Origin of the sequence: Limnohabitans sp., assembly GCF_040401495.1 — a bacterium.
GTDB lineage: Bacteria > Pseudomonadota > Gammaproteobacteria > Burkholderiales > Burkholderiaceae_C > Limnohabitans.
Genome location: NZ_JBBAOI010000011.1, coordinates 1 through 55,432, shown reverse-complemented (window position 1 = coordinate 55,432; position 55,432 = coordinate 1). Strand labels below are relative to the sequence as shown.

The 55,432-nt window shown below is 54.1% G+C and carries 57 protein-coding genes and 1 riboswitch (1 of these 58 cut by a window edge); of the genes, 35 read left to right on the top strand and 22 right to left on the bottom strand.

Annotated elements, in window-relative coordinates; genetic code table 11:
• On the bottom strand, nt 1-837 hold the beginning of the coding sequence (locus AC9UEO_RS08655) for an IlvD/Edd family dehydratase (RefSeq protein ID WP_509532195.1). 903 nt of this gene lie to the left of the window's left edge; the window shows 837 of its 1,740 coding nt (coding positions 1-837); it begins with the start codon at nt 835-837; its stop codon lies off the left edge, out of view.
• A gap of 105 nt (nt 838-942) precedes the next feature.
• Between AC9UEO_RS08655 and AC9UEO_RS08650 the strand changes: the two genes are divergently transcribed.
• On the top strand, nt 943-1,881 hold the full coding sequence (locus tag AC9UEO_RS08650) for a 2-hydroxyacid dehydrogenase (RefSeq protein ID WP_509532193.1): 939 nt from the start codon (nt 943-945) through the stop codon (nt 1,879-1,881).
• A gap of 15 nt (nt 1,882-1,896) precedes the next feature.
• Here the strand turns inward: AC9UEO_RS08650 and AC9UEO_RS08645 are convergent, their stop codons facing one another.
• Entirely contained in the window at nt 1,897-3,696 is a 1,800-nt protein-coding gene (locus AC9UEO_RS08645) for a DEAD/DEAH box helicase (protein WP_509532191.1), read from the bottom strand.
• A gap of 306 nt (nt 3,697-4,002) precedes the next feature.
• On the opposite strand from AC9UEO_RS08645, the gene ettA reads away from it, so the two are divergent.
• The 5 genes from ettA to AC9UEO_RS08620 all read left to right on the top strand — a co-directional run bounded on the left by ettA (nt 4,003) and on the right by AC9UEO_RS08620 (nt 10,218).
• Complete coding sequence (gene ettA, locus AC9UEO_RS08640) at nt 4,003-5,667, top strand: energy-dependent translational throttle protein EttA (protein ID WP_509532189.1); 1,665 nt, start codon at nt 4,003-4,005, stop codon at nt 5,665-5,667.
• Nucleotides 5,668-5,776: 109 nt separating this feature from the next.
• Nucleotides 5,777-6,415 (top strand): response regulator, encoded by a 639-nt coding sequence (locus AC9UEO_RS08635; RefSeq protein WP_509532187.1) that lies wholly within the window; start codon nt 5,777-5,779, stop codon nt 6,413-6,415.
• A gap of 66 nt (nt 6,416-6,481) precedes the next feature.
• A complete protein-coding gene (locus tag AC9UEO_RS08630; protein ID WP_509532185.1) occupies nt 6,482-8,176 on the top strand; it encodes a long-chain fatty acid--CoA ligase in 1,695 nt (564 codons plus the stop codon).
• A complete protein-coding gene (locus AC9UEO_RS08625; protein WP_509532183.1) occupies nt 8,173-9,186 on the top strand; it encodes an LLM class flavin-dependent oxidoreductase in 1,014 nt (337 codons plus the stop codon). Before AC9UEO_RS08630 ends, AC9UEO_RS08625 begins: the two co-directional genes overlap by 4 nt.
• Before the next feature lie 3 nt (nt 9,187-9,189).
• A complete protein-coding gene (locus tag AC9UEO_RS08620; protein WP_509532181.1) occupies nt 9,190-10,218 on the top strand; it encodes a methionine synthase in 1,029 nt (342 codons plus the stop codon).
• 4 nt (nt 10,219-10,222) lie between these two features.
• Here AC9UEO_RS08620 and AC9UEO_RS08615 read toward each other — a convergent pair whose 3' ends face one another.
• The 6 genes from AC9UEO_RS08615 to mutL are packed head-to-tail and all read right to left on the bottom strand — an operon-like array spanning nt 10,223 to nt 16,101.
• On the bottom strand, nt 10,223-10,726 hold the full coding sequence (locus AC9UEO_RS08615; protein WP_509532179.1) for a hemerythrin domain-containing protein: 504 nt from the start codon (nt 10,724-10,726) through the stop codon (nt 10,223-10,225).
• Between the two features lie 34 nt (nt 10,727-10,760).
• A complete protein-coding gene (locus AC9UEO_RS08610) occupies nt 10,761-11,513 on the bottom strand; it encodes an SDR family NAD(P)-dependent oxidoreductase (protein ID WP_509532177.1) in 753 nt (250 codons plus the stop codon).
• Nucleotides 11,510-12,190 (bottom strand): RluA family pseudouridine synthase, encoded by a 681-nt coding sequence (locus AC9UEO_RS08605; RefSeq protein WP_509532175.1) that lies wholly within the window; start codon nt 12,188-12,190, stop codon nt 11,510-11,512. The genes AC9UEO_RS08610 and AC9UEO_RS08605 overlap by 4 nt, the downstream gene beginning before the upstream one ends.
• Entirely contained in the window at nt 12,178-13,155 is a 978-nt protein-coding gene (gene miaA / locus AC9UEO_RS08600) for a tRNA (adenosine(37)-N6)-dimethylallyltransferase MiaA (protein WP_509532173.1), read from the bottom strand. Before miaA ends, AC9UEO_RS08605 begins: the two co-directional genes overlap by 13 nt.
• A complete protein-coding gene (locus tag AC9UEO_RS08595) occupies nt 13,130-14,323 on the bottom strand; it encodes a multidrug effflux MFS transporter (protein WP_509532171.1) in 1,194 nt (397 codons plus the stop codon). The genes miaA and AC9UEO_RS08595 overlap by 26 nt, the downstream gene beginning before the upstream one ends.
• Nucleotides 14,323-16,101, bottom strand: a complete 1,779-nt coding sequence (gene mutL / locus AC9UEO_RS08590) for a DNA mismatch repair endonuclease MutL (RefSeq protein WP_509532169.1) — start codon at nt 16,099-16,101, stop codon at nt 14,323-14,325. Before mutL ends, AC9UEO_RS08595 begins: the two co-directional genes overlap by 1 nt.
• A 44-nt stretch (nt 16,102-16,145) precedes the next feature.
• Between mutL and AC9UEO_RS08585 the strand changes: the two genes are divergently transcribed.
• A complete protein-coding gene (locus tag AC9UEO_RS08585) occupies nt 16,146-16,775 on the top strand; it encodes a VTT domain-containing protein (RefSeq protein WP_509532167.1) in 630 nt (209 codons plus the stop codon).
• A 26-nt stretch (nt 16,776-16,801) separates the two neighbouring features.
• Here the strand turns inward: AC9UEO_RS08585 and AC9UEO_RS08580 are convergent, their stop codons facing one another.
• Nucleotides 16,802-18,175 (bottom strand): N-acetylmuramoyl-L-alanine amidase, encoded by a 1,374-nt coding sequence (locus AC9UEO_RS08580; RefSeq protein WP_509532165.1) that lies wholly within the window; start codon nt 18,173-18,175, stop codon nt 16,802-16,804.
• Nucleotides 18,172-18,642 carry a tRNA (adenosine(37)-N6)-threonylcarbamoyltransferase complex ATPase subunit type 1 TsaE gene (gene tsaE / locus AC9UEO_RS08575; protein ID WP_509532163.1) on the bottom strand — a complete coding sequence of 157 codons (471 nt, stop codon included), beginning with the start codon at nt 18,640-18,642 and terminating at the stop codon, nt 18,172-18,174. The genes AC9UEO_RS08580 and tsaE overlap by 4 nt, the downstream gene beginning before the upstream one ends.
• An 18-nt stretch (nt 18,643-18,660) precedes the next feature.
• Here tsaE and queG point away from each other — a divergent pair, with 18 nt between their 5' ends.
• From queG to AC9UEO_RS08530, 9 genes are all read left to right on the top strand, one after another.
• Nucleotides 18,661-19,770 (top strand): tRNA epoxyqueuosine(34) reductase QueG, encoded by a 1,110-nt coding sequence (queG, locus tag AC9UEO_RS08570; protein WP_509532161.1) that lies wholly within the window; start codon nt 18,661-18,663, stop codon nt 19,768-19,770.
• Nucleotides 19,771-19,858: 88 nt separating this feature from the next.
• On the top strand, nt 19,859-22,186 hold the full coding sequence (locus AC9UEO_RS08565) for a heavy metal translocating P-type ATPase (RefSeq protein WP_509532159.1): 2,328 nt from the start codon (nt 19,859-19,861) through the stop codon (nt 22,184-22,186).
• A 1-nt stretch (nt 22,187) separates the two neighbouring features.
• The gene (ccoS, locus tag AC9UEO_RS08560) at nt 22,188-22,325 is read left to right on the top strand and encodes a cbb3-type cytochrome oxidase assembly protein CcoS (protein ID WP_509532157.1); all 138 of its coding nucleotides are present in this window, start codon (nt 22,188-22,190) and stop codon (nt 22,323-22,325) included.
• A 23-nt stretch (nt 22,326-22,348) separates the two neighbouring features.
• Nucleotides 22,349-23,779: a cytochrome-c oxidase, cbb3-type subunit I gene (ccoN, locus tag AC9UEO_RS08555; RefSeq protein ID WP_509532156.1), complete on the top strand. Its 1,431-nt coding sequence runs from the start codon at nt 22,349-22,351 to the stop codon at nt 23,777-23,779.
• A 10-nt stretch (nt 23,780-23,789) separates the two neighbouring features.
• Entirely contained in the window at nt 23,790-24,413 is a 624-nt protein-coding gene (ccoO, locus tag AC9UEO_RS08550) for a cytochrome-c oxidase, cbb3-type subunit II (protein WP_509532154.1), read from the top strand.
• A 9-nt stretch (nt 24,414-24,422) separates the two neighbouring features.
• On the top strand, nt 24,423-24,560 hold the full coding sequence (locus AC9UEO_RS08545) for a cbb3-type cytochrome oxidase subunit 3 (protein WP_509532152.1): 138 nt from the start codon (nt 24,423-24,425) through the stop codon (nt 24,558-24,560).
• A gap of 8 nt (nt 24,561-24,568) precedes the next feature.
• Nucleotides 24,569-25,489 (top strand): cytochrome-c oxidase, cbb3-type subunit III, encoded by a 921-nt coding sequence (gene ccoP / locus AC9UEO_RS08540; protein WP_509532150.1) that lies wholly within the window; start codon nt 24,569-24,571, stop codon nt 25,487-25,489.
• Nucleotides 25,443-26,855, top strand: a complete 1,413-nt coding sequence (gene ccoG, locus AC9UEO_RS08535) for a cytochrome c oxidase accessory protein CcoG (protein ID WP_509532148.1) — start codon at nt 25,443-25,445, stop codon at nt 26,853-26,855. Before ccoP ends, ccoG begins: the two co-directional genes overlap by 47 nt.
• 19 nt (nt 26,856-26,874) lie before the next feature.
• A complete protein-coding gene (locus AC9UEO_RS08530; RefSeq protein ID WP_509532146.1) occupies nt 26,875-27,144 on the top strand; it encodes a nitrogen fixation protein FixH in 270 nt (89 codons plus the stop codon).
• A 3-nt stretch (nt 27,145-27,147) separates the two neighbouring features.
• Here AC9UEO_RS08530 and fnr read toward each other — a convergent pair whose 3' ends face one another.
• Nucleotides 27,148-27,867: a fumarate/nitrate reduction transcriptional regulator Fnr gene (fnr, locus tag AC9UEO_RS08525; protein ID WP_509532144.1), complete on the bottom strand. Its 720-nt coding sequence runs from the start codon at nt 27,865-27,867 to the stop codon at nt 27,148-27,150.
• A 110-nt stretch (nt 27,868-27,977) separates the two neighbouring features.
• On the opposite strand from fnr, the gene hemN reads away from it, so the two are divergent.
• The 3 genes from hemN (at nt 27,978) to AC9UEO_RS08510 (ending at nt 30,601) form a co-directional block, all read left to right on the top strand.
• The gene (gene hemN / locus AC9UEO_RS08520; RefSeq protein WP_509532142.1) at nt 27,978-29,357 is read left to right on the top strand and encodes an oxygen-independent coproporphyrinogen III oxidase; all 1,380 of its coding nucleotides are present in this window, start codon (nt 27,978-27,980) and stop codon (nt 29,355-29,357) included.
• Nucleotides 29,357-30,067: a sulfite exporter TauE/SafE family protein gene (locus AC9UEO_RS08515; RefSeq protein WP_509532140.1), complete on the top strand. Its 711-nt coding sequence runs from the start codon at nt 29,357-29,359 to the stop codon at nt 30,065-30,067. Before hemN ends, AC9UEO_RS08515 begins: the two co-directional genes overlap by 1 nt.
• A gap of 90 nt (nt 30,068-30,157) precedes the next feature.
• Nucleotides 30,158-30,601, top strand: a complete 444-nt coding sequence (locus AC9UEO_RS08510; RefSeq protein WP_509532139.1) for a universal stress protein — start codon at nt 30,158-30,160, stop codon at nt 30,599-30,601.
• Here AC9UEO_RS08510 and AC9UEO_RS08505 read toward each other — a convergent pair.
• The 5 genes from AC9UEO_RS08505 to AC9UEO_RS08485 form a co-directional block, all read right to left on the bottom strand.
• The gene (locus AC9UEO_RS08505; RefSeq protein WP_509532137.1) at nt 30,598-31,416 is read right to left on the bottom strand and encodes a sulfite exporter TauE/SafE family protein; all 819 of its coding nucleotides are present in this window, start codon (nt 31,414-31,416) and stop codon (nt 30,598-30,600) included. The genes AC9UEO_RS08510 and AC9UEO_RS08505 overlap by 4 nt on opposite strands.
• The gene (locus tag AC9UEO_RS08500; protein ID WP_509532135.1) at nt 31,416-32,933 is read right to left on the bottom strand and encodes an acyl--CoA ligase; all 1,518 of its coding nucleotides are present in this window, start codon (nt 32,931-32,933) and stop codon (nt 31,416-31,418) included. Before AC9UEO_RS08500 ends, AC9UEO_RS08505 begins: the two co-directional genes overlap by 1 nt.
• A 9-nt stretch (nt 32,934-32,942) precedes the next feature.
• Nucleotides 32,943-33,947 (bottom strand): 2-dehydropantoate 2-reductase, encoded by a 1,005-nt coding sequence (locus tag AC9UEO_RS08495; protein WP_509532134.1) that lies wholly within the window; start codon nt 33,945-33,947, stop codon nt 32,943-32,945.
• A 240-nt stretch (nt 33,948-34,187) separates the two neighbouring features.
• Nucleotides 34,188-34,484, bottom strand: a complete 297-nt coding sequence (locus AC9UEO_RS08490) for a cell division protein ZapA (protein WP_509532133.1) — start codon at nt 34,482-34,484, stop codon at nt 34,188-34,190.
• Complete coding sequence (locus AC9UEO_RS08485; protein WP_509532131.1) at nt 34,481-34,696, bottom strand: DUF904 domain-containing protein; 216 nt, start codon at nt 34,694-34,696, stop codon at nt 34,481-34,483. Before AC9UEO_RS08485 ends, AC9UEO_RS08490 begins: the two co-directional genes overlap by 4 nt.
• A 31-nt stretch (nt 34,697-34,727) precedes the next feature.
• Nucleotides 34,728-35,001, top strand: a riboswitch (cobalamin riboswitch).
• A gap of 73 nt (nt 35,002-35,074) precedes the next feature.
• Between AC9UEO_RS08485 and AC9UEO_RS08480 the strand changes: the two genes are divergently transcribed.
• The 9 genes from AC9UEO_RS08480 (at nt 35,075) to AC9UEO_RS08440 (ending at nt 43,414) form a co-directional block, all read left to right on the top strand.
• On the top strand, nt 35,075-37,072 hold the full coding sequence (locus tag AC9UEO_RS08480) for a TonB-dependent receptor (RefSeq protein WP_509532129.1): 1,998 nt from the start codon (nt 35,075-35,077) through the stop codon (nt 37,070-37,072).
• A gap of 3 nt (nt 37,073-37,075) precedes the next feature.
• On the top strand, nt 37,076-37,870 hold the full coding sequence (locus tag AC9UEO_RS08475) for a cobalamin-binding protein (RefSeq protein ID WP_509532227.1): 795 nt from the start codon (nt 37,076-37,078) through the stop codon (nt 37,868-37,870).
• A 19-nt stretch (nt 37,871-37,889) separates the two neighbouring features.
• Entirely contained in the window at nt 37,890-38,732 is an 843-nt protein-coding gene (locus AC9UEO_RS08470; RefSeq protein WP_509532127.1) for an ABC transporter substrate-binding protein, read from the top strand.
• The gene (locus AC9UEO_RS08465) at nt 38,729-39,736 is read left to right on the top strand and encodes a FecCD family ABC transporter permease (RefSeq protein ID WP_509532125.1); all 1,008 of its coding nucleotides are present in this window, start codon (nt 38,729-38,731) and stop codon (nt 39,734-39,736) included. Before AC9UEO_RS08470 ends, AC9UEO_RS08465 begins: the two co-directional genes overlap by 4 nt.
• Nucleotides 39,733-40,500, top strand: coding sequence for an ABC transporter ATP-binding protein (locus AC9UEO_RS08460; RefSeq protein WP_509532124.1), 768 nt, complete (start codon nt 39,733-39,735; stop codon nt 40,498-40,500). Before AC9UEO_RS08465 ends, AC9UEO_RS08460 begins: the two co-directional genes overlap by 4 nt.
• 75 nt (nt 40,501-40,575) lie before the next feature.
• Nucleotides 40,576-41,658: a nicotinate-nucleotide--dimethylbenzimidazole phosphoribosyltransferase gene (gene cobT, locus AC9UEO_RS08455; RefSeq protein ID WP_509532225.1), complete on the top strand. Its 1,083-nt coding sequence runs from the start codon at nt 40,576-40,578 to the stop codon at nt 41,656-41,658.
• Entirely contained in the window at nt 41,655-42,518 is an 864-nt protein-coding gene (locus AC9UEO_RS08450; protein ID WP_509532122.1) for an adenosylcobinamide-GDP ribazoletransferase, read from the top strand. The genes cobT and AC9UEO_RS08450 overlap by 4 nt, the downstream gene beginning before the upstream one ends.
• Nucleotides 42,466-43,086 (top strand): histidine phosphatase family protein, encoded by a 621-nt coding sequence (locus AC9UEO_RS08445; RefSeq protein ID WP_509532120.1) that lies wholly within the window; start codon nt 42,466-42,468, stop codon nt 43,084-43,086. Before AC9UEO_RS08450 ends, AC9UEO_RS08445 begins: the two co-directional genes overlap by 53 nt.
• 94 nt (nt 43,087-43,180) lie before the next feature.
• Nucleotides 43,181-43,414, top strand: a complete 234-nt coding sequence (locus AC9UEO_RS08440) for a DUF2783 domain-containing protein (RefSeq protein ID WP_509532118.1) — start codon at nt 43,181-43,183, stop codon at nt 43,412-43,414.
• 2 nt (nt 43,415-43,416) lie between these two features.
• Here the strand turns inward: AC9UEO_RS08440 and nth are convergent, their stop codons facing one another.
• A complete protein-coding gene (nth, locus tag AC9UEO_RS08435) occupies nt 43,417-44,058 on the bottom strand; it encodes an endonuclease III (protein ID WP_509532116.1) in 642 nt (213 codons plus the stop codon).
• Between the two features lie 35 nt (nt 44,059-44,093).
• On the opposite strand from nth, the gene AC9UEO_RS08430 reads away from it, so the two are divergent.
• Nucleotides 44,094-45,290 carry an aminotransferase-like domain-containing protein gene (locus AC9UEO_RS08430; protein ID WP_509532114.1) on the top strand — a complete coding sequence of 399 codons (1,197 nt, stop codon included), beginning with the start codon at nt 44,094-44,096 and terminating at the stop codon, nt 45,288-45,290.
• Here AC9UEO_RS08430 and gcvH read toward each other — a convergent pair.
• Both gcvH and AC9UEO_RS08420 read right to left on the bottom strand, forming a co-directional pair.
• Complete coding sequence (gcvH, locus tag AC9UEO_RS08425; protein ID WP_509532112.1) at nt 45,287-45,649, bottom strand: glycine cleavage system protein GcvH; 363 nt, start codon at nt 45,647-45,649, stop codon at nt 45,287-45,289. The genes AC9UEO_RS08430 and gcvH overlap by 4 nt on opposite strands.
• Before the next feature lie 2 nt (nt 45,650-45,651).
• Nucleotides 45,652-47,337, bottom strand: a complete 1,686-nt coding sequence (locus AC9UEO_RS08420) for an electron transfer flavoprotein-ubiquinone oxidoreductase (RefSeq protein ID WP_509532111.1) — start codon at nt 47,335-47,337, stop codon at nt 45,652-45,654.
• A 125-nt stretch (nt 47,338-47,462) separates the two neighbouring features.
• Between AC9UEO_RS08420 and AC9UEO_RS08415 the strand changes: the two genes are divergently transcribed.
• The 3 genes from AC9UEO_RS08415 (at nt 47,463) to AC9UEO_RS08405 (ending at nt 49,466) form a co-directional block, all read left to right on the top strand.
• Nucleotides 47,463-48,245 (top strand): SDR family oxidoreductase, encoded by a 783-nt coding sequence (locus AC9UEO_RS08415; RefSeq protein WP_509532109.1) that lies wholly within the window; start codon nt 47,463-47,465, stop codon nt 48,243-48,245.
• Nucleotides 48,242-48,661 carry an acyl-CoA thioesterase gene (locus tag AC9UEO_RS08410; RefSeq protein WP_509532107.1) on the top strand — a complete coding sequence of 140 codons (420 nt, stop codon included), beginning with the start codon at nt 48,242-48,244 and terminating at the stop codon, nt 48,659-48,661. The genes AC9UEO_RS08415 and AC9UEO_RS08410 overlap by 4 nt, the downstream gene beginning before the upstream one ends.
• A gap of 145 nt (nt 48,662-48,806) precedes the next feature.
• Complete coding sequence (locus AC9UEO_RS08405) at nt 48,807-49,466, top strand: TetR/AcrR family transcriptional regulator (RefSeq protein WP_509532105.1); 660 nt, start codon at nt 48,807-48,809, stop codon at nt 49,464-49,466.
• Here the strand turns inward: AC9UEO_RS08405 and AC9UEO_RS08400 are convergent.
• The gene (locus AC9UEO_RS08400; protein WP_509532103.1) at nt 49,463-50,041 is read right to left on the bottom strand and encodes a peroxidase-related enzyme; all 579 of its coding nucleotides are present in this window, start codon (nt 50,039-50,041) and stop codon (nt 49,463-49,465) included. The two genes, AC9UEO_RS08405 and AC9UEO_RS08400, sit on opposite strands and share 4 nt — an antisense overlap.
• A 71-nt stretch (nt 50,042-50,112) precedes the next feature.
• Between AC9UEO_RS08400 and AC9UEO_RS08395 the strand changes: the two genes are divergently transcribed.
• The gene (locus AC9UEO_RS08395) at nt 50,113-50,820 is read left to right on the top strand and encodes a CoA transferase subunit A (protein ID WP_509532102.1); all 708 of its coding nucleotides are present in this window, start codon (nt 50,113-50,115) and stop codon (nt 50,818-50,820) included.
• Nucleotides 50,821-50,822: 2 nt separating this feature from the next.
• A complete protein-coding gene (locus AC9UEO_RS08390) occupies nt 50,823-51,461 on the top strand; it encodes a 3-oxoacid CoA-transferase subunit B (protein ID WP_509532100.1) in 639 nt (212 codons plus the stop codon).
• 17 nt (nt 51,462-51,478) lie between these two features.
• On the opposite strand, the gene AC9UEO_RS08385 is transcribed toward AC9UEO_RS08390, so the two are convergent.
• The gene (locus tag AC9UEO_RS08385; RefSeq protein ID WP_509532099.1) at nt 51,479-51,829 is read right to left on the bottom strand and encodes a hypothetical protein; all 351 of its coding nucleotides are present in this window, start codon (nt 51,827-51,829) and stop codon (nt 51,479-51,481) included.
• 110 nt (nt 51,830-51,939) lie between these two features.
• Nucleotides 51,940-53,421 carry an NAD-dependent succinate-semialdehyde dehydrogenase gene (locus tag AC9UEO_RS08380; RefSeq protein WP_509532097.1) on the bottom strand — a complete coding sequence of 494 codons (1,482 nt, stop codon included), beginning with the start codon at nt 53,419-53,421 and terminating at the stop codon, nt 51,940-51,942.
• 53 nt (nt 53,422-53,474) lie between these two features.
• Here AC9UEO_RS08380 and alaS point away from each other — a divergent pair.
• On the top strand, nt 53,475-55,432 hold a 1,958-nt coding region (alaS, locus tag AC9UEO_RS08375), incomplete at its 3' end, for an alanine--tRNA ligase (RefSeq protein ID WP_509532095.1).

The following is a 55,432-nucleotide window of genomic DNA, read 5'->3' as shown; positions in this document are numbered from 1 at the left end:
GGTGGAACCGCCAATCGCCGCCAATGTTTTGATGGCGTTCTCAAACGCTTCACGGGTCAGGATAGAGGAGAGTTTTTGGTCGGTGTGCACCATCTCAACGATGCGACGACCTGCATTGCGGGCCAACACATTGCGCCTGCCATCTACGGCGGGGTAGGCGGCGTTGCCAGGTAACCCCACGCCCAGGGCCTCGACCATACAGGCCATGGTGGACGCTGTGCCCATGGTCATGCAGTGGCCATGGCTTCGGTGCATACAGCTCTCGGCTTCGAAGAAATCGGCCAGTTTCAAGGTGCCGGCTCGCACTTGTTCGCTCATGCTCCACATGCCTGTGCCTGAACCCAGCTCTTGGCCACGCCATTTGCCGTTGAGCATGGGGCCGCCGCTCACACCAATGGTGGGCAGGTCGACGCTGGCCGCGCCCATGATGAGGGAGGGGGTGGTTTTGTCGCAACCCATGAGCAGCACCACGCCATCAATGGGGTTGCCGCGAATGCTTTCCTCCACGTCCATGCTGGCCAAATTGCGGTACAGCATGGCGGTGGGGCGAAGCAAGGTCTCGCCCAAGGACATCACGGGGAATTCGAGAGGGAAGCCGCCAGCCTCGTAAACCCCGATCTTGACCTGCTCGGCCAGCGTGCGGAAATGCGAGTTGCAGGGCGTGAGTTCGCTAAAGGTGTTGCAAATGCCGATGACAGGGCGGCCATCAAACTGGTCGTGCGGAACGCCCTTGCCTTTGACCCAGCTGCGGTAGGCAAAGCCGTCGCGGTCTTGGCGACCAAACCACTGTTGCGAGCGAAGTTCTGAGGGTTTTTTCTTGGGTGGGGATTGGGTCATTTTGAGGTAAGGCCTGAAATAGATGAAAGACTGTGCCTATACTACCTCCGCCAAAGCCCCACTCTGAGCAGTGTTTATACGGGGATAGGTCACAAGGAGCGCACCATGATGGATATTTTGCGGGTCACCAACCTGCCCACCTACCTGATGTCGGATTTGCAGCAAACCTATACCGTGCATGACCGCGACCACATTACCGACCCCAGTGCTTTGAACCGAATTCGCGCCATGGTGGGCGGCGGCGACGCAGTCATCGACAAAAAACTGATGTCTTTGTTTCCGGCCTTGGAATTTATTTCTATTTGCGGTGTGGGCTACGACGGCGTGGATGTCATTGGCGCTATGGAGCGAGGCATCAAGGTGAGCCACACGCCAGGGGTGCTCAACGACGACGTGGCCGATTTGGCGCTGGGCTTGATGCTCGCGATTGCGCGACGCATTCCGCAAGCTGATAAGTTTGTTCGTAACAGCGATTGGGTGGAAGGCCCCTTTCCTTTGCAAACCAAAATGAGTGGTGCGCGATTGGGTTTGGTGGGTATCGGCCGCATTGGTCAGGCCATTGCCAAGCGTGCAGCGGCATTTGACATGTCTATCGCCTATTACGCCCGTCACGCAGTGCCCACTTTGCCCTTTACCTATTTCCCTTCAGCCAAAGAGTTGGCCGCGAATGTGGATTATTTGGTGGCCATCACCCCAGGTGGTCCCACGACCCGCAACCTGATCAACGCCGAGGTGTTGCAGGCCTTGGGCAACAAGGGCTACCTTATCAATGTCGCGCGGGGTTCAGTGGTAGACCAAACCGCGCTCATTGAGGCCTTGCAAAAGAAAGTGATTGGCGGTGCAGCCTTGGATGTGTATGCCGACGAGCCGCGTGTGCCTGCCGAATTGCGTAATTTGCAAAACGTGGTGCTGACACCGCACGTGGCCAGCGCCACGGTACAAACCCGCCAAGCCATGGCCGCCTTGGCATTGGCGAACTTAAACGCGCACTTTGAAGGGCAGGCTATTCCCGCCTTGGTCCCTGAGTGGGCAAACAGGGTTTAAAACCCTGAAGGTGGTTTAACGACCGAAACCGCCGCCGCTTTTCTTGCCAGCGTAACCACCGCCACCACCACCGGGTCGGCCACCGCCGCCGCCGCCGCCGCCCGTGCGGCGTTTGCCACCGCCACCACCACGGTTGTTGCGGCTGAGCAAATCGACCGAGGTCATGGTGGGGTCGGGTTGACGGCCTGCGCCGCCACCAGACTTATGGCCAAAGGCATTGACTCCGCTTTGGGTACCCAAATGGGCATTGGCGCGGGGTTGGAAATCGTCTTCTTGGTGATGAGCAGGAGGTTGATGCTCGAAGTCATCACGCGGCATCCCTTCAGGGGCAGGGTTACGCGGGCCGCGCTCAGGGCGGTCACGACGAGGGCCTTGCGAGCGGGGTGCGCCGTTGTGCGCTGAGCCTGCGCCATGCGAGGGCTGGCCAGGGTTAGGGTTGCGGGGAGGGCGTTCTGCGCGAGTTGATGGGGACGCAGCAGCACGCTGGCCTTGACCTTGTCCCTGTCCTCGGCCACCACCGCCACCCGCAGGTTTTTTCTCGCGGATGCGTTCCATCATTTCTTGGCGAGCAGCACGAGCGGCCGCAGCCATCACGTCACGGCTTGGCGGTTTGCCCAAGCCACCCCACAAGGTTTGGCGGCCCATGGCGATGGGCTCGGCACGTTCGTCGGGTGCAGGACCAAAGCCCTCGACCTTTTCAACCTCAATATTCTGGCGTGTGAATTTTTCAATTTCTTGCATAAAGCCTTCCTCGTCCAAGGACACCAAACTGACCGCTTCTCCGCTGGCACCCGCGCGGCCAGTGCGGCCAATGCGGTGCACATAGTCTTCGCTGATATTGGGGATTTCATAGTTCACCACGTGCGGCAAGTCATCGATGTCGATGCCGCGCGCTGCGATGTCTGTCGCCACCAGCACTCTGATGTCGCCGCTTTTAAAACCAGCGAGCGCTTGGGTACGGGCGGTTTGGCTTTTGTTGCCGTGCAACGCCATGGCGGTAATGCCTTGTTTGTTTAAAAAATCGGCCACATTGTTGGCGCCAAACTTGGTGCGGCAAAACACCAGCACTTGGCTCCACTGCTTGGTGTCAATGATGTGCGCGAGCAGCGCTTTCTTTTGCTGGCGCCCCACGGGGTGAATCACCTGCTTGATGAGTTGCACCGTGGTGTTTTCGGGCGTGACTTGAATGCTTTGCGGCTTGTGCAGCAACTGGGCCGCTAAATCGCGGATCTCTTGGCTGAAAGTGGCTGAGAACAGCAGGCTTTGTTTTTCTTTGGGCACCAAGGCCAGCACTTTTTTCACGTCATGGATGAAACCCATGTCCAGCATTCGGTCGGCTTCGTCGAGTACCAACATTTGCACGGTGGAGAGGTCCAGAAAACCTTGTTGCTGTAAATCGAGCAGTCGCCCAGGTGTGGCCACCAAAATATCAACGCCTTTTTTCAAGACCTTGATTTGAGCCGCCATCCCAACGCCGCCAAAGATGACAGCGGATTGCAGTTGCAGGTGCTTACCATAGGTGCGCACCGACTCTTCCACCTGCGCGGCGAGTTCTCGGGTGGGTGTGAGCACCAAAGCGCGGATGCCAAACACCCCAAAGCGGTTGGTGGCGCTGCGACTCATGCTGAGTTTATGCAGCATGGGCAGGGTGAAGGCGGCGGTTTTGCCCGTGCCGGTTTGTGCGCCTGCCAACAAATCTTGTCCTGCGAGAACCGCGGGAATGGCTTGCGCTTGGATGGGGGTGGGGGTGTCGTAGCCTTGCTCGCGCACAGCTTTCAAAATGGCCGGAGCCAAATTCAGTTCATCAAAGTTCATAAAGGAGCGCGCGGTTGGGCGACGCTTTGGGTTTCGGCCTGTTCTGCCAAAAAAAGGCAGCCAGCTAGAGACCGAGGAAACACATTTGGGCAGGTAGATAACAAACGCAGGGTTTGGGTTCCAGCCCCAGCAGAAGCGCTGATGTTGAAGCAACTGGTGGCGTCAACTGAAAAGCATTGTCGCATGGATTTGACGAATTTCCTTTTCAGGCTCAGATGCCTCCTGCCAAGCTTTCCCAGCTTGGTTGGATAATGGGAAGTTGAACATTGCCACATCGTGTGGCGCAGAGCCCAGAGAGTCCATTCCATGTCCCAATACGTTTTCACCATGAACCGCGTCGGCAAAATCGTGCCGCCCAAACGCCATATTCTGAAAGACATTTCCCTTAGCTTCTTTCCTGGCGCCAAGATTGGCGTGCTGGGCTTGAACGGTTCGGGCAAATCCACACTGCTGAAAATCATGGCCGGCATCGACAAGGAAATCGAGGGTGAAGCGTTTCCCATGGCGGGTTTGAAAATTGGTTATTTGCCCCAAGAGCCCAAGTTGCGCCCCGAGCAAACCGTGCGTGAAGCGGTGGAGGGTGGCATGGAAGAGGTGTTGCAAGCTCAAAAACGCCTTGAAGAGGTGTACGCTGCTTACGCTGAAGAAAACGCCGACTTTGATGCGCTTGCAGCCGAGCAAGGTCAACTTGAAGCCATCATCGCCGCTGCTGGCAGCGACAATAGCGAGCACCAACTTGAAATCGCCGCCGACGCACTACGCTTGCCGCCATGGGACGCAGTCATCGAACATTTGTCGGGTGGTGAAAAACGCCGTGTGGCCTTGTGCCAATTGTTACTTTCGCGCCCCGATATGTTGTTGCTTGACGAACCCACCAACCACCTGGACGCCGAGTCTGTCGATTGGCTGGAGCAGTTTCTTGCCCGCTTTTCTGGCACCGTGGTGGCCATCACCCATGACCGCTACTTTTTAGACAACGCTGCCGAATGGATTTTGGAACTCGACCGTGGCCACGGCATCCCCTACAAAGGCAACTACACCACTTGGTTGGAGCAAAAGCAAGACCGCTTAGAGAAAGAGCAAAAGGGCGAAGAAGCCCGTGCAAAGGCCTTGAAAAAGGAACTGGATTGGGTACGTCAAAACCCCAAAGGCCGACAAGCCAAAAGCAAGGCGCGTATTGCCCGCTTTGAAGAACTGTCCGACTTCGAATACCAAAAGCGCAACGAGACACAGGAAATTTTCATTCCCGTAGCCGAGCGTTTGGGCCATGAAGTCATCGAGTTCACCAATGTCAGCAAGTCCTTTGGCGACCGCATGCTGATTGACAACCTCAGCTTCAAAGTGCCAGCAGGTGCGATTGTGGGCATCATCGGCCCCAACGGTGCGGGTAAATCCACGCTGTTTCGCATGATTGCGGGCAAAGACAAGCCCGACAGTGGCGAAATCAAACTCGGTCAAACCGTGAAGATGGCTTTTGTTGATCAAAACCGCGACGACCTCGCCAACGAAAAAACCGTCTGGGAAGATGTGTCGGGTGGCTTGGACATCCTGACCGTGGGCAAGTTCGAGATGGCCAGCCGTGCTTATTGCGGTCGGTTCAACTTCAACGGCGGCGACCAGCAAAAGCGTGTCGGAACCCTGTCCGGTGGTGAGCGCGGTCGTTTGCATTTGGCCAAAACCTTGATTGCTGGCGGCAATGTCTTGATGCTGGACGAACCCTCCAATGACTTGGACGTGGAAACTTTGCGGGCCTTGGAAGACGCTCTACTCGAGTTCGCTGGCAGCATCATGGTCATCAGCCATGACCGCTGGTTCTTGGACCGTATTGCGACCCATATCTTGGCCTGCGAGGGCGATTCACACTGGACCTTCTTTGATGGCAACTACCAAGAGTACGAGTCGGACAAGAAGAAGCGATTGGGTGAGGAAGGCGCAAAACCCAAGCGTGTGCGCTATAAAGCGCTCAAATAATTCCCAAAAAACCACATAAAAGTAATAAATAGTTAAAGATACGACAAAACTCACGGTAAAATGCTAAAAAAGTGGTAATTCATACCGCATTCATTACCGTGGAGTATTCATGAGTCATAAAGCCATACCTGACACCAGCGACGAGTACTGTGGCACCAGTTACGCCGCTAAATTGCTCAACCTGTCGGTGGGCACTGTGCAAACCTTGGTGGAAAAAAACGAACTCGAGGCTTGGAAAACCCAAGGCGGTCACCGCCGTATTTCCATTCAGTCGATTCGTGACTACCAAAACCGCGCTAGCCTCTCGCCCAACGCCAATTACCAAGACGTCAAGCGACTGAAAGTCATGGTCGTCGAGGACGACGAACTCACCCGCACCATGTTTCAAATGCATTTTGACCAATGGGACTTGTCACTCGACACCACCATTACCGCGTCGGCCATTGAAGCCTTGCTCGATATTTCAGTGCTCAAACCGCAGGTGCTGTTGACCGATTTGCGAATGCCTGGCATTGACGGCGTTGAAATGTTGCGCCAGTTGCACACCCATCCCTTGTTTGCCCAAATGTCGGTCATCGTCATCACGGGTTTGTCTGACGAAGAAATTGCCACCTACGGCGAACTGCCCGCAGGCTCCCATGTGCTTCGTAAACCCATCGACATGGGTTGGTTGAGAGGCTATTTCCAAGCCATGTTCAGCCTGCGTCAAGGCGGCAGACGTCGCATCCCAACCCCCCAAACTGCCTAAGAACGCTTCTCAACCAAGGGGCATTCCTCTTGCGCCTCTTGGGTGGCGGGGTTAGGCTTTAGGGTCATGAAACCTCATTACAAGCATTGGCCTGCTCGCGTTCCCCACCACATCACGCCACCTGCCACCACCCTCTGGGATAACTTGGCGTTCAGCGCCCAGCGCTTTCCCCGTAAAACTGCGCTGCATTTTTTGGGCAGCGCCCTCAGCTACCAACAACTGACCCACCAAGCCGAGCGCATCGCCGCTTGGTTGCACGACAAAGGCATTCAAAAAGGCGACCGTGTCTTGCTGGACATGCAAAACTGCCCCCAATTGGTGGCGGCGCATTTCGGCATTTTGCGAGCCAATGCGGTGGTGGTGCCTGTCAACCCCATGAACCGCGCCAAAGAGTTGGAGCACTACATTACCGATGCCCAAGCCCGCATTGCCATCACCACGGCCGATGTGGCTGGCGATATGGCAGCGGCCAGCGACGCTTTGCCCAAAGGCGAGGGTTTGCAGCATTTGCTAGTGACGCATTACAGCGATGCGTTTGACCCCGCGCTTCAGGCCCAAGAAGCTTGGCCTGCGGCTTGGCAAGCATGGCTGACGCAACGCACAGAACTGCCCGTTTTCAAAGGCGGACAGTCGCTCGATTGGACGCAGATGCTAGGCAACACTTTGTCGCTGCCGCCATTAACCGTCACGCCTTCTGACTTGGCCATATTGCCCTACACCAGCGGCACCACAGGCTTGCCCAAGGGCTGTATGCACCCGCACAGCAGCGTCATGCACAACGCTGTCTGTGGTGCGATTTGGAACAACGGCTCGCATGAAAATATTGGCCTGTGCGTGGTGCCCATGTTTCACATCACGGGTTTGGTCACGGTTATGCACTGCGGCATGTATTTGGGTGCCACCGTGGTGCTCATGCCGCGCTGGGACCGCGACTATGCGGGGGCCCTTATTTCGCGTTACCGCGTTACCCACTGGACCAACATACCCACCATGGTCATCGATTTATTGGGCAGCCCAAAGTTTGACCAATACGACCTGTCCAGTTTGGTGGCCATTGGTGGCGGCGGTGCAGCCATGCCCCAAGCGGTGGCGCAACGCCTGTGGGAGTTGTACGGCTTGCGCTATATCGAAGGCTACGGCTTGACCGAAACTGCCGCACCCTCGCACGGCAACCCGCCCGATTCACCCAAACAGCAGTGTTTAGGCATCCCCATCATCGGTGTCGATGCGCGGGTCATCAACCCCGAGACTTTGCAAGAAGTCGCCACTGGCGAGCAAGGTGAAATCATCATGCGCGGCCCGCAAATTTTCAACGGCTATTGGCGTCGTCCCGACGCCACCGAGCAAGCGTTCATGCAACTCGATGGCGAGCGTTTTTTTCGCTCGGGCGACTTAGGCCATGTGGACGAGCAGGGCTATTTTTTCATTACCGATCGTTTGAAGCGCATGATCAATGCCTCGGGCTTCAAAGTCTGGCCAGCCGAGGTGGAGGCGCTGATGTTTCGCCACCCCGCCATCCAAGAGGCTTGCATCATTGCCTCGCGGGATGCCTACCGAGGCGAGACGGTCAAAGCGGTGGTGGTGCTGCGAGAGAGCCACCGCACACAGGTCAGCGAGGAAGACATCTTGGCTTGGTGCCGCGACAACATGGCGGTGTACAAAGCGCCACGTTTGGTGGCGTTTGTCGACGCTTTGCCCAAGAGCGGCAGCGGCAAAGTGATGTGGCGATCCTTGCAAGAAGCTGAGATGAGCGCATCTTGAAACTCTCTGTGCTCGACCAGTCGGTGGTGTCTGCAGGCCGTCCCCAAGAAGAGGCTATTCGCAACACTGTGGCTTTGGCCACGCATTGCGAGGCTTGGGGCTATGACCGCTTTTGGGTGAGTGAGCACCATAGCTTGCCCAGCATTGCGGGCACTGCACCCGAGGTGTTGTTGGCCGCCATCGCCATGCGCACCCAACGTATTCGCTTGGGCAGTGCGGGCATCATGCTGCCGCATTACTCGGCCTTCAAAGTGGCCGAGCAATTTCGGGTGCTCGACGCCTTGGCACCAGGGCGTATCGATTTGGGGCTGGGTCGAGCCCCCGGCAGCGATGGGCGCACCTCGCAACTGCTCAACCCCGACCGCTACGCCGCCGAACGCTTCCCTCAGCAAGTCATGGAACTCCAAGCTTGGGTGACGGGGCAGACCATGCCCGTAGGTCACCCTGCGCATGGGGTGTGGGCCATGCCGGTCAGCCCTACATCGCCTAGCTTGTGGATTCTGGGCAGCTCTAACTACGGGGCACAACTCGCCGCGCATTTGGGCCTGCCTTATGCGTTTGCATATTTTTTCAGCGATGGTGTGGGCGTGGAACAGGCCTTGGAGATGTACCGCAGCCAGTTTCGACCCAGCCCGTATTTGGACAAGCCGCAGGTCACCATTTGTGTGTCTGCGCTGGCGGCCGACACCGAAGAAGAGGCTTGGTACCAATTCCAAAGCCGCGCTCGCTGGCGCATGGATCGCAACCGTGGGCGCGTAGGCCCCTTGCTCTCGCCAGAGGACGCGGTGAAAGATGTCAGCGCCCAAGAGTTAGCCGAGATGATGGTCATGCGCGAAACCGCGCTGGTAGGCAACCCCACTCAGGCGGCAGATAAACTTCGCGATCTTGCCAAGCAACTGGAACTTGACGAGTTGGTGGTGTGTTCATGGACCCACGACCCTGAGGTTCAGTTGCGGTCTTTTGAGTTGTTGGCGAAAGCCATGGGGCTTGCCCCCCATTTTTTGGAGTAACCGATGTTTGAAACCACCATTGCCGGCAGCTTGCCCAAACCCGAATGGCTGGCTGAGCCCGAAAAGCTGTGGCCACAATGGAAGCAAGCCGGTGCCTCTTTGCAGCAAGCCAAAGCTGACGCCACGCTGCTGTGGATTAAGGCGCAAGAAGATGCGGGCTTGGACATCATCGGCGACGGCGAGCAAGCAAGGCAGCACTTTGTGCATGGTTTTTTAGAGCAGGTCCAAGGCATTGACTTTGAGAACAAGGTCAAGATGGGCATACGCAACAACCGCTACGACGCCATGGTGCCGCAAGTCGTGGCCCAACTGCGCTTGAAGGGGCGTGTCCACGCCATGGAAGCGCAACTGCTGCGGGCCCACACGAAAAAGAAAACCAAATTCACCTTGCCTGGCCCCATGACGATTGTGGACACCGTGGCTGACAGGTTTTACGGTGAGGGCAAGGAAGGTCGCATCCAAATGGCCATGGCGTTTGCCGAGTTGCTCAACCAAGAGGCGCTGGCGCTGCAAGCCGATGGCATCGACATCATCCAGTTTGACGAACCCGCTTTCAATGTTTACATGGAAGACGCAGCTGACTGGGGTGTCAAAGCGCTAGAGCGTGCGGTGCAGGGTCTGACCTGTACCACCGCCGTGCATATTTGCTATGGCTATGGCATTCAAGCCAATGTGGACTGGAAAAACACCTTGGGCCATGAGTGGCGGCAATATGAAAAGGTGTTTCCCGCGCTGGCCAAGAGCAGCATCAAGCAAGTCAGCCTAGAGTGCTTTCACTCGCATGTGCCCATGGATTTAATCTCTTTGCTCAAAGGCAAAGACGTGATGGTGGGCGTGATCGATGTGGCGTCCGATGTGATCGAAACCCCCGAAGAAGTGGCCGACACCATCGGCAAAGCTTTGCAGTTTGTCAGCAAAGAGCATTTATTTCCCTGCACCAACTGCGGCTTGGCACCCATGGGCCGTGACGTGGCGTGGAAAAAGCTGCAGGCCTTGGCCAAAGGCGCGGAGCTGGCGAGGCAGAGGCTTTAAGCGCTTACTGCACCTCAGGCACACCGCATTCGCCAGCAGTCACGCCTTCGGGTAGCTGCTGAGGTTTGTGCACAATGCCGGTCAGCGGGTCATACTGCACTTCTTTTAAATACATGGCCAGCACCGCGTCCATGCTCTTGGCGTGGTTGTCAAACCAGATGGCAAGTTCGCGGGTCAGTTGGCGCACCATGGAGAGGTTGTTGTCGACCTGACCACGGCGCAGCGCTTCACGCATGACCTTCAAAATCATGTCGTGTTCATCGCTGTGGCAGCCGCCTGGGCCAAAGGCGCTGTCTTTCATCCACTGGTCTTCACCGCCGAAATGGCTTTCAGTGTGGGCGATCAGGTCGGTGAAACTTTGCAGTAAGTTGGCATCTTCAGCCAGCTCCGTTGCGGCGAGCATGTCGACAAACTCGCGGTGCGTTTCGTCCATTTTGTCCATGTTCAGCACCAAGTCATCGGACCAGGTGAGGGTGGGTTGGCGCTCTTGGGTGGTGGTATCGGTCATGGTGAATTAATGGGGGTCAGATCCCAATTATCTGTCAATCGCGCACATCGGCCACGACGTTGTTGCCAAAATCCCCCCGCGCCAAAAAGGCCAACACCCTTGCGGCTGCGTCGGCGGGTGAGGTGAGCGAGCCGCTTTGTTTCAGTTGGATGAAATTGGCTTGGTCAGGAAAGCCTGTGGGGTTGCCAGCGCGTAAATCGGTTTGCATATCGGTGTCAATTACCCCAGGGGCGAGCGAGACAATGTGTGCGGGGTTGCTCAGCAAGGCTTCATCCAGCGCCGCGCTTCGGCTGAAATGGTCCAAGCCCGCTTTGGTGGCGCAATACACGGCGCTGGCCGCCATGGCACGTCGCCCTAAGCCAGATGAAATTTGCAATACCCGGCGCTTGGCCGACCATGCTCGGGTGGCTTGCAAGAACACCTGCGTCAGCAACATGGGTGCGGCCAAATTGATGGCCAAGGCTTGCTGCACGCTGCTGGCTGGGGCTTGCTCGATGGGGCCTAAGTGGCCAATCACCCCCGCATTGTTGATCAAACTGGTTTGGCTGAAGGTGTTGCCCTCTTGTGCCTGTAACCAAGCCCTCAGTTTGTTCGCCACGGCTTCGGGTTGCGCCAAATCGGCTTGCCATTGGATCAGCGTGGTGCCATTCTTTTTCGCCAACAGCTCCAAAGCGTCCGAGCTGCCACGCGAAATGCACAGCAAGGTGTGCTGGGGTGTGCACAGTTGCTCGGCCATGGCCAAGCCCATACCGCGTGAAGCGCCAGTGAGGATGGTGAGTTGTGTCATAGGTGAGTTGCTTTCGAAACAATTGGGATCTGACCCCAATTAACAGGTAATTGGAATCTGACCCCGATTAACTGTCTGGGATGGGTGAAGGCAAGTGTATGGGCGTGCAGCATGAGGCGGGGGCTGCGGGCTTGCACGGCGGCAGGCGCGTACAAGGCGTCGCCCCAAATGGAGTGACCGATGGCTTGCAAGTGCACCCGCAGCTGATGGGTGCGACCAGTCAGGGGTTGCAGTTCCAGCAAAGAGGCAGTCTCCTCAGCATGGTGAGCGACACAGCGCCAACGTGTTTGGCTGGCTTGTCCGTCGGGGCTGATGATGCGTAAAGGGCGTCTGTCCCAATCGGCTTGAATGGGTAAATCGATGGTCTGCCAATCTTCTTGCAAAGGCCTCACACCCTCCACCCAAGCAAGATAGGTTTTTTCCACTTGCCGCGCTTCAAACGCCATGCTCAGTTGACGCTGCGTTTCGGGGTTAAGCGCAAACAGCATCAGCCCCGAGGTAGCTTGGTCAAGGCGATGCACCACCAAAGCTTGCGGGTAGCGTTGCTGCACCCGCGCCAGCAAACAATCTTGTTTATCAGGCCCACGCCCTGGCACACTCAGCCAGCCCGCAGGTTTGTCGACCACGAGCAGGTCTTCATCTGCGTGAAGGCACTGCCAAGCGCTCAAGTCTGCCATTGCGCCAAGGCGGTGAGCACATCGGCCATCACTGAGTCGCTGTCGCAAGTCACCACTTGCCGCTGTGGCATGCCACGCAACCACGTCAGTTGCCGTTTAGCCAGTTGTCGGCTGGCTGCAATGCCACGCTCTCGCATCTGCCGCAAGGCGTCAGCTTGGGGCATGCCATCTTCAATGGCATTCAAAGCCTCCCACACTTGGCGGTAACCCACACAACGCATGGAGGGTAAGTCGGCTTGCATATCGCTACGGCTTCGCAAGGCTTTCACCTCGTCGACCAAGCCTTGCTCCAGCATGCCGTCAAAACGTTGCGCAATGCGTTCATGCAGCAATTTGCGGTCGTGAGGTTCCAAGGACAGCAAAGCAATACGCGGCCCCGCCACCCGTGTCGCCCCAAAGAAAGACGACAAAGGCTTGCCCGTGATGCGCCACACCTCCAAGGCCCTGGCGATGCGTTGCGCGTCGTTGGGTGGCAGACGTTGCGCAGTGGGTGGGTCGACCAAAGCCAACTCGGCGTGCAGCGCAGGCCAGCCTTTGTCATGCGCATCCTCCTCAATGTCAGCGCGTATCTCGGGGTTAGCCAAAGGCAGGTCGTCTAGGCCATCGATCAAAGCTTTCACATACAACATGGTGCCACCCACCAACAGCGGCAATTTGCCTCTGCCGCGTATATCGGCAATCAAGGCAGTGGCCTCTCGTGCGAAGTCGGCAGCGCTGTAGCTTTGCATGGGGTCGCGTATGTCAATCAGGTGATGCGTCACCGCTTTGCGCTCGGCAAGCGTGGGTTTGGCTGTGCCAATGTCCATGCCTTGGTAGACCAAAGCCGAATCGACGCTGATGATTTCAAGCGGCCACTTTGCCGCTAATGCCAAGGCCACGGCGGTCTTGCCGCTGGCGGTGGGTCCGACCAGCGCCAAGGCGTCCCAAGCGGGAAATAACTCAGTCGGTTTGGACGGGATCACCATGCCACTGCACCAAGGTCCACGCGGTCAAAGCCAGTACGGTGCCCCAAAAAGCGATGCCGTGCGCCAGCGGAAACAAGCTGCCGTCAATGCTGTGACTCAGCCACAAGCCTGTGCCAAACGCTGCCACCATCATCAAAAAACCATTCATCGCCGAGGCAGCACCTGCTGACAAGGGGAAGGGACCGACAGCGCCACTTTGCCCAATCGGTTGATGCACCCCGTGGGCCAGCACCATGGGGTACATGCTCAGCACCAAGCCTATGGCCGTGGGCTCTCCCCCATAGACCATCCAACACAAGGACAGGCCACTGCCCAAGCTGAACAGTCCTGCCAAGGCGATGGTTTTGCGCATACCGATGTGGCGCAGCAAAAACCGACACACGACAGTGCCGGTGATGTAGACCACCGACATCGACGCCAATATCCAACCCAGTTGCAAGCCTGTCAGGTGCAGCACCTGAATGAAGATGAAAGATGAGCTGGCAAGGTAGGTGAACAAAGCGCCATAAGCCGCCAAAGACAAAAGCGCAAACGCACGGAAGGTAGGGTTACGCAACACCTCGCCCCATATACGCAGCATGGTGGGCAGGTGCAGGGCATTCGGGTTGCGTGTGGTGATGGTTTCTTTGAAACGCCACGCCACCAAGCCCATGGTGAACAAGGCGTAGGTCACCACCGTCATCATCGCCACACGCCAGCCCCAGTGCTGGCTGAGAAAGCCGCCCAAGGGCGGGCTGGTGCAAGCCATCAAACCCAAACCTGTCATGGCCTTGGACATGACTTTGGCGCCGTGCAAAGGGGTGTACAGGTCGCGCACCACCGCCCTTGCACTCGTGATGACCGCGCCCATGGCCGCACCTTGCAACACCCGCCACGCCACCAACACCTCGATGCTGGGGCTGATCACACACCCCACCGCCGCCACGGTGTACACCACCAAGCCAGTGAGCATGATGGGGCGACGCCCCACTTTGTCCGAAAAAGGTCCCCAAAACAGTTGTGAAATGCCAAACGCCAACAGCAAGCCGCTGAGGGTGTACTGCACCATGCCCACACTGGCCTGCAAGTCCAACGCCAAGCCTGGCAAGCCAGGTAAATACAAGTCGGTGGAGACGGGTTGCAAACCAATCGACAAGGACAACAACAAAATCACCAAATTGGGATGCATCAACGTCCTCTTAAAAACAAACTGTCCAAGTCGCGCATCCCCAGTTGTCGCCACGTGGGTCTGCCGTGGTTGCATTGGTCGGCTCGTTCCGTGATTTCCATTTGCCGCAGCAAGGCGTTCATCTCTTGCAAGGTGAGTTGGCGGTTGGCACGTACCGCGCCGTGGCAAGCCATGGCGGCCAACACATCGTCACGGGCGCGTTGCAAGACGTTGTGGGCATCGTGTTGGGCCAACTCTGCCAACACATTACGCGCCAAGGCCACCGCATCTCCTTGGGCTAAAGAGGCGGGCACACTTCGCACCACCAACGACTGGGCACTTAAAGCTTCTATGGCCAAGCCCAGTTCTGACAGCGTGGCGGCGTGGGTTTCTACAGTGGCCATTTCTTCGTGTGTGGCTGCAAACGATGCAGGAATCAACAGCGCTTGGGCTTGCATTTGGTGCTGCGCCAGCTGGTATTTCAAGCGTTCGTAAACAATGCGCTCGTGGGCTGCGTGCATATCCACCACCACCAAACCTTGGGCGTTCTCGGCCAAGATGTACACGCCTTGCAACTGCGCCAAGGCCTTGCCCAAAGGCCATTCGCCCTCAGGCAATGGCGTGAATTCAGCGCTTGCGCTTTGCGTATGTAAAGCGGTGGGTTGCCACAGTTGCGCCAAATCATTCACCATGTGGCCATGCGTGGGCGCTCGCCACGGCAGGGCGCTTTGGTTGATGGCACCTGTGTGCGACGCCAAAGCGCTGCCAGTACTCATCGCCTGGCCTGCGCGGGAGACCGACAAGGCTTGGGTCAAAGCGTGTTGCACCGCTTGGTGAGCTTCACGGCTGTCGCGAAACCGCACCTCGATTTTGGTGGGATGAACATTCACATCCACCCTTGTTGGATCGATGGACAGGTACAGCGCATACACCGGTTGGCGCTGGCCGTGCAACACATCTTCGTAAGCGCTGCGAGCGGCGTGGCCCAGTACCCGGTCACGCACATAGCGGCCGTTTACATAGGAAAATTGGTGGTCAGCCCTAGACCTTGCTGCGTCGGGTAAACCAGCTCGCCCAAGTACCCGCATACCTGCATGGACATGGTCAACCGCTACCGAGGCCTGTACAAATTCTTCGCCCAACACATCGGACAAACGTGCGTTCAAAGCGTTGTCATGCGTGTGGGCTCGCCACTGCGCCACCAGTTTGCCGTCATGCCACAAAGCAAAACCCACGTCTGGGCGAGCCAAGGCGTGGCGGCGCAGAGACTCCAAGCAATGCGCCAGTTCGGTGGCGGTGGACTTTAAAAATTTACGCCTGGCCGGTGTGCTGAAAAACAGTTCTTTCACTTCGACGGTGGTGCCCACGCTGCGAGCGGCAGGGCGCAACTCGCCGCTGCGGGCATCGAGCTGCATGGCGTGATCTTGATCGGCGGTAAGAGAGGTGAGAGAGAGTTCACTGACAGCGGCAATGGCCGCCAATGCCTCGCCACGAAAACCCATGGTGGCCACCGATTCGAGGTCGTGCAAATTGCTGATCTTGCTGGTGGCGTGGCGGCGCAAAGCCAGCGGCATGTCGGCGGTTAGCAAACCCACGCCATCGTCTTCCACGCTGATAAGACGCACACCACCTTCGACCAAACGCACCACCACTTGAGTCGCACCTGCGTCCAAAGCGTTGTCCACCAATTCACGCACCACCGACGCAGGCCTCTCGACCACTTCACCGGCGGCAATTTGGCTGATCAGTTCATCGGGGAGTTCGCGGATGGGTCGTCGCGCAGAGGAGGGGGCATTCACGCGCCTGATTCTAAAGGGGTGCTCTGCCAGTGATAATCCCAGCCATGGACACCTTAAGTTTGCTGATGGATTTCGTGCTGCACATTGACCGCTACCTAGAGGCGTTTGTGCAAGCCTATGGCGTGTGGGTCTATGCAATCTTGTTTTTGGTGGTGTTTGTCGAGACCGGTTTGGTGGTTATGCCGTTTTTGCCGGGCGACTCTTTGCTGTTTGTGGTGGGTGCGTTGGCCGGCGCCGAGTTGCTGAGTTTGCCGTTGGTTCTGGGTTTGTTGACGGCTGCAGCCATCATGGGTGATCAATGCAATTTCTTGATTGGGAGGCACTTTGGGCAGCGACTGCTCAACGCTAACACGCGTTGGTTTAACCGCCAAGCCTACGACCAAGCCCATGCCTTTTACGAACGTTACGGCAGCATCACCATCGTGTTGGCCCGTTTTCTTCCATTCATTCGCACCTTTGCGCCGTTTGTCGCGGGTGTAGCGAATATGGACAGGCGGCGCTTTACGCTCTTTAATTTCTTGGGTGCCTTTATCTGGGTTTGGGGTATTTGTATTGTGGGTTATTTTTTTGGCAACATTGAATGGGTCAAAGCGAATTTGGACAAGATCATTTGGGCCATGATTTTGATACCTGGCTTGATGGCCGTTTGGGGCGCTTGGCGGGCGCAGCGCTAAAGCGCTACGGCGGCTTGCCATGGCAGCTAAGCAGAGCGGTTACGTGCCAGCGGTGGGTTGCGTAAAAAGTAGTTTTCAATCCCGCGCATCAAGGCGTCGGCCAATTGGTTTTGGTAAGCGGGGTTAATCAGCAAAGCCTCTTCTTCTGGGTTGCTGATGAACGCAGTTTCTACCAACAAACTGGGAATATCGGGTGCTTTCAACACCGCAAACCCTGCTTGTTCCACCTGCGGCTTGTGCAATTTACCCACACGGCGAATTTGCCCCAACATTTCGTTGCCCAGTTTCAAACTGTCATTGATTTGCGCGGTGGTGCTCATGTCTAGCAAAGCGCGTTGCACATGCTGGTCTTGCACTTTGATGTTCAAACCGCCAATGGCGTCAGCGCCGTTTTCCTTGTTGGCCATCCACCGCGCCGCCGCGCTAGACGCCGCGCCTTGGCTCAGCGCAAACACACTGGCTCCGCGGGCTTGTGGCGTGAAAAATGCGTCGGCATGCAAACTGATGAATAAATCGGCTTGCACTTTTTGCGCTTTTTGCACTCGCACATGCAGGGGTAAAAAGAAGTCGGCGTCGCGGGTTAAAAAAGCGCGCAGCGGCAAATCTCCGCGTTTGGTTTTCAACACTGTTTTGTTGATGCGCTCTTGCAAAAGTTGAGCAATTTGCAGCACCACATCTTTTTCGCGTGTACCGTTAGGGCCAATCGCGCCAGGGTCTTCGCCGCCGTGACCTGGGTCCAGGGCCACCACGGCAAACCGGTCGGTTTTGTCAGCGGGTTTTTCATTCATCGCTGGCGCAACGGTGGGTGGTGCAACGGGCAGGGGTTGCGACGGTGGGCTAGGCGAAAACCCTGTTGGTGGTTTTTGGTGGCTGGCAATCATCTCGCCCAAAGCGTCTTTGCCAGATGCAGGCTTGTCACCCATCAAGCGTTCGGCGATCAAAGCCTCCAAGGGGTCTGCTTCTTGGCTGGGGTAGAGGTCTAACACCAATCGGTGTTGAAAACTCGATTGCCCCGCTTGAACAGGCGCCAAGGTAAACACCTGCGGTTTGGCTGGTTGGCGCAATTCCAGCACCAGTCGCACCGTGGTGGGGTTGAATTGGCCAATGCGCACGCCGGTAATAAAGGGGTCGTCGTTGCGTACCTTGCCCACCAAATCGCGTAAAGCGGCATTCAACTCAATGCCCTCAATGTCCACCGCCAAGCGCGGCGGGTTAGCCACAAAGGTGTGGGTGACTTTAAGCAAGGTGTCGGACTCGATGGTCACTCGGGTGTATTGCACCGCAGGCCACACCCGCACTGCCAAAATACTGGCCCCCCATGCCAGCTGCGCCCGACCCAACAGCAAAATCATGCCACTGGCTTGCAGAAGCTGTCGGCGTTGGCGCTTGTATTTATTCATGCGGTTAAATCTTCACCCAATTCGCTGTGGGCACATAAGCGCACATCACGGCTGCCATCGGTGTTGACGCTGAAATGGATGTCCAAGTCGGCGGGAGGCACAAAGCCTTGGGCTTTGTCTGGCCACTCGCAAATCTTCAAGCCAACGCTTGCAAACATGTCTCTGAAACCGGCGTCTTCCCATTCACGCGGATCGTTGAAGCGGTAAAAATCGAAGTGCCAAATGCAGATGTTTTTGCCATTCGCGGTTACTTCATAGGGCTCCACCACCGCATAGGTAGGGCTTTTGATGCGGTCATTCACACCCAAGGCCTGAAGCAGGTACCGCGTGAAGGTGGTTTTGCCGGCTCCCAAGTCGCCGTGCAGACACACCAAGGCATCCGCCAAGGCAGGGCATAAAGCCAAGCGCTGGGCAAAGGCCGCGCAAGCTTGCTCGTCGGGCCAGTGCAGGGTTTTTACAATCGGCATTTCGTTCAAAAGGTTTTCGTGTCCATCAATCAATCGGCATTGCTCGCTCAACTGCAAGAATGGGGTTCGCAACTTGGATTCTCCCAAATTGGCGTAGCCCCCGTGGACTTGCAGGATGCCGAGCCTGGATTGCTGGCTTGGTTGGCCCTTGGACACCATGGCGATATGGCTTATATGGCCCGCCACGGCCTAACCCGCGCCAGACCCGCCGAGTTGGTCCCTGGTACCTTGAGCGTCATCACCGCCCGCATGGACTACCTTCCTCAAAAGAGCGATGCTTACTCAGTGGACTGGATTGACCACGAAATGCAGCGCTTGCAGCAACCTATGCAAGCCGCGGTGTCGGTCTACGCCCGAGGGCGGGACTACCACAAGGTAATGCGCCAACGTTTGCAGCAACTCGCTGAGAAACTGCAAGCATATGCAGGCACTTTGGGTTTTCGCGTGTTCACAGACTCCGCGCCGGTGTTGGAGGCCGAGTTGGCGGTGCGCAGCGGACTTGGCTGGCGTGGCAAGCACACCTTGGTGTTGCAACGCGATGCGGGTTCGTTTTTTTTCTTGGGTGAAATTTTTGTTGATATCGCACTAGAGCCAACCGCTGTTCAATCCGAGCATTGCGGCACTTGCAGCGCCTGTATCAGCGCATGTCCTACCCAAGCCATCACCGCGCCCTACCGATTGGATGCCAGGCGCTGTATCTCTTACCTGACCATTGAGCACGAGGGCAGCATCCCTTTAGAGCTTCGCCCCCTGATGGGCAACCGCATCTATGGCTGCGATGACTGTCAATTGGTCTGCCCTTGGAACAAATTCGCCAAGCGCTCGCCTTTGCCCGACTTTGACGAGCGACACGGTTTGGGTGCATCTTCCTTGTTGCAATTGCTTCAATGGGATGAAGACAGCTTCTTGCGAATGACAGAGGGCAGCGCCATACGTCGCATTGGCCACACACGCTGGCTGCGCAATTTGGCAGTAGCTGCAGGCAATGCTTTGCGCCAAACCTTGCCCGAGACTGACGCAAACGCTTTGCGCCAAGCCTTGCAGCGTTGGCAAGACCATCCCAGCGAGGTGGTGCGGGAGCACATCGTTTGGGCGCTTTCGTCATTGCGAGCTCGCAATGACGGATAGTCAGTAAGCCGTAAGTAATGAGGGCTTTTTGACTGGGTTTTGATTTAAATCAAGTGGCTTGCACGCATACCGCTTTAGCCTCGGGGCTATGAATGCAGTTTATGGCTTACTAGACGATCCCAAGCGCTGGGGAACCTTCAGTTCTTTGCTTAAATCCGACGTATCGGACGACCATTTGTGGCAATCGCAGGTAGTCATTGAAGGCATGACTTGCGGCGCTTGTGCCTTGAATGTGGAGTCTGCCTTGCGGGCTGTGCCTGGCGTTAAGTCAGCACAAGTCAATGGTGCAACTCACCGCGCCAATATTGTGTGGTCCGACGTTGAGGTTCAACCCTCGCAATGGTTCAGCGCTGTTGATTCAGCCGGTTATCACGCTATTCCCGCGCAAGACCATGCAGCCCGTGATGCCAGTCGACTGCGACTGCGCCAAAGTTTGTGGCGTTGGGCCGTGGCTGGGTTTTGCATGATGCAAGTGATGATGTACGCCTTGCCGCCGTATTTCGCTGGCCCTGAGGGAATCACTCCCGATATGTTGTCTTTGTTGCGCTGGGCTTCATGGGTGCTGACCTTGCCGGTGATGTTTTTCTCGGCGGATGTGTTCACCAGCGCGGCTTGGCGGGATATGCGCCAAGGCCATGTCAGCATGGACTTACCCGTGGCACTGGGTTTGTGGGTGTCCTTCTTTGTCAGCACTATCGCCATGTTCGAGCCCAATGGTTTGTTCGGCGATGCGGTGTACTTCGACTCCATCACCATGTTTGTGTTTTTCTTACTCACCGGTCGCTGGTTAGAGGCACGTTTGCGTGAAAAAACTGCAGGCTCTTTAGAGTCGCTGATCAACCGTTTGCCCGACAGTGTGCGCCGTCTGAATGCCAATCAATCGTTTGATGTGGTTGCTACCGATGACTTGCGCATAGGCGATGTCTTGGAAGTGCGGCCCGCTGAGGTTTTTCCAGCAGACGCCAACATCCTGCAGGGCGAGACCTTGGTGGAAGAGGCTTTGCTCACTGGTGAATCCAAACCTTTGCGCCGAAGCATGGGGGAGTCTGTGATGGCGGGTTCGCATAACGTAAGCCAAACCGTGCGTGTGCTGGTCACGCAAGTGGGTGCATCAACGCGGTTTGCACAAATCGTCGACTTGATGCAAAGCGCCTCTTTGCACAAACCCCGCTTGGCCATCTTGGCCGACCGTATCGCCAAACCTTTTTTGCTAGCCGTGCTGTTTGCCGCCGTTTTGAGCGCTTGGTTGGCGTGGGCTGTGTCCCCCTCGCATGCTTTGATGGTGGCTGTGTCGGTCTTCATCGTCACTTGTCCTTGTGCCTTGACCTTGGCTACCCCTGCGGCCATGTTGTCGGCGGCGGGCACCTTGGCCAGACAAGGCGTGCTGTTACGCGACGTTCAAACGCTGGAAACCTTGGCGCAGGTGGATACCGTGGTGTTCGATAAAACCGGCACCCTGACCAGCGACCGCCTCGAGTTGCAAGCTCTGTACACCGCCGAGGGCGTGATGTGTTCCAACGATGTGGGCACCACCGCCAGCCGCCACCTTGTCGCCTTGGCTGCCAGCATGGCGCAACATTCTTGGCATCCTTATTCTCGAGCCGTGGTTCAGTTGCTCAAAGACACGCCTTTTGTGCAGGGGCTGAGCGGTGTGAAAGAGACCATGGGGCAGGGTTTGTCTGCCAATTGGCTCAGTGCTGACGACCAATGTCAAGCCCAGTCTTTGCGCTTGGGTTCACTTGTCTTTTGTCAAAACTGGTTTGGTCATTGCGATATCCCAGCTTTAGCTGCACAAAACGCCCAAGTGCATTTATGCAGTAACCAGGGATGGTTGGCATCTTTTGCCTTTCGCGAGGAACTGCGCCCCGAGGCTTTAGAAACTGTACAAGCTTTACAAGCACAGGGCTTGGAGGTTTTTTTGATGTCCGGCGACAAAGTCAAAGCGGTCCAAACCATTGCCCAGCGCTTGCGCATCCCAGAGGGCAACTTCGTTGCTGAATGCAAACCTCAAGAAAAACTCCATCGCGTCCAAGCCTTGCAGGCCTTGGGTCGGCGTGTTGCCATGGTGGGCGACGGCTTCAACGATATGCCGGTTCTTGCGGGTGCGCATGTGTCTTTCGCTTTTGGTGAAGCGGTTCCACTTGCCCGTGCTCGCTCAGATGTGGTGGTGCAAGGCCAGCATTTGCGTGCCATTGCTCAAACCCTTGGGTTAGCCAAACGCACACGCAATGTGGTGATGCACAACTTGGTCTGGGCCGCTCTTTATAACGCGGTCTGCGTGCCTTTGGCCTTCATGGGTTACCTACCTCCATGGCTTGCAGGACTGGGCATGGCGCTCAGCTCTGTTGTCGTGGTGGCGTATTCCTTGCAACTGGCCCAGCCCTTACGCTGGTCTGTACAGACCGCGAAAGCCTGAGATGGAAATTTTATTTTTACTCATTCCCTTGTCCGTTGTGCTGGTGCTGATGATTTTGATTGGCCTGTGGTGGGCCATCGACAAAGGACAGTTTGAGCAACTAGAGGGCGAGGGTGAACGCATCCTGCGCCATGAATGAATTGAAAAGTAGAAAGGTCATCCATGAATTCCATCACTGAAAGCACCTACAGCGATACGGCCGTGCGCCAGTTCACCCTGATGACGGTGGTCTGGGGTGTGGTCGGTATGTTGGTAGGCTTGATCATTGCCGCGCAACTGGCGTGGCCGGAGTTGAACTTCGGCATCCCTTGGCTTAGTTACGGCAGACTGCGTCCCTTGCACACCAACGCAGTTATTTTTGCGTTCGGCGGTTGCGCTTTATTTGCCACCAGTTACTACGTGGTACAGCGAACAGGACAGACTCGGTTGTTCGCACCTAAGTTAGCAGCATTCACCTTTTGGGGTTGGCAAGCGGTCATCGTGGCTGCTGCCATCAGCTTGCCCTTGGGCTACACCAGCGGCAAAGAATATGCTGAACTCGAATGGCCGATTGATATCTTGATTACCTTGGTATGGGTGTCTTACGCCGTTGTGTTTTTTGGCACCATCGTCAAACGCAAAGTCAGCCATATCTATGTGGCCAACTGGTTTTATGGCGCATTTATTCTCACCGTGGCAGTGCTGCACTTGGTCAACAGTGCGGCAGTTCCTGCGGGGTGGATGAAGTCGTATTCGGCCTATGCGGGAGTGCAAGACGCCATGGTGCAGTGGTGGTATGGCCACAATGCCGTGGGCTTTTTCCTCACTGCTGGTTTCTTAGGAATGATGTATTACTTCATCCCCAAGCAAGCCGAGCGCCCTGTGTACTCCTACCGTTTGTCGATTGTTCACTTCTGGGCCTTGATCTTCACCTATATGTGGGCGGGCCCCCATCATTTGCATTACACCGCTCTGCCAGACTGGACACAGTCATTGGGCATGGTGTTCTCACTTATTTTGTTGGCACCCAGTTGGGGCGGCATGATCAACGGCATCATGACTTTGTCTGGCGCTTGGCACAAATTGCGTGACGACCCAGTGCTGCGATTCATGATCGTGTCCTTATCGTTCTACGGCATGAGCACCTTTGAAGGCCCCATGATGTCGATCAAGACAGTCAACGCCTTGAGCCATTACACCGATTGGACTGTGGGTCATGTGCATTCGGGCGCCTTGGGTTGGGTGGGTTTGGTCTCCATGGGCGCTGTTTACTTCTTGGTGCCCCGTTTGTTTGGTCAGAAAAAAATGCACAGCGTGCCAGCCATCGAGTTGCATTTTTGGACCGCCACCATCGGCATCGTTCTCTACATCAGCGCCATGTGGATTGCCGGTGTGATGCAAGGCCTGATGTGGCGTGCCATCAACGAAGACGGAACGCTCACCTACACCTTTGTGGAAAGTGTCAAAGCCACCTATCCCTACTATGTGGTGAGGGTCGTGGGTGGAGCGCTGTATTTCTTTGGAATGCTGGTGATGTTGTGGAACGTGATGATGACCGCTGTCAAAGGCAAGGTCATCGCCATCCCTGTACCCGCTGTAGTGGCCCACGCCTAAGGAGTGAAGAATGTCTGATCAAAAACCCCAAGGCTTTAGCCACGAAAAAATTGAAACCCACAGCTTTTTGATGGTGGTACTGATTGTGCTGGTCATCGCTTTTGGTGGCTTGGTCGAAATCGTCCCACTCTTTTTTCAAAGCTCCACCACCCAACCACTGGAAGGTGTTAAGCCTTTGCCAGCGCTGGAATTGGCTGGACGAGACATCTACGTGCGAGAGGGTTGCTATAACTGCCATTCGCAAATGATCCGTCCCTTCCGCTCAGAAACCTTGCGTTATGGCCATTACTCGGTGGCGGGTGAGTTTGTGTATGACCATCCTTTTCAGTGGGGCAGCAAACGCACAGGTCCCGATTTGCACCGAGTCGGTGGCAAGTACAGCGATGACTGGCACCACATTCATTTGGTCAATCCGCGGGACTTGGTTCCTGAATCCAATATGCCTGCTTACCCTTGGTTAGATAAAGATGTGGTTGACGCGGATGCCTTGCCCAGCCATTTAAAAGCTTTGCGTAGGGTGGGTGTGCCCTACACAGATCAAGACATTGCTGGTGCCACAGAAGCAGTGCGTGGCAAAACAGAGTTGCAAGCTTTGACGGCTTACTTGCAAGGCCTTGGCCGCGCATTGAAATAAGGACACAGCATGGACATCACTACTTTACGCATTGCCACCACCGTGGTGGGCTTTCTCTGTTTTCTTGGCATCGTGCTATGGGTTTTTGACCGCAAAAAAAACCAACGCTTTGATGAAGCTGCTCAGTTACCTTTTTTGGATGAATAAGGATTGCCATGAGTGACTTCACAGGATCATTTTGGTCGATTTATATCGCTGTCATCAGCATTGTTGGCATTCTGGCGTGCTTGGTGTTGCTGTGGGTAACCGCTCGCAAGAAAAACACAGGATACGCTGACAACACCACCGGCCATGTCTGGGACGAGGACTTGCGCGAGATGAACAACCCCTTGCCCGTGTGGTGGGTCGGTATGTTTGTGATCACCATTATTTTTGGCTTATCGTACTTGTGGCTATACCCAGGCCTAGGCACCTACAAGGGCAGTTTGGGTTGGTCTTCCAAAGCTGAATACGACACCGAAATTTCACAAACCAACGCACAACTGGCGTCTCTTTATCAGCGTTTCGACGCCATGCCTGTCGAAGATTTGGCTTTCAATGCACAAGGCCACGCCATTGGCGAACATTTGTTCATGAACAACTGTGCGCAGTGCCACGGCTCAGACGGGCGTGGCTCCAAAGGCTTTCCCAACTTGACTGATGGTGACTGGCTTTATGGTGGCGCAACAGCGCAAATCAAACACAGCATCACCGAAGGTCGCTTGGGTCAAATGCCACCCTTGGCTGCAGCGGTGGGCAAAGCTGATGACATTCAAAATCTGGCCAACTATGTATTGAGCCTGTCTGGCAGTCCTCACGATTCTTTGAAAGCCGGTTTTGGTAAACCGAAATTTGGTGTTTGCGCCTCTTGTCACGGCATCGATGGCAAGGGAAACCAAACCGTGGGTGCGCCTAACCTCACTGATAAAACTTGGCTGCATGGCTGGGGTGAGGGTGCGATTGTGTCCATGGTGCAAAACGGCAAGGTCAACCAAATGCCCGCCCAAAAAGACCGACTGACACCATCGCAAATTCATGCCCTGACAGCCTATGTGTGGTCGCTTTCTCACCATCAAGATGCACCCATCAAACCCTGATTTTTTATATGCATCTATGCCCAAGATATACCCCCGTGCGGTGCACGGGGTATTTGCCTATTGGCGGTGGTTAGGCGTATTCATCACGCAACTGGTGTTTTACGGTTTACCTTGGTTGGAGTGGGGGCAGCGCCAAGCTGTGCTGTTTGATTTACAAACCAGACGCTTTTATGTGTTTGGCTTGGTGCTGTATCCACAAGACTTTATTTACCTGACTGGTATGCTGATCGTAGCGGCGCTGTCGCTCTTCTTGTTCACCGCCGTGGCCGGTCGTTTGTGGTGCGGCTATGCTTGTCCACAAACGGTGTACAGCGAAATATTCATGTGGATAGAGCGAAAAGTCGAAGGTGATCGAGGTGCGCGAATGCACTTGGATGAGAGTAATTTTTCTTTAGAAAAATTGGTTAAGAAGGCATACAAACATATTTTGTGGCTTGGCTTATCTATTTGGACAGGGTTCACCTTCGTTGGGTATTTCACACCGATACACAGCCTTGGCATGGAGTTCTTGCAGACACGCATGGGTTCGTGGGAAGTATTTTGGGTGTTCTTTTATGGCTTTGCCACCTATGGCAATGCGGGCTTCATGCGTGAGCAGGTATGCAAATACATGTGCCCCTACGCTCGTTTTCAAAGCGCCATGTTTGACCACGACACCTTGATCGTCACTTATGACAACGAGCGCGGAGAACCACGAGGTGCGCGTTCACGCCAAGTAGCCTTGAGCGAGTCGGGTCTGGGTGCGTGTGTCGATTGCAGCTTGTGTGTTCAAGTCTGTCCTACGGGTATCGATATACGCCAAGGTTTGCAGTACGAGTGCATTGGCTGTGGTGCATGCGCCGATGTCTGTGATGGTGTGATGAGCAAAATGGGCTACGACAAAGGCTTGGTGCGCTACACCACCCAAAACGCCTTAAATAACCATTGGGACACAGCGGCCATGCTCAAGCGGGTGTTTCGTCCTCGGGTGTTGGTCTACACCGCAATTCTTTGGACTTTGATTATTGCTTTGGGTGTCAGTCTATGGCTGCGCACACCTATGAAGGTGGATGTGTTGCGTGACCGTGGCACCTTGGCTCGCATCACGCCCGATGGCAATTTGGAAAATGTCTTCAGACTGCAAATCATGAATGCCACTGAGGTATCGCAAAACATGGTCATTCAAGTACGCGGAGCACCTGGCTTGGCGCTGACTTCCGGTGCCCATGTGGAGGTATTGCCTGCCCAATCACGTTGGGCAGTGGTGGATGTGTCATTGCCCTATGGCGCACTGCCAGCAGGCTCTCATAAAATTTGGTTCGATGTCAGCAACGCAGATGGCAGCATCGATATCACCGAAGCCTCGGTCTTCCTGGTTCCTCGTTAAGCACTTGAAGGGAAAATTCATGTCTAACCACAACACCCAAGCCCCTTGGTGGTCTTATGGCCACGTTTGGTTGGTGCTGTCTGGTCCGCTCTTGGTGGTATTGGCCAGTATTGTTTCTGCGTTTGTGGCATTTCAAGGCAATGACACCGTGATGCAGGGCAGGGACGAGAGTGAGATCGCAGCATTGCGTGCCATGCAAGCCGACCGAGATCGCAGCTTGGCCCCGGCTATTCAAGCACGTAACCATGCAGCGACACCAGCTGGCACTGCGCTTAAAAAATTGCCCTGATAGTTAATCGCAATGCGCTGCGTTGACGATCATTTTGAGGGCTTCTGGGTCCCGAATATGCAGGTTTTTTTGCTTCACTTCTACGATGCCGTCTTCCATGAATTTGGAGAAGGTGCGGCTGACAGTTTCAAGCTTCAAACCTAAATAACTGCCAATTTCTTCGCGGGTCATGCGAAGTACTAATTCTGATTGAGAGAACCCCCGAGCGTGCAGTCGTTGTGTGAGGTTAAGCAAAAAGGCTGCCACGCGCTCCTCGGCTCGCATACTGCCCAAGAGCAACATTACGCCATGATCTCGAACAATTTCTCGGCTCATGATCTTGTGCACATGGTGTTGTAGGGCGTTGATTTCGCGAGACAGTTCTTCGATACGGTCAAAAGGCATGATGCAGACCTCGGCGTCTTCTAGGGACACCGCATCGCAAGTGTGGCGGTCACTCACGATGCCATCGAGCCCCATGATTTCCCCTGCCATTTGAAAACCCGTGACTTGTTCTCGACCATCGGTGCTGCTCACGCTGGTTTTGAAGAATCCTGTGCGAATGGCATAGAGGGAGTGAAAACTGTCACCGTTTCTGAACAACTGTTCGCCACGTTTGACGCGTTTTCGTTTTTGAACAATGTTTTCTATTCGGTCGAGGTCACTGATGCTTAAGTCGACCGGCATACACAGCTCACGCAAATTGCAAGTGGAGCAGGCCGCTTTAAAAGTACGAGAGTCCATAACTTCTTATCATTTCTCTGAGTTTGCGGTGAATCTGGGTTTTCTTGATTAAGCGCAAATCGTCCAAAGGGAACTTGAGTCACATTATGAACTCTTGTCAGTATGAATCCATGACTATTTCCACTGAATTGTTACAGCGCTTCGATATTCCAGGGCCGAGGTATACCTCTTACCCGACAGCCGATCGTTTTGTTGAAGCATTTGGCGAGAGCCAATACCAAGATGCCTTGCTACAAAGAAGGCACAGTGCCCGTTCCCATGCCTTTCCACTTTCAGTGTATGTACACATCCCATTTTGTGCATCTTTATGCTACTACTGTGCTTGTAGCAAGATCATTACTCACCAATATGCCAAAGCCGTCAGTTACCTAGAGTCGCTGAGCCAAGAAGTTTCCTTGCTGTCACCTTACTTGGGTGAGGGCAACAAAGTGTCTCAACTTCATTTGGGAGGTGGCACACCAACCTATTTGCGTGACCCAGAGCTGAAGTCTCTGATGAAGATGTTGAGCGAAACTTTCAGCTGGCAAGCGGGGGGCGAGTATTCGATTGAAGTCGATCCCCGCACGGTTGACAGTCATCGTTTGGGGACGTTGAAAGAGTTGGGCTTTAACCGACTCAGCTTGGGTGTGCAAGACTTTGATCCCACTGTTCAAGAAGCTGTTCACCGCGAACAATCTTTTTTGCAAGTTGAAAACTTGATGCGACACGCGAGCACATTGGGTTTTAGCTCGGTTAATCTTGATTTGATTTATGGCCTGCCCAAGCAAACACTGCTGTCTTGGGCGCAAACCATGAAAAGCATCGTGCAGCTGCGTCCTGAACGCATCGCTTTGTATGCCTATGCGCATTTGCCTGCCCGCTTTAAACCGCAAAGGCATATCTTGGTCGAGGATATTCCCACTGCGGGTATGAAAACCGATATGTTGACCATGGCGCTGGAGCAGCTGCAAGAGGCAGGCTATGTCTATATTGGCATGGACCACTTTGCACTGCCAGAAGACGCATTGGCGATTGCCAAGCGTCAGGGGCGTTTGCATCGAAACTTTCAGGGTTACACCACCCAACCCGATTGCGACTTGATTGGCTTGGGTGTGTCCTCGATTGGCAATATCGGCGCAACTTACCAACAAAATTTCAAGTCTTTGGCTGACTACCAAGACACCTTGGCGCAAGGTCGCTTGCCTGTTGAAAGAGGCATTGCTTTGACCCGAGACGATTTGCTTAGACGGCATGTGATCATGGCCATCATGTGCCAAGGGTATCTGAGTTATGAGTCGGTCGAGTTGTCCTATTTGATCAATTTCAAGCAGTATTTCCGCGCTGAACTTGAACTCTTGGCAGATATCCAAGAGCAGGGTTTGGTGAAGTTAAATGGGGGCAACTTAGAAGTGACAGCCGATGGATGGTTTGTTGTCCGCGCTATTGCCATGGTGTTTGACCGCTACATACAACACGACAAACACCGAACGCGCTTCTCTAAAATCATCTGATGAATGTTTCTTTGTTGGCGACGACAGCCGTCATGGGCTTGGTCGGTGGACCCCATTGCTTGGTCATGTGTGGAGCCGCGTGTGTGGGCATCTCACGCTGGTCACCTCAGCCATCGTTGACGCCTGTTTTGTTTTTTCAACTTGGACGACTCATTGGCTATGCTGGCTTGGGTGCGGTTGCTGCTGCCTCCATGCAAGCCCTGGGGTGGTTGACGGTACACAGCGCAGCTTTGCGCCCTGTATGGAGCATGGTGCATATTGCTGCGACCTTGATTGGGCTGATGCTGCTCATCGGCGCGGAGCAACCTGTGTGGCTCAGCCATGCAGCCAACGGTATCTGGCACAAACTGTCTTCACCTGAGCAAAGACAAACCCTTCACCGTCATCCGTTCGGACCCTTGCTGTTAGGTTTAGTTTGGGCGTTTTTGCCTTGTGGCTTGCTTTACTCTGCGCTGTTGGTAGCCTTGCTCAGCGGCTCTGCCTTGGAAGGCGCAGCCGTGATGTCTTCTTTTGCTGGGGGTGGCGCCATCATGCTGATGTTGGCACCTTGGCTTTGGTCGCGACTTGAGAGAGCCAATATCACCAAAGTAAATGTCTCTCATGCAGGTGTTCGATTGGCTGGCTTGGCATTGGCCGTCAGCTCTGCTTGGGCTTTATGGATGGGCTTGGTAGAGCAGCAAGCGCCGTGGTGCAAGGTGACCTACTATTGATGCATATCAATATATGAAGTGCATGCTTTGCTTAAGCTCTCTCCTATGAAACATACCTTCTCGGTATGGCTGTAATTCAAGGAGATACCCATGTTCAAAACTATCATGTTGGCCACCGACGGCTCTAAGCTGTCACAAAAAGCGGTGAAAAGCGCTATCGATTTGGCATCTAAATTCAGTGCCGAATTGGTGGCTGTGAAGGTCATTCCGCGCTACGTTCAAACCTACTTTGAGGGCTCATTCACGGTGGCAGATATTGACGTCAAAAGCATAGAAGCTCAGTGGGCGGCGGGTGCTCAAGTGGTGTTGGACAAAATCGCATCAAGCGCTGCGTCCAAAGGCGTGATTGTCAAGACTTCAGTGGTCAAGTCAGACGATATTTCTGAAGGTTTGGTCAAAGCTGCTAACAAATTCAAGGCTGACCTGATCGTGATGGCTTCACACGGTCGCAAAGGCATCAAACGTGTATTGTTGGGTAGCGAAACACAAAACGTGCTCACACACTCTCAAGTGCCCGTGTTGGTGCTGCGTTAACTGTGCAAGCCGCGGTAAAGCATGTAGCTGGCGAGTAAGAAAAGCAGCAATGCAAAACCGCGCTTGAGTTTGAGCACAGGCAGTTTGTGGGCCAAACGTGCGCCCATGGGCGCCGTGACCATGGTGCATAAGCCAATCACCACCAAGCCTGGAAGCCATATGTAGCCAAAGCTCCAGTCAAGGTTGTGCGGTGCATCCCAACCACTCACCACATAGCCAAGTGCATTGGCCAAGGCAACTGGAAAACCGATGGCTGCGCTGGTCGCGACGGCTTGCCGAATGGGAATATTGCACCACGTCATGAAGGGAATACTGACAAAAGCACCACCAGCTCCTACCAAGCCTGACAAAGTGCCAATGAGCGTACCCACAGCGGTTTGCCCAAACAGGCCTGGCATTTGTCTAGAGGGTTTGGGCTTTTTATCCAAGATCATTTGGGTCGCTGAAAACGCCGTAAAGCTTGCAAAGAACAAAGCCAGCGCAGAGCCTTTCAAAACTGCAAACAACCACAGACTTGAAAAGGCACTGCCGAGCAAAATACCTGGGGCCAAACCCTTTACCAAGTCCCAACGCACCGCCCCCAGTTTGTGGTGAGCACGGGTGCTTGCAAGTGAAGTCACCACAATGGTGGACATACCGGTAGCAATTGCCATCTTGACAGCCGAGTCGGGGTCAACGCCTTGCGTGCTGAGCAAAAAAGTGATGAAAGGAATCATCATGAGAGCGCCACCGACTCCTAACATGCCCGCCAAAAACCCCGCCACCGTGCCCAAAAGCACCAAGGCTACGATCACATCAGCAAAGGACAAAACCATCAAGCCAAACCGAGCTTTTGGGCCATGCCTATGCGTTGAAGTTTGCCGGTCGCCCCTTTAGGGATTTCATCGAGAAGCAAGATTTTGCGTGGCACCTTGAAGTCAGCTACACGGGTAGCGACATAGTCGCGCAGTTCTTTTTCAGTAGCAGTTTGTCCTTCACGCAGTACAACAGCAGCACCTACTTCTTCACCCAATTTTTCATGGGGAATGCCAAAGCAGACCACTTGCGCAATCGCCGCATGGTCCATCAAAATTTCATCGATTTCACGCGGGCTGATTTTTTCGCCACCACGGTTGATGATTTCTTTCAAGCGTCCTGTGATGCTGATGTAGCCCTCGCTGTCCATCACGCCTTGGTCGCCGGTACGAAACCAACCGTTGGTGAAGTTTTCTGCATTGGCCTTGTCGTTGTTTTCATAGCCAGGGGTGACGTTGGGGCCACGAATCACAATTTCGCCAGTACTGCCAGTCGCCAGCAGTTGGCCTTCGGTGTCCATGATGGCCACTTCAGGGCCGGCTGCCAAGCCCACGGTGCCCGGTTTGCGCTTACCAGGGGGCAAAGGGTTGCAGGCCATTTGATGTGCAGCCTCTGTCATGCCATAGGCTTCAATCACCGGCGCATGAAAGGTGGCTTCAAGCTCTGCCAACACTTGGGGCGGCAAGGAAGAGGAGGAAGATCGAATAAAGCGCAAAGGTACCTTGGCAATCACCTCTTTGTTATTCGCTGAACGCGACAAGATGGCTTGGTGCATGGTGGGCACAGCCGTATACCAAGTGGGTTTGACTTCTTCCATTTGCGAGAAGAATTTCAGCGCATTGAAGCCGCTGGTGCAATGCACTTCGCCGCCTTGTGAAAGCGGGGCCAAGATGCCTGCAATTAGCCCGTGAATATGGAACAAGGGCATGACGTTTAAGCCGCGGTCGCTGGCGGTGAAGGCTGTGCTGCGGGCGATGTGCTGTGCAGAGGCACATACGTTGCGTTGTGTCAGCGGAACAATTTTGGGGCGTGAGGTGGTGCCAGAGGTATGCAGTACCAAAGCCACATCATCGGCTTGTGCCATGCCTGAATTGGCCGCAGTTGCAAGTTGGCGAGAAGATGCGTCTAGTGTGAAAGATCCTGCACCAAGAGACGGTGTCGGTAGGACATACACAATTGACACGCCCAACTTTTCTGCGACCGCTACGGCAGGGGATGTGGAGCCCTTCTCAACCATCAGCGCTTTGGCGTTCAAATCGTTCAGGTAAAACTCGAATTCATCAGAACGGTATGACGGGTTAAGCGGCGCAGAGGTGGAGCAAGCGGCCACCGCCACAAACGCAGCAGCCATTTCTGCGCCATTGGGCAACACAATCGCTACGCGGTCGTTGCGTCCAATGCCGACTGCATTGAGTGCCTCTTGCACATGGGTGCTTAAGTTGCGTAATCCTTGGTAAGTCAAAGGTGCAGCGCCCGAAGCGCTTAAACACACGGCATTCGCTTGGCCTTGAGCCATCCATTCTTCAAGGGTTTGCATCTCTGTCCTTTAAGTTTTTAATTTCAATCCGTGCTGGCTATGCAAAACGCTTTGCTCTAGCAAGCGAGTCAGGCTGTAAACCGTCTCAAGCGTAGGTGTAGGTAGTGCGACTACGCGGCCCAGTTCAATCACCCCACCCAAAATCGCATCCAGTTCTAGGGCTTTGCCTTGCTCAATGTCTTGCAGCATAGAAGTCTTGTGAGCACCCACAGCTTGTGCGCCTGCAATGCGCTTTTCAATGCTGATCTTGAACTGTGCGCCGGTTTTTTCACCCACAGCTTGGGCCTCTTGCATCATTTGACTGGCCAGTGTGTGGCTAAGCGGATGCAAGGCAATTTGTTCGAGTGTGGCGTGGGTTAAAGCCGAGATGGGGTTAAAGCACAGGTTTCCCCACAACTTCACCCACAGCTCACTGCGGATATCTGCCGACACCGGCACTTTGAAACCAGCACCAATCATGGCTTGCGCCAACAGAGTGACCCGCTCGGACTTCTCACCGCTGGGCTCCCCCAAGGTGAATCGGTTGCCTTCAATCAGCTTGACCACACCTGGGGCAATCAACTCTGCGGCAGGGTAGACCACTGCACCGATTACACGTTCGGGTTTGAGATGCTGCCAAAGCATTCCATCGGGGTCTAGTGTCTTGAGTTGAGTGCCTTGGTAGTCACCGACAAGTTGGTGGAAGTACCACCAAGGCAAACCGTTTTGCATGGTCACCACGGCAGTGGTGTCATGGCATAAGCGGTCGATGTCTTGGGCCACTGCTGCGACTTGATGCGACTTCAGAGTTAAAAAAACATAGTCGTAAGTGTCAGCGGTATCGACGCTACAAGCTTTGACGGGGGCGACCCATTCAGTGCCGTCCTCTGTTATCAGCTTCATGCCGTGGCTTTGGATGGCGCGAAGGTTGTCGCCACGTGCGATACAAGTGACCTCGTGTCCTGCCAAGCTAAGCTTGACTGCAAGGTAGCCGCCAATGGCTCCTGCTCCAACAATGGCTATGCGTAAAGACATGACGTAAATCTAAGAGAAGTCGACATAAGAGAGATGTGTAAAAGTAAAAGTGTCTGCAAGGGCCGCCGGATCGTCATCCTGAACGAAAGGTTCAGGTGGGCGAGGTCAGAAAGGTGTTGGGTTCATCTAACGCGAGATGTTCACGCTCACCAGCCAATTTCCAAGCCCGGGGCTCCAAAGAGCATTGGTTCAAGAAATATAAAACCCGGCAGACTTGCAGACCACACCATTGTAGAAGGCTTAGAGCAAGTGACCATCATGTCCCAAAGCGGTGTCAAGGCGGTAGAGTAAGTTATTCAGATTGTGGTTGGAGGAACTGGGTTCGCTGGGCGCACCAGAGAAGTCGGACAACTCGAATGCCAAGTTCAGCGCTGCCAACACCGCAATGCGGTCACGCGCTTTGATTTTTCCAGCGTCGCGAATTTTGCACATCGCATCGTTGACACGGCGAACCGCTGCATGAAAACGCTCTTCAGCGCCCACAGGGCAACCCAATATATAGCTTTGCCCCATGATCTGAACTTCTAACTGGTTCATGCGCTGTCCTTGACTTCAAGGGGTAAGCGATCGAGCAAACCATCGATGCGACTTCGTGCAGCTTGTAAACGTGATTTGAGTGAATCGCGTTCTTGGGCAAGTGTTTCAACTTGGGCAATGAGCAGTTCGTTGGTGCGGCGCAGTTCTTCGTAACGCAACAGCAAACGTTCGACGCGCTCCAGAACGGGGTCTAGGGATGAATTTTCCGACATGGGCGCATTTTAGGGGGCTAATTAAGATTGTGGTTAGAATGCCTTGGTTGGTGCTCGCGGTGTGGTTCACATACCGCAGTTCAACGGGAAGCAGAAGTTTTTTGGCCTACTTAGTACATCTTTTTTTGTACATAGCTTGGCTTCAAACCAGCCTGCGCTGCCCCCGCAACGGTCAAGCGAACGAAATGCCCTAGGGTGTTTCCATCCTCTCCTACACAGCCACTGGTTGCCTTGAACAAGCAACTGGGAAGGCGGACAGGGTTGTTTTCGCCAGCCCGGATACCGGCCAACAAGGTGAAGCCGCGTTCGTTCGTGGCTTCTTAACGTCCATGCACTGTCGGGGAAGGCGGTGAGGGCACTTGGCTGGTATTTTTCATCATGAACTTTTTAAAATTGCTCTTATGCAGCATTTGTGCTGTCTCGCATCTGGCTTGCATCGCACAAACCAACGACAACGAGGCACCTGAACTTGCCCCTTACATCGTTACTGCAACCAAATACCCTCAAGATCCACTAAAGCTAGCTGCTTTTGTCACCGTCATAACTCAAGATGACTTGAAAAATTCAGGAGTAAGAACAGTGAACGAGGCTTTGATTAGTCTGGGTGGTGTTCTAGGTAGAAAAAGTTTGTTTGGAGGAAATGAGTTCGCCATGGACATGGGCGGCTTTGGCGAAGCTGCTGCCTCTAACTTGGTTTATGTCATTGATGGCGTTGCTTTCAAACAAGGTGACAGCAGTGAAATTCGAATCAGCAATATTTCCTTAGACGAAGTTGAGCGAATCGAAATTCAACGTGGAGGTTCATCTGTGTTGTATGGTGAGGGTGCGGTTGGTGGTGTGATCAACATCATCACCCATGCCTCTGGGTTAAGTAGCAAATCACAAAACTCAGCAAAGCTAGAAGCTGGATTTGGTAGCTATGGCTATAAAGACGTCAAAGCAAGCACGCAATATTCTCATGATGGTCTACGCTTATTTGCGTCAGGTTCCAAAGGGGAATCTAATGGGTTCAGGGAGAATTCAGCAAGCAATACAGATAACGCCAGTCTTGCCATTCAAATGATCAGTGACAAAGCAAGAATCGGTGGCAGTTTTTCCAATAACAATGAGTTAGCACAAACACCGGGCGGTTTGACTATGGCGAAATATTTGGAAAACAGGAACCAAGCAAATACCATCAATTTATCTTTGCTGACCTTCCTTGATTCAAATTCAAAGCATTACGGTGCTTTTTCAGAAATTGATTTAAATGGCATCATCTGGAGAAATGACGTTAAGCGAAGAGATAGAAGTTATTATTTCCTTGATAATAAGGGTGGTTATGCAAGTACTGCAACCTATACAACAAAAAATGACACCTACTTAACAACTTTAAGCCAAGGGCTACCTACTAGTTGGGGTAATTACACTTACTTGGTTGGATTGGAAAGAAGTGAATGGACACAATTAAGAAACGACTCTAGCTATGGTTATTACGATAACTCTGCAGACAGTAATTCATTTTTTCTAAAAAATGAATTTGACTTAACGTCTTCACAAACCCGTATATCTGCTGGTTATAGAGTGGAAGATATGTACAAAGATACTTATGGACGTAATAAAGGGAAACTCTATTCAACACAAAAAAAAGCGGAGGCATGGGAATTGGGCGTTACACAATCCATCAGCTCAAGCCAGTCAGTTTGGGCTAAGTTATCTGGCAATTATCGGTTGCCAAACCTAGATGAAATAATTAGCTCATACGACTTGAGCGAAATAATTAATTCGGGTACATACACTGAAACGAATTTGAATCCTCAAACGTCCCTGGATAAAGAAATTGGTTGGCACTACATTTACAGTAAAGGAGATATCAATATAAGGGTATTCCAAAGCGATTTGAAAAATGAAATTGCTTATTACGAAAACTACTATACAAATATCAATCTTGACCCCACAAAAAGAAAAGGTGTTGATTTAAGTGTTCGCCAGCGCATTACAAGCTCCTTGGACATCGGTGGTTTCGCAACTTACAAACGTTCACGTTTTGTTGAAGGAACATACGCAGGAAATGAAATCCCTTTGTCACCTGACAAAATTTATTCTTTCAGAGCCAATTGGAAGTTTGCTTCCGCACAAAGTTTGAATGTGAATATTGTTTACACAGGTTCACAACAAATTGGTGGCGATTATGTAAATCTCTACAGCATGCCTGCTTATACAGTCACTGATCTCAGCTACCTATACAAGCTCCCGAAATCGGAATTCCAAGTTGCGGTTAAAAATATTTTTAACAAGGACTATTATTCTTATGCTACTACCAACGTTGGCAGCATCGCCTTGTACCCCGACATGAAGCGAAGTGTCTTTGCTGTTTACAAACACTATTTGAATTAACTGATCATTGTGATTCCCCAACGCATCGTCTGCCTTACCGAGGAAACCACCGAGTGGCTCTACCTCTTGGGGCAGTCGCACCGCATTGTGGGTATATCGGGCTACACCGTCAGGCCTAAAGAAGCGCGGCATGAAAAGCCGCGTGTCAGTGCGTTTACCAGCGCCAAGATCGACAAGATATTGGCCTTAAAGCCTGATTGCGTGTTTGGGTTTTCAGACCTTCAAGCAGACATTGCTGCCGCATTGATTCGACATGGTATTCAGGTGACGGTGTTCAATCAACGCAGCGTGGACGAGATTTTTTCCATGCTCTACCAAGTTGCGGCCATGGTGGGCGAAGCAGAACAAGGCTTGCAGCGCATAGAAGCTATGCAGCAACATTTGCACACTTTGAAAACTCAAACCTATGTCAAACGCCCAAAGGTGTATTTTGAAGAATGGGACGAACCACCCATCAGCGCCATTCGTTGGGTGTCCGAACTGATCCAAATCGCAGGCGGTGATGATTGTTTCCCCGAGTTGGCATTGCAGTCCATGGGAAAAGACCGCATCATCGCTGACCCTATGGAGATCGTCCGACGTAGCCCCGACATCATCATCGGTTCGTGGTGCGGCAAGAAGTTTCGCCCTGAAAAAGTAGCTGCGCGCACAGGTTGGGGCGATGTTCCTGCTGTCAAAAACGGGCAGATTTTCGAAATCAAATCTGCCGACATTTTGCAACCAGGACCCGCTGCTTTGACCGATGGCGTGAATCAGTTACACCGTATCTTCCAAAACTGGGTACAAAACTGTGGCTAGGCTGCTTTTGTTTATCTGCATGGGGCTGTGGTTTCACGCTGCAGTTGCCGTCACGGTAACCGATGACAGGCAAGTGACTGTGACATTTACCCAAGCGCCAAAGCGTATCGTCACCTTGCTCCCTTCCTTGGCCGAAACAGTGTGTGTTTTGGGTGCGTGTGACCGTTTGGTGGGTACCGACAAACACGCCAATTGGCCTGCTTCTGTGAAAGCTTTGCCCAAGCTCGGTGGTTTGGACGACACGCAGTTGGAAGCATTGGTTCGGTTGAAACCTGATTTGGTGTTGCTGGCAAAGTCCGCTCGCATCATCCAGCGGTTAGAGGCCTTGGGTATTGCGGTGCTAGCGCTAGAGCCACAAACCCATGCAGATGTGCATCGTGTGTTGCAAACAGTGGCTGTCGTACTGCAACTGTCCAATGCTCAGGATCAAGCCGATGCTGTGTGGCAAAACATTCAACAACAAGTCAATCAAGCCAAAGCGAACATTCCTTCACAGGCTATCAACGCCACGGTTTACCTTGAAGCCAGCACGGGCGGTTATGCCGCAGGTGAGGCCTCTTTCATTGGTGAAATCATGCGCCAGCTGGGTTTGAAAAATATTGTTCCTGCTGGCATGGGTGCATTTCCACAGCTCAATCCGGAATTTGTGGTGCGAGCTAACCCGCAGTTGATGGTGTTGGCTCAGCCCATGGTGACCCATCTTTCGCAACGCCCGGGTTGGTCTGGTATCGCCGCTATTAAGAACAAGCGAGTCTGTGCTTTTCCCTCAGCACAAGCCGATGTTTTGGTGCGACCAGGACCGCGTTTGGGTGAGGCCGCACAACTCATCAGTGACTGTGTACAACGCAGTTTTCCATCATGAAATTGTCCCGCGTTACTGTGCTTACTTGGTCGCTGCTTGCGCTTTCGTTGATGGCTATGGCTATGGGTTTGATGACCGGCAGCCTCGGTTGGGAGTGGCATACCGATTGGCATGACCCCATCGTTCAAGACATTCGTTTGCCAAGAACACTGGGCGCTTGGTTGGCGGGTGCTTTGCTGGGTTTGGCTGGTGCTTTGGCACAGGGCTTGTTTCGCAATCCCTTAGCTGACCCGTATTTGTTGGGAAGCGCCTCTGGCGCATCCCTGGGCGTAGCCGTCGCTTTGTCATTGGGACTATGGGGCTCTGCCAGCTTTGCAGATATGTCTGAGGCCATGCAATGGGCGATGCGTTTGGGTTTAACCGGCATGGCCTTTGTGGGCGCATGGGCGGCGGTTCTTCTCACGCTTTTGCTTGCCAAGGGTGTTGAGCACACTTTGCGTTTGTTATTGGCTGGCGTGGTGGTGGGTGTGGTTTTGGGCGCGCTCACCTCTTTGCTGACTTTGGTATTTCCCCAAACTTTGCCTGCGATGCAGTCTTTTTTGCTGGGCAACACCAGCATGTTGAGTGGACAGGCTTGTGTATTGATGTCTATCGTGTTGTTGTCATCTGCAGGGATGTCGTGGATTTTCAGCCCGTTATTGGACGGCTTGCGTTTGGGTGAGTCCACCGCACACAGCTTGGGTTTGCGTGTGCTGCCCTTGCGAATCGTGCTGTTGGCGGTGATGGGTTTGGCCACGGCCACAGCGGTTGCGCAAACCGGCTTGATCGCTTTTGTGGGCTTGGTAGCTCCCCATTTGGTCAGAGCACGTTTCACAGGTAGATCTGCTTCCCTGTTGGTCTTGTCTGCGTTGATGGGTGGTGTGCTGCTGACCACAGCTGATGTATTGGCCAGAGGCTTGTGGGCGCCGCAAGAGTTACCGGTTGGTGTGCTGACAGGCATTTTGGGCGGCGGGTATTTGTTGTGGCGCATCCATTCTTCTCAGATGGCAGGTTCGTCAGCATGAAGCCCGCGTATGCCTTAACTGCACAAAAATTGACCGTACAACGCGGTTCCTTGAGCGTCCTTTGCGAAGTCGATTTATCGATTCATGCAGCTCAGTGGACTTGCGTGGTCGGACCGAATGGCGCTGGCAAAACCACTTTGCTCAAAGCCATGGCGGGTTTGCTGCCTAGCACGGGGGAGTTGCATGTGCAGGATCAAGATCTCAGAATGTTGGCGGCAAAAGACCGCGCCAAGATGATCGCGTGGCTGGGTCAACAAGAGCAGGGCAGCGATGATTTGTCGGTCAATGATGTGGTGATGCTGGGGCGCTTGCCGCACCAATCTTCTTGGGTGGGTGCTGATGCACAAGACGTTGCACAAGCACAAACATGGCTGGCGCTTCTTCAACTGATCCCCTTGAGAGAGAAAAGTCTGGCGCAACTTTCTGCGGGTGAACGTCAACGCGCATTGTTGGGCAGAGCCTTAGCGGTACAAGCCCCGATTTTGTTGATGGACGAGCCGATTGCCAATGTCGACCTCCCCAACCAATCTGATTGGTTGCAAACAGTTCAGCAGCTCACCCAGCAAAACACCACAGTGGTGAGTGTCTTGCATGACCTGAATTTGGCCATGCGGGCTGACCATGTGGTGTTGATGAATCAAGGTCGTGTGGTCATTCATGCCAAGCCCGACGACCCTCTATTACACAAAGCTTTGATGGAAGTGTTTGCACATCGCATCAAGATTCACCGTGTGGCAGATCAGTGGGTAGTCCTGCCGATTTAGGGATCTTTAAAGCCTTGTTAAGCTAGTTTCCTCAGAGGACACCTTGTTATGACCCCATTGAAAAACTACAAGACTATGTCTACAGCCCTACCCACCCTCGTCAATCTGAACGACCAAGCATTGCACAGCGTATTGCAGTCCGCTATAGACAACAAAACCAAGCCCATGGGCTCGCTTGGCCGCCTCGAGGCTCTGGCGGTACAAATCGGCGAAATTTTGGGCACAGACAAACCGATGCTGGCGCATCCGCAAATGGTGGTGTTCGCCGCCGACCACGGGCTCACAGCGCAAGGCATATCAGCCTTTCCTTCGGATGTGAGCTGGCAGATGGTGGAAAACTTTCTGGCCGGGGGCGCAGCGGTCAGCGTGCTGGCGCGTCAACACGGTTTGGCTTTGACGGTGGTGGATTGCGGCGTGAACCGCGACTTTCTGGCGGGCCTGCCTGCTGGCACGCAACGCCCAGGCTTGGTTGTGCGTAAAGTGGCAGGCGCTGAACATGGCACTGCGGATTCCTCGCAATGCTTGGCGATGACGCCATCGCAATGCGAACAAGCTATGCGTAACGGCATGGAACTGGTGCGCGACTTGCCAGGCAACGCTCTGCTCTTGGGCGAAATGGGCATAGGCAATACCTCGGCGGCGTCTTTGTTGCTGGCGCGTCTGGCGGGCTTAGATATCGAGCTGTGTACCGGCGCGGGCACCGGCCTGGATGCGGCATCCATAGCTCGTAAATGCGAGGTCTTGGGCAAGGTGCTGGCGCTGCATGCGGATGCGACGCATCCCTTGGATGCGCTGTCCGCTTTCGGTGGGTTGGAGATAGCCACCATGACCGGCGCGGTGTTGCAAGCGGCAGCGCAGCGGCGAGTTATTGTGGTGGACGGTTTCATTGCCAGCACTGCGGTGCTGGTGGCGCATTCTCTTCAACCACTGGTGCTGCAGCGCTGCGTATTTGCACACCGCTCGGGAGAGCGCGGCCATGAATTCATGTTGCAGCATCTGGGCGTGCAAGCTTTGTTAGATCTGGGTTTGCGTTTGGGCGAAGGATCCGGCGCTGCGCTGGCCTGGCCGCTGTTGCAGTCGGCCTGCGCCATTCTTCGGGAGATGGCCAGTTTCGACTCGGCCGGTGTGTCTGAAAAATCTTCATCGGTTGTTGAATGACAGCGCTGCGCCATTTTTTGCTGGCGCTGCAATTTTTCACTCGCATTCCGGTCACCGGGCGGCTCGCTGAATGGGTGGGCTTTAGCCCGGCGATGTTGCGAGCTAGTGCGGCGTACTTCCCAGCCGTTGGGGTGGTCATCGGCGGCCTGGTCGTGATCTTGACTGCGGCACTGATGCACTACTTGCCCGCTGCGTATGCGCCCCTGGTAGCGGCAGCACTGGGCACGGCTTGGAGCGTGTGGTTGACCGGCGCTTTTCATGAAGACGGTCTGGCCGATGTGGCCGACGGTTTGGGCGGCAGCTATGACCGAGAGCGGGCGCTCATCATCATGAAAGACTCGCGCGTGGGTGCTTTCGGTGCGATTGCCGTGGTGCTGGCCTTGCTGAGCAAAGTGGCGCTACTGGCCTTGCTGGGTGCGGTCGGCATGCTGTGGATGTGTTTTGCTTTGATGGCTGGCCATGTGGTTTCGCGGACCTGGCCTTTGCTAATTATTCGATGGCTGCCGCATGTGGGTGACGACGCAGGCTCCAAGTCCAAACCGTTGGCAGATCAAATCAGCAAAGGCAGTTTGATACTTGCATTGCTATGGTGTGCAGCGGCACTGGCTTTAAGTTCATGGGTCGCAGCTTCAGTGCTTTCAGGGATTGATGGTCAAACGTTGGTAACGGCGCAGTTACTGCCGGTGTTGAAAGTTTTAGCCTGCGGCGGTCTTGCTAGCGTGCTGGTATTTATTTTCTTGCTGCGCTTGTTTGCGCGGCGTTTGCAAGGCTTTACCGGTGACTGCCTGGGCACCACACAGCAGTTGTGTGAAATTTCGTTTTACTTGGGCTGTGCGTTGGCCCTTGGTGGTGGCTTTTGACCGAGATGGTTTTAGACACATGAAGCTGTGGATAGTCAGACACGCAACGCCGCTGATTGCCAGTGGTGTCTGCTACGGCGCGTTGGATGTGGCAGCGGATGCACCACACACCTTGCAAGCTGCCCGTGCATTGGCGCAAGCGATACCACTGCATTGCAAAGTTTGGGTGTCCCCCTTGCAGCGTTGCATGCAACTGGCTGATGCTTTGTCAGACATACGGCCTGAGCTGAAAGCGCAAACCGACTCGCGTTTGCGCGAAATGGACTTTGGCACATGGGAGGGCGTTGCTTGGAATGCGATTCCACTGGAAGCCATGCAAGCCTGGACCGATGACTTTGGCGCACACCGCTTTGGCGGCGTTGAAAGCACCAATGAAGTGTTGGCTCGGGTTGCAGACTTGTGGGATGCGGCACGGCAACAGCCTTACGAAAACCAAGTGTGGATCACCCACGCTGGCGTGGCACGCGTTGCTCAACTGCTTTCACAAGGTATGCGAAGCGTGGACAGTGCGAGCCAGTGGCCTAAGGACGCGCCGGGGTATGGGCAGTGGTGGCGTAAAGATTTTTGAACCAAACTATAGGTTTCTGTCGCAATAGTGGAGTCCTGCCAATCTAGGGAGTTTCAAGCTTTGCTAAGCTTGGACCACTTTAGGAAGCAATGCCATGACCACTTTGAATGCCCAAGCCAATTTTCATGACAGCGGCTCTGCTGTGCGCGGTGACTTCGAGCCAGGGGACGCTTTTTATGAAGCCTTGATGGATGCCCACCAAGGCTTGAGCGAAGACCAAAGCCATTTGCTCAATGCACGATTGATTTTGGTGATGGCCAACCATATCGGCGACTTGGTCGTTCTCAAGCAAGCGATCCAATTAGCCAAAGACCATTTAGACGAATAGCGCTAGTTGGAGCGGGGTGTTTTGGGTTTGAAGTTGCAGAAATCTGCAACCTGACATTGCCAACACAGGGGCTTGCGGGCTTGGCACACATAGCGGCCATGCAAAATCAACCAATGGTGGGCATCGACCAAATAGGCAGCAGGAATGCGTTTGATTAAACTCATCTCTACCTCATAAGGCGTTTTGCCTGGCGCCAATCCTGTGCGGTTGCCCATGCGAAAAATATGCGTGTCAACTGCCATCGTGGCTTCACCGAAAGCCACATTGAGTACCACATTGGCGGTTTTACGACCCACACCTGGCAAGGCTTCCAAGGCCTCTCGGTTGCGAGGGACTTCACCGCCGTGCAAGTCGACCAGCATCTGGCAGGTTTGCATCAAGTGCTTGGCCTTACTACGAAAAAGTCCAATGGTTTTGATGTAATTCTCTAAACCCTCTAGCCCCAAAGCCAGTATTTTTTGCGGCGTACTTGCTACTGGAAACAGTTTGCGGGTCGCCTTGTTTACCCCAACATCAGTGGCTTGTGCGCTCAGCAACACAGCCGCAAGTAACTCAAACACGCTGGTATATTCCAACTCGGTGTTGGGCTGCGGGTTCGCTGCTTTGAGCGTCGCAAAAAACGGCTCGATGTGCTCTTTTTTCATCTTCAAAATCGGGGTCAGATCCCAATTATCACCCTATGCAATTTGCCGATCGCCTCAACAATGTAGAAACCTCCGCCATCCGCGAACTCTTCAAACTGCTGGGCAAGCCCGGCATCATCAGCTTTGCTGGTGGCTTTCCTGACAGCGCCATGTTTGACGTGGAGGGCATACGAGAAGCCAGCGAACGTGCTTTGCGTGAAGAGCCTGGTGCGGCCTTGCAATACGGCGCAACAGAGGGCTACAACCCTTTGCGTGAACAACTGGTGGCTTTCATGGCCAGCAAAGGTGTGAGGGGTTTGACCCATGAAGGATTGATTGTCACTACGGGCAGCCAACAGGCCTTGGACTTGGTCGCCAAAACCCTCATCAACCCCCACGACGTGGTGTTGGTAGAAGCCCCCACATTCTTGGCCACCATCCAATGCTTCAGGTTGTATGGCCCTCAAGTCGTGGGCGTGCCTATCGATGCCGATGGCGTGAAAGTTGACCAACTGGAAGAAATGATGGTCAAGCACAAACCCAAGTTGGTTTATGTGATTCCGACCTTTGGCAACCCCAGCGGCGCGATGATGAGTTTAGAGCGTCGTTTGAAAATTTTGGCGTTGGCTGTGAAGTACCAAACCGTGGTTGTGGAGGACGACCCTTATGGCGATTTGTATTTCGCTGAACCACCGCCCCCTTCTTTGCTGGCGCTCACCGAGCAAGTGCCTGGCAGTCGCGATTGGTTGGTGCATTGTGGGTCGCTGAGCAAGGTGTTGTCCCCTGGCCTGCGTTTGGGTTGGATGATTGCGCCTGCAGAGCTGTTGGCCAAAGCCACCATGTGTAAGCAGTTCAGCGATGCGCACACCTCTACCTTCGCCCAAGCCACTGCAGCGCATTACCTCAAAGCGGGGCGTATGCCCGCCACCTTGGCGAATGTGCGCCGCGTTTACGCTGAGCGAGCCAAAGCCATGGGTGAAGCTTTGAAGCTAGAGCTAGGCGACGCCTTGTCCTTCAGTCAGCCGCAGGGAGGGCTGTTTTTTTGGGCGCAACTGACGGGCGCTGGCGGCACACTCAAAGATGGCGGTGAATTAGCCAAACGTGCAATAGAAAAAGGCGTGGCTTTTGTGCCAGGTACTCCCTTTTTTGCCAATAACCCCGACACCTCTGCCATTCGCCTGAGTTTTGCCACCGCAGACGTGGCGAAGATCAAAGAAGGTATAGAAAGATTGGGGCAGGCTATTCGGACTTAGCCAGCAAAACCAGCGTAGCTTGAAGCATCCATCAAGCCATCGAGTTCTGGCAAGTCACTGAGTTGGACCTTGCAAAACCAGCCCTCACCCTCGGGGTCGGTATTGGCAAGCGAAGGGTCTGCTCGCAAATCTTCATTCACCTGTAACACCGTGCCGCTGGCAGGCATGTGTACATCGGCGGCTGCTTTGACAGACTCCACCACCCCCAACACTGTCCCTTGCGCAAAACTGGTACCGATGGCGGGCAGTTCTACAAACACAATGTCGCCTAAGGTTTCTTGGGCGTGAACGGTGATACCCACCCAAGCGAAATCGCCTTCGGTGCGCACCCATGTATGTTCTGCGTGGTATTTGGTCATGGTCACATGCCTGCGTAGTTGGGGCCACCGCCACCTTCGGGCGTTACCCACACAATGTTTTGCGTGGGGTCTTTGATGTCACAGGTTTTGCAATGTACACAGTTTTGTGCGTTGATTTGCAATTGGTCAGCGCCTTGGGCAGTCTTGATGTACTCGTAAACACCGGCAGGGCAATATCGGCCTTCTGGTCCATCGTAGGTGGCCAAGTTGGTGCTAACGGGCACAGCGCTGTCTTTAAGGGTCAGATGCGACGGTTGGTTTTCTTCATGGTTGGTGTTGCTGACGAAGACGCTGGAGAGTTTGTCAAAGCTGATGACGCCATCGGGCTTGGGGTAGGCAATGGCTTGGGACTGCGCAGCAGGCGTGAGGCTGGTGTGGTCAGCCTTGTGGTTGTGCAAGGTCCAAGGGGGTGTGCTGACACCTATTTTGGGCAAAGCAAATTGCTCCACGCCTGTCATGAGTTGGCCCACCCATTTGCCTTTTTTGAACCAGTTTTTGAAATTGCGGGTTTGGTGCAATTCTTTGTATAGCCAGCTGTTTTCAAAATGTGTGGGGTAGGCCGTCAGTTCATCGTGAGAGCGACCTTCAGCAATGGCCACAAACGCTGCTTCTGCGGCCAACATGCCCGACTTGATGGCGGCATGGCTGCCCTTGATGCGAGCCGCGTTTAGGTACCCCGCATCGCAACCAATGAGTGCGCCCCCAGGAAACACGGTTTTGGGCAGGGCCTGCGGAGTGCCGTTGTTGATGGCTCGTGCGCCATAGCCAATGCGTTTACCGCCCTTTAAATGTTTGGCGATGCTGGGGTGCGTTTTCCATCGCTGCATTTCTTCGAACGGGCTCATATAGGGGTTGGTGTAATCGAGACCCAGCACAAAGCCTAAAGTAACTTTGTTGTCTTCTAGGTGGTATAAAAAACCACCACCAAAGCTGTTGTCTTCTATAGGCCAACCGGAGGTGTGCACCACCAAGCCAGGTTTGGCTAAGACGGGGTCAACTTCCCATAATTCTTTGATGCCAATGGCAAAGGTTTGGGTGTCTTTGCCTTGATCAAGCTTAAAACGCTCAATGACTTGCTTGCCCAAGTGGCCACGCGCACCTTCGGCAAATATGGTGTACTTTGCGTGTAACTCCATACCCAATTGAAAGTTGTCGGTGGGTGTGCCGTTTTTTCCCAAGCCCACATGGCCGGTGGCCACGCCTTTGACAGAACCGTCCTCGTTGTAGAGCACTTCAGCAGCGGTGAAGCCAGGAAAAATTTCAACGCCTAAATTCTCCGCTTGCTGAGCTAACCACTTGGTGACATTGCTAAGGGACACCACATAGCAACCGTCGTTGTGAAAATTGCGCGGCATCAGCCAAGAGGGTACAGAGCTAGCACCAACCTCAGAAAGAACCAGCAACTCGTCGCCGCTGACGGCTTGGTTCAAAGGAGCACCGCGCTCTTTCCAGTCGGGGAACAATTCGTTCATGGCCCGAGGGTCCATCACGGCGCCCGACAAAATATGTGCCCCTGGCTCAGAACCTTTTTCAAGCACCACCACCGAAAGGTCGTGGCCTTTTTCTACACACAGTTGCTTCAAGCGAATGGCGGTGGCCAAGCCGCCAGGGCCGCCGCCCACCACCACAACGTCATATTCCATGGCCTCGCGGGGGCCAAATTGGTCGAGCAAATTTTTTGGGGTCATAGATACGGTGGATAGGATGTCATAGCTGCGACAGATTCTATTCGGAGTGCTCAGCGCTTATCGCCATAATCGAATGATAAAGGGCCTTAGCTGTTCGGAGCCCTTTTAACTTTCAGGAGTTCAATATGGCATACAGCCTTGATTTATCTGGACGCGTGGCTTTGGTCACTGGGGCCTCCAGTGGCTTGGGCGCGCAGTTTGCTCAGACCTTGGCCGGTGCTGGTGCTGCTGTGGTTTTGGCTAGCCGACGTGAGGATAGATTGAAGTCTTTGCGCGTAGATATCGAAGCGCAGGGTGGTCAAGCGCATGTGATCAGTTTGGATGTCACCAACCAAGAAAGCATTGAAGCTGCCGTGGCGCATGTGGAAACCGAAGTTGGGGCCATTGATATCTTGATCAACAACTCTGGTGTCAGTGCCACTCAGCGCTTGCAAGACGTCAAGGAAGAAGACTTTGACTTTATTTTCAACACCAATGTGCGCGGGGCTTTTTTCGTCGCCCAAGCCGTGGGTAAACGCATGTTGGGACGTGCCAAAGGCGCCTTGCCAGGCACGTATGCGGGTGGACGCATCATCAATATTGCTTCGGCAGCGGCTCTGCGCGTATTGCCACAAATCGGCATCTATTGCATGAGCAAAGCTGCGGTGGTGCAAATGACCAAAGCCATGGCGATCGAGTGGGGCAGGTACGGCATCAATGTGAATGCCATTTGTCCGGGCTACATCGACACCGAGATCAACCACCACCATTGGGAGACCGAGCAAGGGAAAAAATTGGTGAATATGTTCCCCAAAAAACGCTTAGGGCAACCGCAGGATCTCGACGCTTTGCTGGTGATGTTGGCCAGCCCGCAAAGCGATTTCATTAATGGTGCCGTTATTTCTGCAGATGATGGTTTTTCCATATGAGAATTCAACTGCCTGTTGAAAAAAAATGGGTTTACCAAGAGGTGATAGCCATGCGCTGGGGCGATATGGATGCCATGGGGCATCTCAACAACACCAGTTACTTTCGCTATTTGGAGACGGCCCGTATCAATTGGTTTACCCAGTTGGCCTGTCCGCCCGACCCCAGTGGAGAAGGCCCCGTCATCGTCAATGCTTTTTGTAACTTTTTGATCCAGTTGGAATACCCCTGCGATGTGCTGGTCAAGATGTATGTCAGCGATCCGCAACGCAGCTCCTTTGAATCGTGGGCTACTTTGGAGCGAACTGACCAGCCGGGTGTGATCCACGCAGAGGGCGGAGCCACCACGGTATGGGTCAATTTCCCTTTGAAAAAATCAGCACCTTTGCCCGAATGGATGCGGGTGCACTTGGTTTGAGGTGCTTGGTTTTGACGCGCTGCTCCTTTTATACAAACTTTCACATCTCCTACTAAATTATCAGCTTAATCCTTATTAATTAGTTTTTATGGTTATTATTTGAAGGTGTCTCGCTGCTTTTGTGGGACTGACGGAGATAACCACAGTGACGCTTCCCCACGAGTTGTCTGCGCAGATCATGCGCAAGCAACCGACCCAAAAACGCGCTCAACTCACCATTGACGCCATATTCGAAGCCACCTCGCAAATTGTTGACCGAGAAGGTGTCAGTGGTCTGACCACCAACAAAATTGCAGCCAAGGCTGGCTTCTCTGTGGGTACCTTGTATCAATATTTCTCAAGCAAAGAGGCTATTTTTCGCGCTATGTCGCAGCATGGGCGCAACTTGGTGCTGCGTGAACTTGAAAGCTATTTGTTTTCGGTCGAATGCAGCCAGGACCCAGAAGACATCAGGCCAGAAGTGTTTGTTCGTCGCTATGTGCAAATCTGCATACAAGGTTTTGCTTTAGGGAAAAGTTACCGACGTGCCATGAACCGCTTGTGTTGGCTGCTCGAGCAACCCGAGGAAACTGCCGTGTCAGTGCAAAACATGGTTGACCGCTTGATGGCTTGCTTGAAATACCTGCACCACCCTCTTTTGCCGGTCTTAGACGAGACGCAAACCTTTGTGCTGAGTCGCTCGCTCATGGGCTGTTTGCGTAGCGCATCGCTCGAGCGATTCGAGCACATGGAGTCGGAGGCATTTGAAGACCAGTTGGTTGATTTGCTCATGTCCCAACTGGTGCGCAACTTGGTGCCGGCTTAAGCCTTTTTTTCTTTAGGTATTCGCCCCATGGCATAAAACTCGGGGTTGGGCAACATATTTGAAAAACTCGCTATGCGGTTTGACAAGCCAAAAAAAGCGGTGATGGAGGCGATATCCCAAATATCTTCATCGCTGAAACCATGAGCGTGTAAAGGGGCAAAGTCAGCCTCCGCTATTTCGTCGCTGTGCATACATACCTTCATCGCAAAGTCGAGCATGGCACGTTGGCGTGGGCTGATGTCAGCCTTGCGGTAATTGGTTGCCACTTGGTCTGCCACCAAAGGCTTTTTCTCATAGATACGCAAAATGGCACCATGTGCCACCACACAATACAAGCAGTGGTTAGCGGCGCTGGTGGTGGTGACGATCATTTCCCGCTCGCCCTTGGTCAGGCCACTGTCTTCGCGCAACATCAAGGCATCGTGGTAAGCGAAAAAAGCCCGCCATTCGGCAGGTCGACGTGCCAAGGTCAAAAAAACATTGGGCACAAAACCGGCTTTTTCTTGAACCTCCAAGACTTTGGCCCGTATATCCTCGGGCAGGTCTTTGATTTCTGGGGCAGGGTAGCGCTTCATATTGTCTCCATTCGTCCCTTCATTATGCCCACGAGCCTTAGAATCGTTGCATTGCAGCAAAGGAGAGTGGCTTGAATAAATTGTTTCCCAGTGCGGCGGCAGCGCTTGATGGATTGGTCCGTGATGGGCAGTTGATTGCCGTTGGAGGCTTTGGTTTGTGCGGCATTCCCGAAGCCTTGATCGCTGCGTTGCGTGACAGCAAGGTGCAAAACCTCACCGCCATCTCCAACAACGCAGGTGTAGACGATTTTGGCTTGGGTTTGTTGCTGCAAACCCGTCAAATTAAAAAAATGATTTCCTCTTATGTGGGAGAAAACAAAGAGTTTGAACGCCAGTATTTGGCCGGTGAACTTGAATTGGAATTCACCCCACAAGGCACTTTGGCCGAAAAGCTGCGTGCTGGCGGCGCAGGTATTCCTGCGTTTTTCACTAAAACGGGTGTGGGTACGGTGGTGGCTGATGGCAAAGAATTACGCGAATTTGATGGCGAAACCTACGTCATGGAGCGCTCTTTGGTACCCGATGTGTCCTTGGTCAAAGCCTATGCCGCCGACCGCGTGGGTAATTTGCAATTTCGCTTAACCGCTCGCAACTTCAACCCTGCCGTGGCCATGGCAGGCAAAGTCTGTGTGGTGGAAGTGGAAAAAATCGTTGAGGTCGGCGAGTTAGACCCCGATCATGTGCATTTGCCAGGTATTTATGTGCACCGCATTGTGCTTAACGCCCATCCCGAAAAACGCATTGAAAAAAGAACCATCACAGAGAAAGCGGGGGTCTGACCATGAGTTGGAGCCAAGACCAAATGGCAGCCCGTGCTGCCCACGAATTAGAAGACGGTTTTTATGTCAATCTCGGCATTGGCATTCCTACGCTGGTGGCCAACCATGTGCCCAGCCATATCGAGGTGTGGTTGCAGTCTGAGAACGGCATGTTGGGCATTGGCCCTTTTCCCAATGAAGACCATGTGGACGCCGACCTTATCAACGCCGGTAAACAAACCGTCACTACCTTGGCGGGCACATCGATTTTTGGCAGCCACGACAGCTTTGCCATGATCCGAGGCGGCAAGATCAACCTCTCGATTTTGGGTGCCATGCAGGTGAGCGAAAAAGGTGATCTGGCCAACTGGATGATTCCAGGCAAGATGGTCAAAGGCATGGGCGGTGCCATGGACTTGGTCGCTGGTGTCAAGCGTGTCATCATTTTGATGGAGCACGTGGCCAAGAAAAAAGACGGCACAGAGGATTTGAAAATTCTGCCCCAATGCACCTTGCCGCTGACAGGTGTGGGGGTGGTCGATCGCATCATCACCGACTTGGCCGTGATGGACGTTACACCCGAGGGCTTAAAAGTGGTCGAACTCGCCGATGGCGTGACCCGCGAGTTCTTGCAAAGCAAGACCGGCGTAGCACTTATTTAGCTACTGAAAACCTTAGCCTAAGGGGAGGTTTGTGCCATGGCTTGGTCCATGGCCTTGCTATAGGTTTGAAAGTACTGAACCGCTTGAGGTGTAGGTACTAAAAATTTGGTGCGGCGGTTGCTGCCTTCAAAATGCGTGTCGATCATGCCAATTTCACGCAAGACATCTAATTTGCGGTGAATTGTGGCGGGCGAGGCAATATGCGACATCGCCATGGCCTCGGTCACGGTCAGTGGCTTGCCTTGTGATTGGCGAACAGCAATGGTCTCTAACAATTTCTTGGCATCAAGGTCTAAAGCGGGCAGTTCACCCTTGCCCTCGATAGTGTGAAGCAGCGTTAAAAAACGAATGTAAATGTGGTTGCGCATACAGAAAAATAATAACAGTTATTGATAAAAGTTTTCATTTATTTAATAATTATTAAATATAAATAAATTTATCATAATTAATTATTTGATAAACAAAATTTTTGATTTCTTCATATATTCAGTATATCGCCAATGCATAGGTATTTCATTTCCAGATATTCCGCCATGCCATGACTAGAGCCTTCTCGCCCCAAACCTGACTGTTTCACACCGCCAAAGGGAACGTGTTCGGTGGCAATGACGCCCACATTTATACCGACCATGCCGTACTCCAAGGCTTCTGCTACGCGGTAGATGCGCCCAACATCGCGGCTAAAGAAATAGCTGGCTAAGCCAAACTCGGTGTTGTTGGCTGCATCTATCGCTTCTTGCTCTGTTGAGAAACGAAACACCGGCGCAAACGGGCCAAAGGTTTCTTCCTTGGCGCACAGCATGCTGGCCTTGGCGTCGGCGATGACGGTAGGTTCGAAAAACTGACCTTGCAGTTTTTTACCACCGGCCAGCACACGCCCCCCTTGTTTGACGGCATCAGCCACATGGCGCTCGACTTTCTCCACCGCTGCGTCCTCGATCAAGGGGCCTTGCGTCACGCCTTCAGCAAAGCCATTACCCACATTCAGGGTAGCGACTTTGGCGGCAAATTTCTGCACAAATGCATCGTAAACACCGTCTTGTACATAGATGCGGTTGGCGCATACGCAGGTTTGCCCAGCGTTGCGGAATTTGCTGATCATGGCGCCTTCAACCGCCGAGTCAATGTCGGCATCGTCAAACACGATGAAGGGCGCATTGCCACCCAATTCCAAGGCCAGTTTTTTCACAGTGGGGGCAGACTGCGCCATCAAGATTCGCCCGACTTCGGTGGAACCAGTAAAGCTGATGTGACGCACCGTGTCGCTGGCGCAAAAAACCTTGCCTACAGAAATACTGTTGGCGCTGTCTGCGGTCAGCACATTCAACACGCCGACAGGCAAGCCAGCACGTACCGCCATCTCGGCCGCAGCCAAAGCGGTCAGCGGTGTGAGTTCGGCGGGTTTGATGATGACAGGACAACCCGCCGCCAGCGCAGGTGCGACTTTTCGGGTGATCATGGCCAAAGGGAAATTCCACGGCGTGATGGCAGCGCACACACCAATGGGCTGTTGCAGCACCATGAGGCGGCGGTTGTTGTCAAACTGGGGCAGGGTTTCGCCATTTACCCGCTTGGCTTCTTCGGCGTACCACTCGACAAAGCTGGCACCATAGGTCACTTCACCCTTGGCTTCTGCATAGGGCTTGCCTTGTTCGGCGGTGAGGATGCGAGCCAAATCTTCCACGTTCGCCATCAGCAAGTCATACCATTTGCGCAAAAGAATGCTGCGTTCTTTGGCTGTTTTACTGCGCCAAGCAGGCCAAGCAGCATCGGCGGCGGCAATGGCGCGGGTGGCGTCGTCGGGGCCGAGGTTGGCAACATCGGCCAACTTGCGCCCGTTGCTGGGGTCGAGCACATCAAAGCGTTGTGAGCCTTTGACCCACTCGCCATTGATCAGCGCATCGGTTTTAAGCAAGCTGGGGTCTTTGAGCAGGGCAAGGGGAGAGGTTTGCATGTCCATGGCAGAGCCGTTGTCGTTAAAAGGTCAACACGAATCATGGCATAAAATTCTGTATGACTTCAGCCCCCGTTTCTGTCGCCGACATTCGGCAAAGTTTCCTCGATTTCTTCGCCGCCAAAGGCCACACCGTGGTGGCTTCCAGCCCCTTGGTGCCGGGCAACGACCCCACCCTCATGTTCACCAACTCGGGCATGGTGCAGTTCAAAGACGTGTTTTTGGGCTCGGACAAGCGCTCGTATGTGCGGGCGGCCTCGGTGCAAGCCTGCTTGCGAGCAGGGGGTAAGCACAACGACTTGGAAAATGTGGGTTACACCGCGCGCCACCACACCTTTTTTGAGATGCTGGGCAATTGGTCGTTTGGCGACTACTTCAAGCGCGAGAGCCTGACATGGGCTTGGGAGTTGCTGACCGAGGTGTACCAACTGCCGGCTGACAAGCTCTATGCCACCGTTTACATCGAAGACAACGAGGCCCATGACATATGGGAAGATATTTTCGTCAAAGCGGGTTGGACACCCGAGCGCCTCAAGCAGGAAAACCGCATCATCCGCATCGGTGACAACAAGGGCGGGCGCTACAAGAGCGACAATTTTTGGATGATGGCCGACACTGGCCCCTGCGGCCCGTGCTCTGAAATTTTTTACGACCATGGCGACCACATCCCCGGCGGCCCGCCTGGCAGCCCCGAGGAAGACGGCGACCGCTTTATTGAGATTTGGAACAACGTGTTCATGCAGTTCAACATGGCCGAGGACGGCTCGGTCACGCCGCTGCCTGCGCCCTGCGTGGACACCGGCATGGGCCTCGAGCGCTTGGCGGCCATCCTCCAACATGTGCACAGCAACTACGAAATCGACCTGTTCGCCACGCTCATCAAAGCAGCAGCGCGTGAAACCGGTTGTGCCGACTTGGCCACGCCATCGCTGCGGGTGATTGCCGACCACTTGCGCGCCACTGCGTTTTTGGTCAGCGATGGCGTCGTGCCCTCCAACGAGGGGCGCGGTTATGTGCAGCGGCGCATCATCCGCCGCGCCATCCGCCACGGCTACAAGCTGGGCCAAAAAACGCCGTTCTTTCACAAACTGGTGCCTGATTTGGTTGGCCTCATGGGTGCGGCCTATCCCAACTTGGCGGCGCAGGCCGATCGCATCACCGCGATTTTGAAAACCGAGGAAGAGCGGTTTTATGAGACGCTGGAAATCGGCATGCACATCTTGGACGAGGCCTTGGCCGATGGCGTCAAGGTCTTGCCAGGCGAGGTGGCTTTCAAGTTGCACGACACCTACGGCTTCCCGCTGGATTTGACCAACGATGTCTGCCGAGAGCGCGGCGTGAATGTGGATGAGGCGGGTTTTCACACCGCCATGGACCGCCAAAAAAACCAAGCCCGCGCGGCGGGCAAGTTCAAGATGGACAAGGCGCTGGACTACAGCGGCGCCCCCACCCAGTTTGTGGGTTACGAGCGCTTGCAAGCGCCCGCCAAAATTTTGGCGATCTACCTTGATGGCGTGTCGGTCGCGGCCTTGAACCATGGCCAAAGTGGTGTGGTGGTGCTCGACACCACCCCGTTTTACGCTGAGAGCGGCGGCCAAGTGGGGGATGAGGGCGAGATGGTCTGTGGCTCGGCTCGCTTTGCGGTGGAAGACACCCAAAAAATCAAGGCCGATGTGTTTGGCCACCACGGCACGCTGACCCAAGGCACGATGAATGTGGGCGACAGCCTGCAAGCCTCGGTGGGCTCTGGCGTTCGCGCGGACACCGTGCGCAACCACAGCGCCACCCATTTGATGCACAAGGCTTTGCGCGAGGTGCTGGGAGACCATGTGCAGCAAAAAGGCTCTCTGGTGAATGATGAGCGCACCCGCTTTGACTTTGCCCACAACGCCGCGGTGACGGATGCCCAAATCGCGGACATTGAGGCGCGGGTGAACCATGAAATTTTGGCCAACGCCAGCACCCAAGCGCGGGTGATGGACATTGAATCCGCGCAAAAAACCGGCGCCATGATGCT

Excerpts from the sequence above, each read along its gene's own strand:
- AC9UEO_RS08650 (WP_509532193.1), top strand. The coding sequence starts at position 943 with ATGATGGATATTTTGCGGGTCACCAACCTGCCCACCTACCTGATGTCG.
- AC9UEO_RS08645 (WP_509532191.1), bottom strand. The coding sequence starts at position 3,696 with ATGAACTTTGATGAACTGAATTTGGCTCCGGCCATTTTGAAAGCTGTG.
- ettA (WP_509532189.1), top strand. The coding sequence starts at position 4,003 with ATGTCCCAATACGTTTTCACCATGAACCGCGTCGGCAAAATCGTGCCG.
- AC9UEO_RS08635 (WP_509532187.1), top strand. The coding sequence starts at position 5,777 with ATGAGTCATAAAGCCATACCTGACACCAGCGACGAGTACTGTGGCACC.
- AC9UEO_RS08630 (WP_509532185.1), top strand. The coding sequence starts at position 6,482 with ATGAAACCTCATTACAAGCATTGGCCTGCTCGCGTTCCCCACCACATC.
- AC9UEO_RS08620 (WP_509532181.1), top strand. The coding sequence starts at position 9,190 with ATGTTTGAAACCACCATTGCCGGCAGCTTGCCCAAACCCGAATGGCTG.
- AC9UEO_RS08615 (WP_509532179.1), bottom strand. The coding sequence starts at position 10,726 with ATGACCGATACCACCACCCAAGAGCGCCAACCCACCCTCACCTGGTCC.
- AC9UEO_RS08610 (WP_509532177.1), bottom strand. The coding sequence starts at position 11,513 with ATGACACAACTCACCATCCTCACTGGCGCTTCACGCGGTATGGGCTTG.
- AC9UEO_RS08605 (WP_509532175.1), bottom strand. The coding sequence starts at position 12,190 with ATGGCAGACTTGAGCGCTTGGCAGTGCCTTCACGCAGATGAAGACCTG.
- miaA (WP_509532173.1), bottom strand. The coding sequence starts at position 13,155 with ATGGTGATCCCGTCCAAACCGACTGAGTTATTTCCCGCTTGGGACGCC.
- AC9UEO_RS08595 (WP_509532171.1), bottom strand. The coding sequence starts at position 14,323 with ATGCATCCCAATTTGGTGATTTTGTTGTTGTCCTTGTCGATTGGTTTG.
- AC9UEO_RS08585 (WP_509532167.1), top strand. The coding sequence starts at position 16,146 with ATGGACACCTTAAGTTTGCTGATGGATTTCGTGCTGCACATTGACCGC.
- AC9UEO_RS08580 (WP_509532165.1), bottom strand. The coding sequence starts at position 18,175 with ATGAATAAATACAAGCGCCAACGCCGACAGCTTCTGCAAGCCAGTGGC.
- tsaE (WP_509532163.1), bottom strand. The coding sequence starts at position 18,642 with ATGCCGATTGTAAAAACCCTGCACTGGCCCGACGAGCAAGCTTGCGCG.
- AC9UEO_RS08565 (WP_509532159.1), top strand. The coding sequence starts at position 19,859 with ATGAATGCAGTTTATGGCTTACTAGACGATCCCAAGCGCTGGGGAACC.
- ccoS (WP_509532157.1), top strand. The coding sequence starts at position 22,188 with ATGGAAATTTTATTTTTACTCATTCCCTTGTCCGTTGTGCTGGTGCTG.
- ccoN (WP_509532156.1), top strand. The coding sequence starts at position 22,349 with ATGAATTCCATCACTGAAAGCACCTACAGCGATACGGCCGTGCGCCAG.
- ccoO (WP_509532154.1), top strand. The coding sequence starts at position 23,790 with ATGTCTGATCAAAAACCCCAAGGCTTTAGCCACGAAAAAATTGAAACC.
- AC9UEO_RS08545 (WP_509532152.1), top strand. The coding sequence starts at position 24,423 with ATGGACATCACTACTTTACGCATTGCCACCACCGTGGTGGGCTTTCTC.
- ccoP (WP_509532150.1), top strand. The coding sequence starts at position 24,569 with ATGAGTGACTTCACAGGATCATTTTGGTCGATTTATATCGCTGTCATC.
- ccoG (WP_509532148.1), top strand. The coding sequence starts at position 25,443 with ATGTGTGGTCGCTTTCTCACCATCAAGATGCACCCATCAAACCCTGAT.
- AC9UEO_RS08530 (WP_509532146.1), top strand. The coding sequence starts at position 26,875 with ATGTCTAACCACAACACCCAAGCCCCTTGGTGGTCTTATGGCCACGTT.
- fnr (WP_509532144.1), bottom strand. The coding sequence starts at position 27,867 with ATGGACTCTCGTACTTTTAAAGCGGCCTGCTCCACTTGCAATTTGCGT.
- hemN (WP_509532142.1), top strand. The coding sequence starts at position 27,978 with ATGACTATTTCCACTGAATTGTTACAGCGCTTCGATATTCCAGGGCCG.
- AC9UEO_RS08515 (WP_509532140.1), top strand. The coding sequence starts at position 29,357 with ATGAATGTTTCTTTGTTGGCGACGACAGCCGTCATGGGCTTGGTCGGT.
- AC9UEO_RS08510 (WP_509532139.1), top strand. The coding sequence starts at position 30,158 with ATGTTCAAAACTATCATGTTGGCCACCGACGGCTCTAAGCTGTCACAA.
- AC9UEO_RS08505 (WP_509532137.1), bottom strand. The coding sequence starts at position 31,416 with ATGGTTTTGTCCTTTGCTGATGTGATCGTAGCCTTGGTGCTTTTGGGC.
- AC9UEO_RS08500 (WP_509532135.1), bottom strand. The coding sequence starts at position 32,933 with ATGCAAACCCTTGAAGAATGGATGGCTCAAGGCCAAGCGAATGCCGTG.
- AC9UEO_RS08495 (WP_509532134.1), bottom strand. The coding sequence starts at position 33,947 with ATGTCTTTACGCATAGCCATTGTTGGAGCAGGAGCCATTGGCGGCTAC.
- AC9UEO_RS08490 (WP_509532133.1), bottom strand. The coding sequence starts at position 34,484 with ATGAACCAGTTAGAAGTTCAGATCATGGGGCAAAGCTATATATTGGGT.
- AC9UEO_RS08485 (WP_509532131.1), bottom strand. The coding sequence starts at position 34,696 with ATGTCGGAAAATTCATCCCTAGACCCCGTTCTGGAGCGCGTCGAACGT.
- AC9UEO_RS08480 (WP_509532129.1), top strand. The coding sequence starts at position 35,075 with ATGAACTTTTTAAAATTGCTCTTATGCAGCATTTGTGCTGTCTCGCAT.
- AC9UEO_RS08470 (WP_509532127.1), top strand. The coding sequence starts at position 37,890 with ATGGGGCTGTGGTTTCACGCTGCAGTTGCCGTCACGGTAACCGATGAC.
- AC9UEO_RS08465 (WP_509532125.1), top strand. The coding sequence starts at position 38,729 with ATGAAATTGTCCCGCGTTACTGTGCTTACTTGGTCGCTGCTTGCGCTT.
- AC9UEO_RS08460 (WP_509532124.1), top strand. The coding sequence starts at position 39,733 with ATGAAGCCCGCGTATGCCTTAACTGCACAAAAATTGACCGTACAACGC.
- cobT (WP_509532225.1), top strand. The coding sequence starts at position 40,576 with ATGTCTACAGCCCTACCCACCCTCGTCAATCTGAACGACCAAGCATTG.
- AC9UEO_RS08450 (WP_509532122.1), top strand. The coding sequence starts at position 41,655 with ATGACAGCGCTGCGCCATTTTTTGCTGGCGCTGCAATTTTTCACTCGC.
- AC9UEO_RS08440 (WP_509532118.1), top strand. The coding sequence starts at position 43,181 with ATGACCACTTTGAATGCCCAAGCCAATTTTCATGACAGCGGCTCTGCT.
- nth (WP_509532116.1), bottom strand. The coding sequence starts at position 44,058 with ATGAAAAAAGAGCACATCGAGCCGTTTTTTGCGACGCTCAAAGCAGCG.
- AC9UEO_RS08430 (WP_509532114.1), top strand. The coding sequence starts at position 44,094 with ATGCAATTTGCCGATCGCCTCAACAATGTAGAAACCTCCGCCATCCGC.
- gcvH (WP_509532112.1), bottom strand. The coding sequence starts at position 45,649 with ATGACCAAATACCACGCAGAACATACATGGGTGCGCACCGAAGGCGAT.
- AC9UEO_RS08420 (WP_509532111.1), bottom strand. The coding sequence starts at position 47,337 with ATGACCCCAAAAAATTTGCTCGACCAATTTGGCCCCCGCGAGGCCATG.
- AC9UEO_RS08415 (WP_509532109.1), top strand. The coding sequence starts at position 47,463 with ATGGCATACAGCCTTGATTTATCTGGACGCGTGGCTTTGGTCACTGGG.
- AC9UEO_RS08410 (WP_509532107.1), top strand. The coding sequence starts at position 48,242 with ATGAGAATTCAACTGCCTGTTGAAAAAAAATGGGTTTACCAAGAGGTG.
- AC9UEO_RS08400 (WP_509532103.1), bottom strand. The coding sequence starts at position 50,041 with ATGAAGCGCTACCCTGCCCCAGAAATCAAAGACCTGCCCGAGGATATA.
- AC9UEO_RS08390 (WP_509532100.1), top strand. The coding sequence starts at position 50,823 with ATGAGTTGGAGCCAAGACCAAATGGCAGCCCGTGCTGCCCACGAATTA.
- AC9UEO_RS08385 (WP_509532099.1), bottom strand. The coding sequence starts at position 51,829 with ATGCGCAACCACATTTACATTCGTTTTTTAACGCTGCTTCACACTATC.
- AC9UEO_RS08380 (WP_509532097.1), bottom strand. The coding sequence starts at position 53,421 with ATGGACATGCAAACCTCTCCCCTTGCCCTGCTCAAAGACCCCAGCTTG.